Below are 57,671 nucleotides of genomic sequence, written 5' to 3'. Positions count from 1 at the left end.
ACGCATGGGCTACCGCCACGGCTTTAACTATCAATCGCCTGCCGATATTTTCCGCGAATACGCAGGACTCTCAGGCGTAGAAAACAATGGTCGTCGAGACTTTGATATCAGCATTTTTAGTCAATTGACAGATGAAACCTATCAAACTTTTACCCCCTACCAATGGGCACCGCGTTCAACCCTGCAATTAGCGAGCGATACCCATCATCGCCCGCGTTTTTTTGCTGAAGGACGCTTTTACACCCCTTCAGGCAAAGCCAACTTTATCCCTGTTCGTCCCATTGCCCCCAAAAGCGATACCAGCACAAGCTATCCTTTTATCCTCAATACAGGACGAATTCGTGACCAATGGCACACCATGACGCGCACAGGCAAAACCCCGCGCCTACTTTCTCATTTAAGCGAACCCTTTGTTGAAATTCATCCCGATGATGCACAAGCATTTAATATTAAAGAGAATGAATTAGTCTGTCTTGATAGTGGCTTACAACAACAAATCATTGTCCGCGCTAAATTCAGTGAAGGACAAAAACGCGGTTATCTGTTCGCGCCGATGCACTGGAATGAACAATTTAGCGCACAAGCCCGCGTCGGCACACTGATTGCGCCCCATACTGACCCGTATTCAGGACAACCTGAATTTAAACATACCCCTGTTGCGCTTTATCCATACTCGGCAACATGGCACGGTTTTCTACTCTCAAAAAATTCCCTAGAACTGCCTAAAAATGCAGGGATAGGCTACTGGGCAAAAATCCCGCAACAAGGTTTTTGGCAATACGAATTTGCAGGCGATGAACTGCCATTAAATTGGGCAACATGGGCAAGTACCCACTTTCATGTGGATGCAACTTGGCTAGAATTTACCGACATTGCACATGGTCGCTATCGTTGTGCACAAGTACAACAAGACCTACTCGACACCTGCCTATTTATCAGCCGTGATGGACAACTCCCCAGCCGCACAGGCTTAAGCGATTTATTTAACCGTCCTTTAACGTTACAAGAACGGCTTGGACTACTAACAGGACAAGTCGGGAAAAGTACAGGTGAACGCGATACGGTTTGCGCTTGCTTTGGCGTTGGGCGTGCTACGATTATTAAAACCATTCAAGAACAGGGTGTTAATAGCGTTACACAATTAAGCGAGATTTTAAAAGCGGGGACTAATTGCGGGTCTTGTATTCCTGAGTTAAAACAGTTAGTAGCGCAACACGTGATTAAACAGGTGGCTTAAACTTATAAAAAAAGACAACAGCTTGTCTGAATCAGGATTCACAGAATTTTCAGAATTAGCAGGATTAAAAACAATTAAAAACATAATTTTTTATTCTTTTAATTTTCTTGTCTTTTTAATTCTGAAAATTCTGTTAATTCTGAAAATTCTGATTCAGACAAGCTGTTGTCTTTTTAAAAGAAACTCGCCGAACTCAGGTTAATTCAGACAATATTTTAATACAGAATTTATTATATTTTTGGATTTACAATAAACCCTGTTTTTTCTAATTCGGATTCAGGTTCTACATGAATGGTGATAATCGCGTGGTGCAAGGCTTGTTTTAATGCTTGCTCAATCCGTTCACAGATAGAATGGGCTTCTTGTACCGGCATATTGGCAGCAACGACTAAATGAAATTCTACGAAAGATAAACGCCCCGCCCGTCGTGTGCGGATTTGATGCGCTTGTATCGCGCCCCGCATTTCAGTTCGGATAATGTCATAAACAGGTTGTAACTCATTGTCTGACATGCTTTCATCCATTAACCCACCAACAGAATGCTGTAATAAATGGCTACCCATCCAGATGATATTTAAGGCAACTAAAATAGCTAATAGTGGGTCTAACCACCACCAGCCCGTCAGCCATGCTAAACCAATTCCCAACAGTACCCCAACAGAGGTAATCACATCACTTAAAATATGTAAGCCATCCGCCCGTAATGCTGGAGAATAGTGTTGGCGACTTTGCCAAATCAGATAAGTGGCTAATAAGCCGTTAATAACAGAGGCGATTAAAGAAACACTTGCCCCAATGCCTACTTCGGTTAACGCTACTGGCGAGAAGAGACGCTCCCATGCTTCCATGATGATTAGAACAGCAGCAATTAAAATCAAAACGCCTTCGACGATGGCTGAAAAATATTCGGCTTTTGTGTGTCCATAAGGGTGATTTTTATCGGGTGGATTATAGGCAACCCTTAATGCCAGTAGGGCAACCAGTGCTGCTGCAATATTGACAAAGGATTCTAAGGCATCGGAGTAAAGCGCAACTGACCCTGTCAGCCAGTAAGCCAGCCATTTAAACCCTAAAACAAGGCAACCGATAATTAAGCTCAGGAGAGCTACGGAAGAAGGCGAAAGGGTGTTAGGTGTTTGATTGGTTGTCATGTGTAAACGGTTAAGTAGGGTAAAAGCCATTGAAACAGTTAATAATCGGGGACAGTAGCATAGCTGTTTAATCTTAAGGCATGATGAATGATTAAAAGATATATATCATCGTTTAATCTTATATTTCCATGTGTAAAACCCTGCGTTAAAATGCCTCCCCCTTTCTTCGTTTGAGATGTTATAGAAACATGGATATTTTAAATTGGTTATCGATGGTTGGGGCAACCCTTTTAGTGGTTGGGTTAGCTGAAATTGGTGATAAAACACAAATTATGTGTATGTTGTTGGCAGCAAAGCATAAACCGTTACCCGTTTTATTTGGGGCAACGGCTGCTTTTATGGTGTTAAATTTGTTAGCTGTTTTGTTTGGTTCTATTGTTACAAAATGGTTGCCTGAACAAGTTGTTGCGTTGATTGTTGCCATTTTGTTTATCTTCTTTGGGGTAAAGTCTTTGTTAGCAAAAGAAGAGGATGAAGAGGGTGAAGCATTAGAAGAAAAGGGACAACATACTGTTTTTGTGACGGCTTTTTTACTAATTTTTGTGGCTGAATTGGGCGATAAAACACAGCTTGCGGTAACGGGGATTAGTACAACGGTAGCACCTGTTGCGGTGTGGGTAGGGGCGACTATCGCGTTATTTTTAACCTCTGCTTTGGGCGTATGGGCAGGACAAACATTATTACAGCGTATTCCGCTGGTGTTATTGCATCGTATCAGTGGGGTCTTTTTCCTTCTCGTTGCGGTTTTTGCGTTGTATAAAGCGTTTAGTTAATTTGTCATATTTGCTCATCATTCCCCCTTTTTCTCAAGGGGGCATGATTTATCTGATTAACCTGAGTTCGGCGAGGTTTTTAAAAAGATAACAGCTTGTCTGAATCAGAATTCACAGAATTTTCAGAATTAACAGAATTTAAAACCCTTAAACCAAAAAATTAAGGTGAATCATGCTTTTTTATTCTGCTAATTCTGTGAATTCTGATTCAGACAAAAAAAGACCTGCTAGGTTTTTAAAACCTAGCAGGTCTCTGGTTTATTTTATAAATCTCGCCAAACTCGGGTTGATTAAGTCCCGCTTGTTTCAGCGACTTCTAACGTATTTTCTAATAAACTTGCAATTGTCATCGGTCCTACCCCACCCGGTACGGGGGTTATCCAGCTTGCACGCGCTTGACAGCTTGTAAATTCAACATCACCCACTAATTTACCTGTACTTAATCGGTTCATGCCGACATCAATCACGATTGCATTTGATTTTATCCAATCGCCTTTTACTAATTCCGCTTGTCCAACAGCTACAACAAGGATGTCTGCTTGACGGGTTTGTGCAATTAAATCACGGGTACGGCTGTGGCAAATTGTGACGGTGCAGCGTGCGGCGAGTAGTTCTAATGCCATCGGTCGACCAACAATATTCGATTGTCCAATCACAACGGCATTTTGACCAACGAGGTCTATGCCTGTTTTGGCTAACAGCGTCATCACGCCTTTAGGGGTGCAAGGGCGTAGTAGTGGCATTTTGAGCGCGAGTCGACCAATGTTATAGGGGTGAAAACCATCTACATCTTTATGCGGTACAATCCGCTCAATCACGGTATTGGGGTCTATATGGGCTGGGAGTGGGAGCTGTACTAAGATGCCGTCGACGCTGGGGTCTGTATTTAATTGGTCTAAAATGGCAAGCAGTTCTGCTTGCGTTGTTGTTGCGGGTAAGTCGTAATCTTTAGCGATAAAGCCAAGTTCTTCACAGGCTTTGCGTTTGTTGCGGACATAAACGAGGGAGGCGGGGTTTTCACCGACAAGTATTACCGCTAAACCAGGGGCACGTCGTCCTTGTGCTAAACGTTGTTGAACACGTTTAGCCATCTGTTGGCGTAACTCAGTAGCTACGGCTTTACCATCAAGAATTTTTGCAGTCATGTGTTTTGGCGCAAATTACAGGATTTTTAAAAGGAATATGAAATAAAGGTTATTTAGTGAGAGAGTGCTAATGGGTAGATTTTAGCATTGATTAGTGCGTTATATAATGTAAGCAGGTTTTATTAGCAGTTTTTTCACAAAAAGTATGCTATCAAACTATAATTGCTCATAATTAATAAGCTCACGAGTATTTAATAGGTATCACACAGCATGATCGGCACGAAACAGACTGAAAGTAAAGAACAAACAACTATTTTACTGGTTGATGATATTGCTGAGAATTTAGCATTATTGTCAGAGTGTTTCGAAGGTGCTGGAATGGAAATCATGGCAGCACTGACAGGGGAGGAGGCGTTAGAGTTAGTGCGTTATATGAGTAAGCCAGACATTATTATGTTGGATGTGATGATGCCTCATATGGATGGGTTTGAAACTTGTCGTCAGTTAAAAGCGCATCCTGATACTGCGGATATTCCGATTATTTTTATCACTGCGTTGACGGATACAGAAAGTAAGGTGAATAGTTTTGCTGTAGGCGCAGTTGATTATGTTTGTAAACCGATTCAGCGTGATGAAGTGCTTGCACGGGTGAATACGCATTTACGTATCAGTCGGCTACAAAAGCAGTTAGTTGAGAAGAATAAGCAGTTAAATCAACGTAATCAGTTATTACATTTGTTTCGCAATACAGCCGCAAATGAGTTATTTCCATACTTACAGCAAGTAAGTGATACAGCTAAATATTTAACGGGGCATAATCATGTTATTACGCCGTCAGAAATTTATGAAAATGCCTCGCAGATAGAAAATGCTAGCGCGAAAATGATACGGGTTATCTTAGATAATCTTCTCAATGAGGATTTATTTCATTAACTGTTCACCCCATTTGTATCCAATCAGCGATTTAATGGGGTTGTATATCACGCAAATGTCGCCCAACGGCTAACCACGCGCCCATCAGACCCAATAAGATACTAATCAAGAGTAATTTAAGCGTGGTTAGTATATCTAACGTAATCAGTTGAAATTCGCTGTGATAGAGCGCGATAAGTGAATTTACAGGGGATTGTAAAAAAACAAACGCGACTGTCACCAGTAACCACGCAATGATTCCACCCGCTAGACCATACCAAAAACCGCCATAAAGAAACGGACGACGGATAAAAGCATCTGTTGCACCGAATAGTTTATTAATCTCAATTTCGTCTCGACGATTATCGATAGATAAGCGAATCGTATTACCAATTACCAATAATACGGTCAGGGCTAATAATCCGCCAAGAATCCACACGCCTCGTTGTACCACTGCCATCATCGCAAACAGACGGTTTAACCATTGCATATCATATTGCGCTAATTCAACTTCTGGCAGAGCGCGTAATTCATTCAATAAGGTTTCATCCCCTGTTGGTAAACCCGCTTTATTGACAGCTTGCGACGTGGTTTGAATAACGATAACGGCAGGTAATGGATTTGAGTCTAATGCATTAATCGCATCGGCAAAGCCTGATAACTCCTTATATTCGTTTAACGCTTCTACACGACTGATAAAACGTAAATTCTGTACGCCTTCTTTTTGATAAATTTCTTCGGCTAAGGTTTGCGCCCGTGTGTCATCCACATCAGATTTTAAAAATAAAGAAATTTGTGCCGTCCCTCCCCATGCTTGGCTGATATGACGCGCATTCTCTAAGAGTAAATATAAACCCGTTGGTAATGCTAACGCGATGCCTAAAACGGCAGCCGTCATCAGGCTCGCAAACGGTGAGCGGGCGAGTTGTCCTAAACTCGAGAATAAGACATACAAATGATGGGCTAACCATGCATTATGAAATTCGGGTTCTGTGGGGCTGGCTTTTTTAGGACGTTGTGCCGTTGTTGTATTCGCGGGGGGCTGGCGATTTGTACGAGTTGCAGAATGAGGACGTTTCATGAAAATGTCGCGTGTAGGCAGGAGACAAACAGATGGGGCATGAGAATGAAAGAGGATACAAGACCAGCCTGTTATCCTCTGTACAGCTTACGGAAAACTAAAATACACTTTTAACTGATAAAAAAAGTCTTCTGCTGAAAAATCAGGTGGTTGACTGCCTTTTTTCAAAGGTTCAGAAAAGAAATCCGCTTCCCACGTTTCTGGCGTACCTTCGACTTTCTCCCAGCCAACAGAGACATTGTATGTTAAAACGCGGACAACATGCCCATCTTTCCAATGCTCATAGAATAACTGTTCTTTGTCTGGTTCTAAGCCAAAATAAAGCGCGTCGGTTTTTAATTCAGTTGACAATCTTTTTAAATTCGTTGGAATAACGTGTGCTTCTTTGCCCTTTGCAACCCGCGCATATTTATAATCGGTATCTGTTGGGATTTCCCCCCCAAATTCTTTTTGTAACCATACTAAATCCTGCTCTCCATTATTCAAGCGTACATACACGACACTGAATCCAGACATTACATTAATCCTCGTTCTGCGAGAGAGATACTATAACCATCACCAACAATAATGTGATCGAGTACCCTCACTTTAATCTTATCCAAAATGTCTTTTAAGACTTGCGTGATTGTAATATCCGCGTGGCTAGGGTCTGCAACCCCAGAGGGGTGATTATGCGCAAAGATAACAGCTGCTGCATTATGATCTAACACCTTCCTCATGACTTCGCGCGGATAAACGCTAGCACCATCCACTGTTCCAAAAAATAACTCTTCAAACTTAATCACGCGGTTTTTATTGTCCAGAAATAAACAAGCAAATACTTCATAAGGCTTTCCACCCAATGCGGTTAATAAATAATTACGGGTGACATCAGGACTAGACATCACATCACCCCGCTGTAAGCATTGGCTGAGATAACGTTTACTCAACTCTAAGCAAGCCTGCAACTGTATATATTTTACAGTCCCTAAACCATTTGCTTGGCAAAAACGCCCAATTTCTGCCCCTAATAAACTGCGTAAATCTCCAAATTCTTTCAATAAATCATGTGCTAAATCTAAAGCACTTTTACCTTTTACCCCTGTACGAAGAAAAATTGCTAATAACTCTGCATCGGTGAGTGCTTGCGCACCACGTTGCAAGAGTTTTTCCCGTGGGCGATTCTCCTCGTCCCAATCTTTAATGCTCATAATGGGATTCCTACCTTCAATAATAACGATTTTTATTCGCCTAACGACTGTTAAACAGTGCTTATTATCATGCCATTCTATTTACTTTTTATCTTTTTCGCACTGACAATATATAAGGCTTATCTAAAAATGCGTGAGATTTACTCCCCTGTATAAACACAACCACTTGTACAAGTTTCTTCAATCACAATTTTAGATAATGCGGGTAAAACAGGTTTTAAACGCTGCCAAATCCAGCGAGCAAGGTTTTCACTGGTAGGATTCTCTAACCCTGCTATCTCATTCAAATAATGATGATCTAACTGCGCATACAAAGGCTGAAACGCGCTTTTAATATCACCAAAATCCATAATCCACCCTGTGTGCACATCAACAGCCCCACTCACATACAGAGAGACTTGAAACGAATGCCCATGCAAACGTGCACATTTATGCCCTTCTGGCACATGCGGTAAACGATGTGCAGCTTCTATACTAAATCTTTTATAAATTTCCATACCCAAGCTATCTCAATAAAAAAACAGAGAAAACTAAACATTTTCCCTGTTTAATAACATCATCTTATAATGACCACGGATTAATACTGGCAACAAATTGCATCCGCCTATTTAACACACCAATCTATACGCCCGTTTTTAGTGCAAGATAATTGCCTACTAACTCTACCGCCACCTGCTCACCATTAAAAACTTGAACTTGTAATGTCCAACGCGCTTTTCCACGTTGAAAAAATTGGGCTAAAAATGGCTCAACTACTGCTTTGTCAGGTAATTGACACCATGCCCTAATGTCCGTCGTAACAGGCTGTAAATAAGCGATTTCCGTCTTATATACTAAAATATTCGCTGACGCGCTAACCCGTTGAAGTAACGCATGTGTTAATGCCCAACCTGTTACCGTCATAATCGACGCTAAACTTCCCCCAAAAGCGGTCTGCTTATCATTCAAATGCAACGCAAGTGGCGCAAACAGCTCTAAACCTGACTCATCTAAACGACTGACTTGAATCCCCATTGTTTGTGTAATGGGAATTGCACGGTGCAAGTGATATTGTAAATCGGTTAAAGTGGACATTATCTGTGGTCTAAAATATGCAAACACCGTTTAAACAAATGTTTTATGAAGATATTAACAGAGTTACTTTTAGAACATCATCAAAAACATTGTTATATTAAAGTAATATATTGTAAAGAATTATTAAACGCTATAATCACTCACAGAAAACTTTTCGTGCAAGTCACGTGAGAACGCTGTTTATCTCAGGTAAAATAAACAGGAAGTATATAAGGGAGATACGAACAGTGATACCGATTGATATTATCCGGTTAATTGTTGTAGAAGAATCAGCCAACGACGCTGAAATGATTTTAAATAGTTTACGTAAAGCCCGTTTTCCAATTCGTCCGCGTCATGTAGAAGATGATGAAGACTTACAAAATGCCCTCGCCGAACAAGAATGGGATTTACTAATCTCCGTTCCACAAGTCGGAGAGTTTACTGTTGCCCAAGTATGCGAAATGGTCAACTCGTCGCGCCAAGACATTCCCGTGATTGTCCTCATGGAAAAACTAGAAGGACAATTAATGGGCGCGCTCCTTAGCGCAGGTGCACGCCACGTCATTCCCCGAGATAATGAAAACTGCTTACAAATTATTGTCGGACGCGAACTACAAGAACTTGCAAGCCGTCGTCAACATAAACATTTAGACCAACTGTATCGAGAAAGTCAGCGACAAAATAAAATACTGCTTGAAACCTCACGCGATGCCATTGCTTACGTGCACGATGGAATGCACGTCCATGCAAATCCCAGCTATTTAGACATGTTTGGCTATAAAAGCATGGAAGTTTTAGAAGGTCTTCCCGTCATGGATTTAGTCAGCCTCGAAGACCAATCAAAATTTAAAGACTTTATGCGCGATTTTATGACCCATGAAGCCGAAGGCGATAGAAATATCGAATTGCGAGGCATTCGTGCTGATAAAAGAGCCTTTAAATTAGCCATGGAAGTCAGTCAGGCGATTTATGCCAGCGAACGCTGTATTCAAATCATCGTCCGCGACCAATCCCAAGATGAAGAAAAAGAAAAACTACAACGTCAATTAAAAGAAGCAAATATCCGTGACCACGTCACAGGCTTATACAATCGGACTCACTTTATTGCGTTACTTGAAAAAGCCCTTGCCAAAGCGATGGAAAACGGCGTGCGTAGCGTCGTCCTATACATTGCCCTAGACAACGTAAGCGTTGGTAGCATCGACTCCGTTATTAAAAACATTGGGAAAGTCATTAACGACCTTACGGAAACAGGCGTATTAGCCCGCTTCGGCGACAACGTCTTTACCATCCTCATGCTTGATAAAGATGTCACTTTTGCCAGTGAATTAGCCACCAAAATCTGCAAAGCCGTTGAAGCAACTGTCACCGACTTAGGCACGGGTGAATCCATTATCACCACTTGCAGTATCGGGATTGCCCTCGTTCTTGCCTCTGCGGCAACCCCACAAAACGTCCTGAGCGACGCGCATACAGCCTGCTTAGAAGCCAGTAAACGTGGTGGTAACACCTTTGACATTTACAAAGCCGTCCTAAAAGCAACAGAACAAGGTGGCTTAAAAATCAGCGATATTGCCAAAATGATAGAAACGGCAATTGAAGAATCTCGCCTCTCCCTCCGCTATCAACCCATCGTCAGCCTGCACGGCGAATCACAAGAAATTTATGAAATTTTCCTCCGCATGGTTGATTCCGAAGGTAAACCCATTCCCTCAGGCAGTTTATTCAGTGCCGCAGAACAAGCCAATTTAAGCATAAAACTAGACAAATGGGTGCTACAAGAAGCATTCAAAGTCTTGATGAAGCAAGAAAAATCAGGGCATCAAACCTACTTATTTATCAAACTATCTGACCAAGCAATTAAAGATGAAAATATCCCCCTATTCATTCGCAAATTGCTTAAAACAACCTCCTTACCAGGAGAACGCCTGATTTTCGAAATTAACGAAACCATTGCAATTACTCAAGTCAATCTAGCCAAAGCCTTTATTAGCACCCTCAATAAAATGGGCTGTCGCACTGCATTAGAACACTTTGGCACAGGCTTAAACTCTGCGACGACCTTAAAACATATCCCTGTGGACTACGTCAAAATCCACTACTCCTATGCTAAGGGTTTATCCACCAATACCGACAATCAAAAAGCGGTACAAGACATTGTCAAACTTGCCCACGAACAAGACAAAATTACCATTGCCGAAGCCGTAGAAGATGCCAACAGCCTCACAGTTTTATGGCAATGCGAAGTAGATTTCGCCCAAGGACACTACATCCAAGAACCCAGCGACGAAATGTCCTACGAATTCACCGAAGAGGAATCATAAGCACAACAACTAAAAAAACCAAAAAATAAATTAAAAAACAAAGGCGTATAACACATTAATCCCAAATTTTTAAGTGTTATACGCCTTTCTCTTGAGGAAGTTTTACCGCAAAACTTGTTTTCAATAAATTAGTAAATAATAATATTTTAATAGTAGCGTTTTATCATCCCACTCAATAATGATAATAACACCACTAAATCACAACGCTTAAAAATGTGAGGAGAACGCATGAAATTTGCCATCATGGTCAATGAATCACCCTATCAACATCAAGCCTCTGATTCCGCCTACCAATTTGCACAAGCAGTGCTTGCCAAAGGACACAGTATTTTCCGCATCTTTTTCTACCACGACGGCGTAAACAACGCTACCCGTCTCACTGTCCCCCCCCAAGATGACCGCCACATTGTCAACCGCTGGTCAGCTCTCGCCAAACAACACCAAATAGACCTAGTCGTCTGCGTTGCTGCCGCACAACGGCGTGGCATTCTTGACGAATCCGAAGCCAAACGCAATGGCAAAGATGCCAACAACATCGCCGAAGGCTTCCGCATTTCAGGACTTGGGCAACTGATAGAAGCCAGTATTCAAGCTGACAGATTTATTGTATTTGGCGACTAAGCGGAGAATAAAAACCATGACAACCGACACAGAAGACGCAGGCATGATTAAGAAATTCTTATACATCAACCGTCGCGCACCTTACGGCACAATCTACGCCCTAGAATCTTTAGAAGTTGTTTTAATCGGCGCAGCTTTTGAACAAGATGTGAGCCTTGCCTTTATAGATGACGGCGTTTATCAACTGAAAAAAAACCAAAATACGCAAGAAATCGGCGTTAAAAACTTCTCCCCCGCCTATCGCGCCCTAGACGACTACGATGTCAATAAACTCTATGTTGACAAAGCCTCTCTACTTGCTCGCGGCTTAAGCGAAGATGATTTAATCGTACCCGTCACCATCCTAGAAACGGCAGAAATAGCCGCTTTAATGGATGCACACGATGTCATTTTCAGCTTCTAAGGAATTAACGCCATGTTATTACACACCGTCAACAAATCCCCATTTGAAAAAACCAGCTTAGAAAGTTGCCTACGCTTTGCCCAAACTGACAGCAGTATTTTACTCTATGAAGATGCCGTGTACGCAGCACTGCAAGGCACACAATGCGAATCACTGATAACCCAAGCCTTAAAAACCCATCCGATTTACGTATTAACACCAGATTTACATGCACGCGGACTGAACGATAAACCCCTGATTACAGGCATACAGGCAGTTGATTATGTCGGATTTGTTGATTTAGTCGTGGCACATCACGCCGTGCAAGCGTGGGTATAAAACTTTTCACATAACAAGAGGATGACATTATGACAATTGAAGTCAACGGCAAACTATTAGAAACTGACGAAGACGGCTACTTAACCAATTTATCCGACTGGTCGACCGATGTTGCGACCGAAATGGCAAAACAAGATGGGATAACACTGACCGACAACCATTGGGAAGTCGTTAATTTCTTAAAAGAATATTACAGTGAATATCAAATTGCCCCTGCTGTGCGCGTTTTAACCAAAGCCATCGGCAAAAAACTCGGCGCAGAAAAAGGTAACAGCAAATACCTATATGACCTTTTCCCCTTGGGTCCCGCAAAACAAGCATGTCGTTACGCAGGATTGCCAAAACCGACAGGATGCGTATAGGGTGATAAAATCATCCCAATTTTAAAGTAAGCGCGTTATCATGCAGGGGTTTCATTATCAACACGATAATCAGGCGACCCCCGCATGACTGAACTACTCACTGCATTTTATGCACTCAGCTTTTACCTTGCGACAAGCGTTTTTTTCATTGGTACAGCGGTTAAAATTTACCAATACGCCACCACGCCCGCCCCGCTAAAAATCCCGCTAACGCCCGCGCCTTTAACGCTAATCGGTGTCATTTGGCGACAATTAAAAGAAATCCTTTTTTTTCGCAGTTTATTCTATGCTAATTCGTGGATTTGGTTATTTAGCTGGTCGTTTCACATTGCTTTGATTTTTATATTTTTACGTCATTTACGCTATATTTTAGACCCCATTCCCCCATTTATTTTTACTATTCAACCGCTGGGTATTTATGCAGGGTTTATTTTTATTTTTGGGTTGATTGGCTTACTGCTACGACGTTTATGCCTTGAACGCATACGTTATATTAGTAGCCCTTCTGATTACTTAATGTTGCTTTTACTGCTTTTAATTGCGGGTTCAGGATTATTAATGCGCTTTATACTGCATACAGATATTGTGCAATTTAAAATATTTATGCGTAGCTTATTCTCTTTTCAGTGGCAAGCTATCCCCACCGACCCTGTATTACTCCTACATCTTGGCAGTGCTTTATTACTGCTCTTACTTTTTCCATTTAGTAAACTTCTTCATGCAACAGGGGTTTTCTTCAGTCCTAGCCGTTATCAAGTGGATAATAGTCGAACCTGAGTTAGAGAAATTTCTTTTTAAAAGACAAGCGTTTGTCTGAATCAAAATTCACAGAATTTTCAGAATTAGCAGAATTAAAAAGCGTGATTCGCCTTAATTTTTTGGTTTAAGGGTTTTAAATCCTGTTAATCCTGAAAATCCTGATTCAGACAAGGTTTTAATCCTATCTGATGAATCTTGATGAAAAACAAGAGAGTAATCTCTACCAGTCCTTCAAACCTTTTCGCGTGTTCCAACAGACCTGTTAAGTTTTGAAAACCTAACAGGTCTTTTTTTGTCTGAATCAGAATTCACAGAATTTTCAGAATTAGCAGAATTAAAAACATAATTTTTTATTCTTTTAATTTTCTTGTCTTTTTAATTCTGAAAATTCTGATTCAGACAATCTTTTAATCCTGAAAATCCTGATTCAGACAAGCTGTTGTCTTTTTAAAAGAAACTCGCCGAACTTAGGTTAAAATCAGGATTGTTTAGCTTTTCCCAAACACCTAAAAACTCAACGGTGTCCTTGTTACGAAGCCATGCCTCAATAAGTGCTGAACCACCTTCAAAACTACTTACCATATCAGTTAAACTTATATAATCCTCATCATTGTGAGTTATGATATGTATTTCAGTACCTTTAAACTATTACGCTTTGATTTTTGCCAGTCATACTTAATTTCTCATATTGATTGGATGATTCAAGTCTATCATAACGTGAATTTGGTACAAATGTTTAAATAATATCAATATCAAAAGTTTATAAAGGGTAATGGGCATGTCCCTCAATGGGCAAACCTAATAAAAAAGGGTGCGTTAGGCTTCGCTAACGCACCCTTTTTTACTCAACTATAGTTTATTGGTAAAAACAAGCTTTAAGGACGGAAATATTGCACTGCTTTTCGTAGGTCTAGTAAATGATGGGCTTGGCTACGATAGCGTATGGCAATATAAATACTTGTAATTTTCTCTATTGTAGGGGCTAAATCAGGGCGTAGTTGCATCGCTCGTTGTGCAAACTTTAACGGGGGTTCATTCTGTTCTTGAATAACGCCAACTTGTTTGAGTTTATGACAAAAACGTTGGTAAAGTTGTTGAACAGGGTCTTGATAACGTTTTGCTCGTTTAAAGAGCCATAATGCAACACCTAAAAGTATTAATGTCGCTAAGATAACCAGTGCAATAATCATGTTTTGCCATGACATGTCTTTAATACCAAAGTTTTCAAAAAAACTTTTTTGTTGGGTGTTGTCGTAGCCTAAAACCCATTGGTTCCATTCATTATTCAGTGCATCCCAATTATCTTTTATCTGTTGCCAGAGTGCGCCTAAGCCTGATTCTTGGTTCAGTTCAAATCCTGCAAAAGTGTCGAAATTGCTGGCAAAACTGGCGGTTGCGCCGCGTTCTATGCGCTCAGGGGCGACCGCGCCTGTGGGTTCTACCCGTACCCAACCCGCGCCTTCAATCCAGACTTCACTCCATGCATGGGCATCACGTTGGCGTATAACGACGTAATTACCCACAGTATTAAATTCTCCGCCTTGATAACCTGTGACGATACGCGCAGGAATGCCCGCCGCACGCATGAGTACGGTAAAAGATGCGGCATAGTGTTCACAAAAGCCTTCTCGTGTATCAAAGAGAAATTCATCAATGGGGTCTTGTTCTACGGTTAATGGGGTTAAGGTGTAGTAGAAAGGTTCTTGATTAAAATAGCGAAGTGCACGTTGTACGATGGCTAATGGGTCTGAATTTTCTTGTTGCCATTGTTTGGCTAATGCTCGAGTACGTGGGTGCATGTTCTCAGGCAAATTAAGGTTGAGTTGTAACATTTCTTTATCGGCAAATTCTGCGCGATAGTGGGTATAGGAGGTGACATCGTAACGCATTCGTTGTCGAATTGGATAGGGCGTGAGCAACTCATACTTTTGGTTAATCATGGTGTTATCTGGCACATCCGCAGGCATATCTAGGGCGAAAACCCAGCGTTGATTGTGGGGTTCTAAGGTGACGCTGTATTTATAGGGGTTGTCGATAAGTGCGACTTGCCGATTGCGGGGGATAATGTTGCGTTCTGCGTTACTTTTCCATTCTTTACCGTCGGTATAGGAAAAGACTGGCCCTCGCCAATAAAGGTTTTGGCGTTCGGGAATTTTGTTATTTTCAAATTTTACTCGAAATGCAATTTCATCAGAGACGGTTAACTCACTGATATTGCCCAGTATCATGTTGTTGGTTAGCCCTGTTACACCACTAAAGGCATCTTTAGGCATTCCCCATAAAGGGCCCGCCATGCGGGGAAAAAAGATGAAGAGGACTAGCATTAAGGGGATGGCTTGTAACAGTAGTAATCCGCCTAGTCGTAAGCGTTTCCAACGGCTTAAACCGCCCTGATAGTCATTTAAGCCGATTAAGGTGGCTGTCATGATTAAGACGACGATAAACATGTATATCGCGGTTGGAATGGTTTGCGAGTAGAGAAAATTGGTAATAATGAGAAAGTAGCCTAAAAAGCAAATCAGTAAGGCATCGCGCTGATTGTGCATTTCAATAATTTTTAAACTACAGAGTGCAACCAGTAGCGCGACACCTGCATCACGTCCGAATAGGGTGCGGTAGCTGAGAACAATACCGACCATGACTAACAGCGCGAAGGTGATTTTTAGCCAGTGGCTAGGCAGGCGGAATTGTTTGGCTGTGCCTAAAAAACGCCAGCCGAGAAAAACGGCAAAAAATGCCATTGTCCAAAGGGGTAGGCGTTCTATGTGTGGTAGCGTGACCATGACAAGAGAAAGCAGTAACCAATTTAAACTTTGGGGGCTAGGAAATACGGGGGTTGGGGATAAAAAGCGCGTCATGATTCGGGAAGTCCAAACAAGGCTAATACTTGTAAACAGTGCTCGCGGTGTTGTTCGCCATGATTCGGTTGAATTTGTATGTTTGGCATGTCTAGCCCATAATTCGCGCCTTCATTGTCTGCAATCAGCACCCAGAGACAGAGCTGTGATAGTTTTGCTTCTAAATTATTTAATTGTGCAACATCGCTCCAGCGTAGCCAGTGATGGGTGTATCCTGTGCCACCATATTGCTTGATAAACCAACCTTTTTCTCGCGCTACGGCTTTCCAGTCAATATGACGTGGAGAATCACCAATTCGATAGTCGCGGTAGCCAATAAAGTCTTCACCATGTCCGACCACAAGCCCCGCCTCGCCTTTTTGGTTAGTCGCGCCGCCTAATGGAAGCAGGCGTTGCCCTGAGGGTAAAGGATAGACAAGGGTAGATACGTCTAAATAAACATAGGACCATGCTCGAAATAAACCCAGTGGAAAGGTTGTTGAGACGGTAACGCGGTCTAAAAATAAACGTCCACGCCGTTGTGCTACGACGGGTATTGTTAAAGATTGACGTTGGTTCGCAGGAATATCTATCAGTATCGGCTCTCCTGCACTTTCTCCTGCTTGTAACGGTGTACGTTGCCAGAAAAGGGCATAACGTTCAATTCCTTGACGATTATCAATCCAGAGATGAAATTGTACTGTTTCTCCGACAAAAACAGGTTCTACTTTTCCCGCTTCTATACTGAGTTTTAGCAGGTTATGTACGGTATAAAAGGTGGAGATTAAAGCCATACTGAACAAGAGAAAGGTCAGTAAATATCCCATGCTGTTACTGTAGTTGATTGAGCCAATGAGCATAATCAATAAAACGAGGGCAAACATCAGTCCTGAATGATTAGGCACAATGTAAATGCGATGTCTGCGAAAAATAACAGGTGAGGTTTGAAAACGTGCGGGCGCGAAACCTCTGAACCAATCAGTTATTATTGACATAGGGCTTTATCATCATTTTTTAGTAGAATTAGGGATTTTCTAAGGCGAGGCTTTTACGACGGGCTTCGTCCGCTTCTGCTTTTTTACCCTGCATTTCATAGAGTCCACTGATACGGCGATATTGGGCGGCTGTATGGGCTTTGTCTGCTAAAGTTTGATAAATCTCTATACTTTTCAAAAACTGTGATTCTGCGGTGAAAAAATCCTCTAAATGGAGGTAAGCCATGGCTAAATCGCTGTATTGTTCCGCTAATTCGCGCTGTGCGTCAGTGCTTCTGTAATGTTCAATTAATTTTTCATACAAGGGAATTGCTTTGCGCCATTCTTTGGTTTTTGCATACAAGGTGCTGAGATTTTTATATTGCAACAAAATACCCGCTTGACGATTAAGGGTTTCATTGATTTCTAAACTGCGTAAAAACTGGGGTTCAGCGCGTTTAAAATCCCCTTGTTGCCAATATAAATGTCCTAAACTGCCAGTTGCGACCGCTAAAGCATTGTTGTCCACGCTACCATTAGGTAGGGCTAACACTTGATTAAATGCTTGTTCTGCTTTATCTAGCTGTGCATTTGCCATGTATAAACTGCCTAACTCATTCCACCAACGGGCATTATTGCTTAATTTTGCCGCTTGTTCATACGTTGCCAAGCCTTGATTAAGGTCAGTAAGTAATTGAAAACTTGCCAAATGCTTCGCCATCATCGCCGCTTCATCTTGGCTTTTCCCCCCTTCAGTCTGACGTTGGTCAAATAACCGCTGATAAATGGCAATTGCGGCACTACTATCACCTTGTTGCAACTGATTAATCGCTTGTAAACGTTGATTTTCATCAGGAAATGGTAAGTTGCTTAATTCTTCAATGGCTTGTGCAATCGCATTGAATGCTAAGGCGTGAATCGTGGGATTTTGTAGTAAAGGGCTGGGATTTTGAATTAACAGATTTTGGGTAATCGTTTGGCGTGTTTGGTCATCTATGGCATAGGTATTGACCGCTAAAAAACCCGTTAAACAGAAAGCAGATAATAAGACAATTTGCTTTTTTAACATCATTATTTCACTCGCATGATTAAAGGCTATTATCTTCAAAGGATTGTCACTATAGACTGGTCAAGAATCAGTGTACTTACGCTCATAAATTGCACCGTTTACGTATTTATCAATGGTCTTGTTGATAAACCAGCGAAAGGATTTATAAATTTACTGATTCATTCGCTTTATCCTATCTTTACACTAGATATATTGTGATTTTTCTTGCTCTAATGCTTGAATGACGCGCTGACTTTCATAATGCATGGCTTGTAAACATTCCCCTGCTCGTTCAGGATTGCGACTTTTTCCATAGCCTTCCATCAGTTTGCATAAATTGACTAAGGGATACGCGCCCATATTGGCACTCGCCCCTTTGAGTTTGTGCGCAATTAAAAAAATATTGTCGCAATCGCCAATGATAACTGCTTGTTCTAACTCGTTGAGATATCGCGGTAGTTCATTCATAAATAAATCTAATAACCAGTTGATATTCCGTTGTGAATGCTCACGCATGTAGCTAATTAAAGTATTATCGATGGGTTGGAGGTGTGTTTCTGACTTTGTCTGTTGTTGAAGATGAGCATGTGGAGACATTATCGGTATTTTCTCGATGAAAGGAGGGAGCGACATACTCTCCATGGTTGTATGGGTTTTTAACCATACTTTAAGCATGTCTTGTAATTGTTCAAAAATGACGGGCTTACTCAGATAATCATTCATACCCGCACTGAGACAACGTTCACGGTCGCCTTGCATGGCATTTGCCGTTAACGCAATGATGGGAACAGGTGGCAGGCTCAAACAACGTTCACGTTCACGAATGCGTAAACTGGCTTCAAAACCATCCATATAGGGCATATAGCAATCCATCAGAATCAGGTCGAAACTTTCTTGTTCTAAACGTTGTAGGGCTTCACGTCCATTGTGTGCAATCGTTACATAACAGCCTAATTGTTGTAGCATATCTTTAGCTACTTCTTGATTAATAATATTATCTTCTGCCAATAATAAACGACAAGTATGTTGTGGCAAGGGTTGTGTTTGTAACGGGGATAACGTGTGAATGGGGGAGTAGTGAGGCGTGGCAATACTGAGTAACGCATTTAATAAATCTTGTTGACGAATTGGCTTTGTCAGTGGTGTTGCAAGATGTTCAGGGAGGCTGGATTGTAGCTCATATTGTACGGTGGTCATTAAAATAATCGGGATTTGTTTGAAACGGTAATCATTTTTTACAGATTTGATAAACGTCAAACTTTCCCCGCTTTGCATTAAGGTTTCATCCAATAAAATCAGATGATATGGCTTATGCAACTCGTTGTATTGAATTAAAGATTCTAATGCAAGCACCGCGTTTTCGACACAATAAGATTGTACTTGCCAATGATTTAATTCTGTTTGTAATATTTGTTGATGAACAAGATTATCCTCTACAATCAACACTCGTAAGCCGTTTAAAACCGCCATGTTTTCAAATAAAACGGGGGGCACTGTCTCTGCTTTTTCTAAAGGCAGGTTGACCCAAAAATGACTGCCGCGAGTGGTTTGTGTATCACAAATCCCCATCATCCCCTGCATCATTTCTACTAAACGACGAGTAATGACTAAACCTAAACCCGTTCCGCCATAACGGCGACTGGTTGACGAGTCTGCTTGTGTAAAGGGCTTAAACAAGTTATCGCGCACTAATGGACTGATACCAATCCCTGTATCGATAACATCAACTTGTAATTGAACTTGTTCACACGTTAATTCATCACATTGAATTTTCAGCAGGACATAGCCTTCTTCTGTAAATTTAATGGCATTACCAACCAGATTATTAAGAATTTGACGCAAGCGTAGCGGGTCACAGCGAAGATAATTAGGAAATTCAGCAGGTAATTCATAGAGTAGTTCTATTCCTTTATGTTGTGCAGGGGCAGCAAATAACTTCATCATGTCATCGACCAGTTGCCGAATATCCCCATCAATCACATCTAATACCAGTTTACCCGCTTCAATTTTAGAAAAATCTAAAATATCGTTAATAACGGTCAGTAAACTATCTCCAGAACTCCTAATAATTTCAATATAATGACGTTGTTGTGAAGTCAGTTTCGTATTTAATAATAATTGCGTCATACCGATAACCCCATTCATGGGGGTACGAATTTCATGACTCATGGTTGCGAGAAAATCACTTTTTGACCGATTTGCTGATTCAGCATTTTCTTTCGCTTCTCGTAACGCTTTTTCAACTTGTTTCAAGCTAGTAATATCGGTTGCAACGCCTAAAATACCTTGTTGTCTGCCAACACTATCAAATTGTGGACTGTAACGGACTTCAAAAACGCGCCCGCGCAATTGAATTTCGCCACACACTTCATGACCGCTTAAGGCTTGACGCACGTCTTGAATAAGATTCGGTAAATGTTTGAGGTTATCAAAACAAGAAACACCCAGTAATGCATCATCTTTTAACCCTAAGGTTTTTAAGCCTTTCCCGCGTAGAAGGGTATAGCGTCCATGCATATCCGTTGCGAACAAAATAACGGGTAAATGATTAATAACGGTAGTTAGTCTGGTTTCTCCTTCTAAAATTCGACGTTCTGCCAGTTTGCGCTCTGTCAAATCGCGCAAGGTCAACATCACGCCTTGCTCACCTTCCCACTCAATTGAAACGCTAATTAACTCAACAATATGATAATTCTCTTCATAATCGAGCAAAACCAAATCCAGACTTAAATCGGGGGCAGTCGGGAGTCCTAATTGTTTGCCTAATAAGTGCCCTTCAGGAACTTTATATAAACGTTCTGCGGCGGGATTGACAAAATGGGTTAACCCTTGTTTATCAATGATAAAAATTGAATCTTGATTATATTCAAATAAAGAACGGAATTTTTTCTCGCTGATTTGTAACGATTGTTTAATTTGATAACGGGCAATCGTGCTGCGAATGCTATTTCCGACTGCTTGTAAGAAAAAGTTTTCATAATCAGACCATTCACGATGTGGCTCTCGACTGTCAACGCCAATAAATCCCCATAAACGCCCTTCAAAATGTAAAGGCACAATAAATATGGTTTGAATCTGACTGACATTAAAAAGTGTTTGTAAAAAAGGAGATAAAGCACGCACGCTACTTTTAATCGGCTGACTTTTTAACAGCAGTTCATACCACCCCATTAAATCTTGTGTATAAGAAAAGCAACGCCGTTGCGGTACATAACAAGCTCTTTTGAAATCATCATGTAACCAAACAAAACGTTGACGGGTTAAAATTTCGCTAGCATCTTCATTGGTAAAGTTTTCAAAGACATAAGCACGGTCAACATTCATGACCTGCCCTAAAATATCTAATGCGGTTTTAACCCCTTCATAAAAATCAGGAATCGTTAATAAAAAATGGCTGACCATCGCCAACCCATTTAATAAGCGTGTTTGTTCTTGCGCCCTTTCTTCCGCTAGCTTGCGCTCAGTAATATCCGTACTTGTGCCTATCATGCGCTTATGTTGACCTTGTTCGACGATTGTTCCCCGTGTCAACATCCAGCGATATGTTCCATTTTTATGGCGCATTCGATGTTCAAATTCGTAATGTTCGCGTAAGCCTTGCAAATATTCCTTAGAAATATTAATCACGCCTTGCACATCGTCGGGATGGTCTAAGGCTGTCCACGTATCGATACGGCTAGGTAATTCTTCAGGGGCAAAACCTAACAAGGCTTTTAGATTATCGTCCAAATACAAGTTGTTATTATCAATATTCCAATCCCAAACCCCTGTTTTTCCCGCATTAACAGCAAGGCTATAGCGTTCTTGACTGATACGCAAAGCAGTTTCTGTTTGTTTTTGTGCAGTAATGTTATAGGCGATAACGAGGCGAACGGTACGACCGTCGACCCATTCGATACTGCGATTATTCACGGAATACCATTGTTTATGGGTTGTGTCGTAATGTTCCCAAAAATACATATCTTCCATAATAGGGTCATTATGGCGTATAGATTGACGACAAAGATAACAAGGGGCTTTTTCTGGGCGTTGTTGGCAAAGCACTTGCCAGCAAATTTTGCCTGCAACATCGCCAAAAACTTCTTGACCAAATTGATTAATATATAGAATTTTGTAATTTTCTAAATCAGCAACATACACTAATGCCATCAATCCATTTAATACTTGCAAAAGCATGTGATAAGAACGTAATGCTTCTTGTTCTGCCAATTTACGCGCCGTAATATCTCGTGAAACAGAAACGACTTCCTTGACTAATCCTGTTGGAAAACGGAGTAAGCGGTTATTACTTTCAAACCAAATATACGCCCCCGATTTTTGCCGAACACGAAAAGTAACGGTTTGTTGATTATTTTCTAGGGATTGATTAGCGCGACGAAATAAACGGGCGTGGCTTTGCTGAACTTGTTTTTTATCATCGGGATGGATGTAGTCATACGCATTCTGTCCCAATAGTTCTGTTTCGCTATAGCCTAAAAGTGGAACGCACGCGGGGGAAACATATAAAAATACGCCAGCAGGAGAATGCTTAGAGATTAAATCCGTTGCATGTTCCGCTAATAATTGGTAGCGGTTTTCACTGTCTGCTAATTGGATAGCAACTTGTTTTCGCTTAGAAATATCTTCAATAAAGCCTTCTAAATAACGCGCTGTTCCGTGCTGGTCACGCACGACACCTAAATATAAATTAACGGTTAATTCGGTACGGTCACGGCGCAATAAATGAATTTCTAAGCAATGCAAACGTTGTGCGGTATTACTAGAGGCTTCTTCTAAAAAATCAGTAATCTGTTGTTGTTGTGCAGGATAAATTGCCAGTTGTTTACCAATATGATGGATATTGGCTTTCATGCTATGCGTGGAGTCATAGCCGAAAATTTGCGCAAGCGCGGGATTTGCATCCAGCAATTTTCCATCGGGTGTGCTGTGAAAAATACCAAATAACGATTGTTCAAATAAAATACGATATTTTTTCTCACTCGCGCTTAAAATGGCGAGGTTAATTTGTTGATATTCTGTAATATCCGTCGCAACAATTAAAATACCAATGACTTGATGGTGTTGGTCAAAATAAGGAATTTTATCGGTATGTAACCAGCATAGTTGCCCTTTGATGGTAAAGGATTCAATGACCCCTAATTTTGCTCGTTGTGTCCTAATAACTTCTAAATCATCGGCATATGCTCGCTTTGCCTCCTGCTCTGGTACAAGGCTGTCATAATAACGCCCTTGTATCGCATGGAGAGGCAATTGCAGTAAATTAGCCAGTGCATTGTTAGTACAGATAATTTTATTATTAACATCTTTGTAACAGATAATGGTGGAAACACTGTCGAAAATACTGGCAATATTGGGAAAATCAGGCGGAATATCCGCATTATCTAAGTGAAGTTGTCGAGGTGAATCAGTCAATACCGTTATAGATTGTTGAACAATCTTGTTTTTATATTCTGTAATATCAGTTAGTTGTGCAAAAAAACCAAGCTCTTTAAGATTTGGCTGTGCTTGCCATAATAACCACCGCCAATGTCCCGTTATATCTAAACAGCGTGTTTCAAAATTGACTGCTTGATTGTTTTTTAGTTGTTGTAAGGCTAGGCGGACATTGGCTTGATCTGCTTTGTGAATAAATGTCCAACAAGAAACATTGAGTAATGATTTTTTGTGTTGCAATGGCACAAATTGCCGCAATTGTTGGGTACAGCAGGGAGATACTTGTTTTAAATGACCATTAAAGTCAACAAAACATAAAAACCCCCAAGATAAATGCGATAATTGTGCGTGTATATTCATAGTTGCATAAAAAGAAATTGCACCCATACTGTCATCCTCGTGGGTGAATAGTTTGTCTTGTTGGTGGTGTTTTTATTATGCTTATACTTGTATCTATATGATACAAAATTATTATTTTATATAGATAAATACTAACTGTTGATAAGGCGACAATTAGTCAGTTGACAGTCGTTTGTAACGACTTTCGCGGAACACAAATAAATTAGGCGTGAGTGACGGAGCACTTTGCGCTAATGGTATTGCGCGTTGTTTACGGTTGATGTCTTAACTAAATACATCTGAATAAGCTGAACTATGTCAACAAAAAATATTGTGTTAGAAAAGTAACAACCTGTCAGTTAAATAGGATAAAAAATCATTTTTAGCTGTTTATAACCCATCATTCTCACCTACTTTTGACAGAGTGCAACACGCTTATGTCTTCTGACACGACGACACTACATCTCGTTATCGCTGATTTATTTGCGTATGCAGTACGCAGTAGCACGCCATTGCCTTTACATACCCTAGCAACATGGTTGCCAAAATCCCACATACAATTATTAGATTATAGTACGGGTAGCACGCCAACTCTTTGGCGACTCTTTGATTTACCGTTACAAACGCAGTTACCTATTGCGCCCATTACCTACTTGCATGATTTTGGAGCGATTGAGGGAAATCAAAGCTATTTGCGTATAGACCCTGTTTATTTACAAGCAGATAGAGATAAATTAATTTTATTCGATGTGTTCCAACAGCATCCCCCTGATAGGGCAGATGTTGACGCTATTTTGCAGAGTTTAAACGCATTTTATCAAGCAGATGGCTTACATTTTTGCGCTGCAACACCTGAACGTTGGTATTTACGTTTGCCTGATTTGCCAGACTTAGAAACCACGCCGTTATTAGACGTTATCGGACGAGATATTCAAGCCTTTATGCCGCGTGGCGCGGATAAACGTCGCTGGTGTGCATTAATGAATGAAATTCAAATGTTGTTACATGCACATCCGAGCAATCAACGTCGCAGTGAACAACGATTGCCCCCTTTAAATAGCCTTTGGTTTTGGGGGTTAGGTCATTTACCAACACCGCCAACCGTCCGCTGGCAACAGGTTTGGAGCGATGACCCGCTCGCGCGTGGGTTAGCACAATTAAGCAATGTGCCCCATCAAGCGATGCCAAACAATGCACAAACTTGGTTGCAACAGTTATCACAAGCTGGGGAATATCTACTGACAGTCAGCCCCACACAAGGGACAGCATGGGAAACATGGTTACATCAACTCGATACAATATGGTTTGAACCATTATATAAAGCCTTAAAAACAGGACAATTACAACAAATTTATCTTTATCCCTGTGATGGGCGCGTGTTTTCCATTACGCAACGTCAAGCACGGCAGTGGTGGCGATGGCGTAAACCTTGGCAAACTTATGCAAAAAGTCATTTTGCGCAATTACCCGTTTCACGCTTAGACCTATAGTAAACGTACTATAAAACGATGCCGATGACTGGCAGTCCTCACAGGACTACCAGTCCTAAATTTAAGTCACTTTATGATACGTTTACTATATCTTAAAAAGATTAAGCCGTTTTATCACTTTCATAACAAGCGAGTTTCATATTGTGTCATTCCGTTGGCATTTAACCCAAGCTGTCCGCTGTCTTGAACGCGGCGGTATTATTGCGTATCCCACTGAAGCCGTTTATGGTTTAGGTTGTGACCCTTTAAATTCTGGAGCGGTTGAACGACTGTTACAACTGAAACAACGTGATTGGCGTAAAGGATTGATTCTGATTGCATCAGATTTTTCTCAATTGCAACCTTATCTTCTTCCGCTCTCTCCTGAGATAGAAAAAACGGTTTTTTCTGCATGGCAAACAAATACAGCAATAACATGGCTATTACCCGTACAGCCTGATGTTCCCCTACAGTTACGCGGACTATCCGATAAATTAGCCGTCCGAGTCACACGGCATCCACTCGCACGCACACTCTGCCAAGTGTGGGGCGGGGCATTAGTTTCTACCAGTGCTAATCGTAGCCAACACCCCGCAGCACGCACGGCTTTACGCACCAGAATGTTATTGCACACAGAGATAGATTACTTACTCAGTGGTGCAACAGGGGGACAAGCACGCCCTAGCGAAATCCGCGACGCAAGTACATTGCAAATTATTCGTTATTAACCCAGTTAGCCAATATCATGAATGCAACAGTCAACTCAGAACAAATCAAGGCTTATTTACTAGATTTACAAGATAAAATTAGTTCCACATTAAGTGCGATAGATGGGAAAAAAACTTTTTTAGAAGAGACGTGGCAACGTCCTGAAGGCGGTGGCGGACGTTCACGGGTATTAAGCGATGGGGGGATTCTTGAACAAGCGGGGATTAACTTCTCTCATGTTTATGGGGCTAAATTACCTGCATCAGCGACGGCACACCGACCCGAATTAGCGGGCTGTCATTTTCAAGCGATGGGCGTGTCATTAGTCGTTCACCCTCATAATCCCCATATTCCCACTTCACATGCTAATGTCCGCTTTTTTATCGCAGAAAAAACAGGACAAGCTCCGATTTGGTGGTTTGGTGGTGGTTTTGATTTAACGCCTTACTATCCCGTTTTAAGCGATGTGATTCATTGGCATCAAACTGCAAAAGCGGCTTGTGACCCATTTGGTGCAAACGTCTATCCACGGTTTAAAAAATGGTGTGACGACTATTTTTTTATCAAACATCGCAACGAAGCGCGGGGCGTGGGCGGATTATTCTTTGATGACCTCAATGAATGGTGTTTTACGGATTGCTTCGCCTTTATGCAAAGTGTAGGCAATCACTACTTACCCGCTTATCTCCCTATTGTTAAAGCCAGACGAGAAACCCCTTACACACAACAACAACGCGATTTTCAACTCTATCGACGCGGTCGCTATGTAGAATTCAATCTCGTTTATGATCGTGGCACTTTATTTGGGCTACAAACAGGCGGACGCACTGAATCGATCCTAATGTCTCTCCCACCACTGGTTAAATGGCAATACAATTGGCAACCAGCACCGAACTCCCCAGAAGCAGAACTTTATGAAAAGTATCTTCCAGCGCGTGATTGGATTAATTTTTCTTCATAAAGAATTTAACCTAAGTTAATAATTTAATTTATAAAAATCTGTTGCATTCTCAACAAAAAAGTATTGTTTCATACAAATTGTTTGTATTCACACCAAGCACGCAAAAATTAGCAATTTGATTCCTCTCACAAACCCCTGTTTCTGTCCTATTGGTACTATTGATGCACTGCATTAAAGATATCTAATAGGTCTTGTCATGGTGCTATCGTGTGGAATTACCAACCACCACACTAGCGAACACCAATTTTTGTCATACATACAGGGGTTATAACATGAAGTTATTTCGTTTTAGTGGGGGAATCCATCCCGAAGGGCACAAACACACAACGACCAACAAGCCCATTTTAAAAATGCCCATGCCACAATACCTGTATGTTCCGCTACAACAACATGTTGGTGCACCCGCAGAACCTAAAGTTGCTATTGGTGAACGTGTCTTAAAAGGGCAACTACTGGCAAACAGTCAAGGCATGATTTCTGCGCCCGTACACGCTCCAACTTCAGGCTTTATCAAAGACATTACCGATTTTACTGCCCCTCATCCATCAGGATTACCCGTTCGCACCATCATCATTGAATCCGACGGGCAAGAAGAATGGTTAAGCGATATACACCCGAGCCAAGACCCTTTAAGAATGCCACCTGATGAAGTTGCCGCTCGTGTTGGCTCTGCGGGTATCGTTGGCATGGGCGGGGCGACATTTCCATCAGCCGTTAAACTCAAACAAAGCCTAAAAAGCAAAGTTCATACTTTTATCGTCAATGGCAGTGAATGTGAACCTTATCTCACTTGTGATGACCGCTTAATGCAAGAACGTGCCGAACAAATCGTCGACGGCACGCGCATCGTGCTACATGCGGCCCAAATTGAACACGCCTATATCGCTGTGGAAGACAATAAACCCACCGCTATTGAAGCCCTTAGAACCGCATGTAAACACATTGCTAATGTAAAAGTTGTTGCCGTTCCTTCCCTCTATCCCATGGGTTCAGCGCAACACCTGATTAAAACGGTCACAGGCTTAGAAGTCCCCGCAGATGGTCGTAGCTCAGACATAGGCTTATTGGTTCACAACGTAGGCACAGTTTACGCGGTTCACCGTGCGTTAAGGTTTGGAGAGCCACTCATTTCTCGAGTGATTACCGTCGGTGGGGGCGCAATTGAAGCTCCTACGAATATAGAAGTTCCCATCGGCGCACTTGTCTCCGATGTCCTTGCCTTCTGCGGTGGACTCAAACGAACCCCTGCCCGCTTATTAGTGGGAGGGCCAATGATGGGACAAATTCTGCCCACGACCTTAACCCCGATTGTTAAAGGCACAAATGGTATTGTTGCCCTGACAGAGGCTGAAATCCCACAAGAGCAAAGTATGCCTTGCATCCGCTGTGGCAGTTGCGTCACTGCTTGTCCATGTGGACTGTTGCCGTTACAAATGGCAGCATTTGCCAAAGTGGGTAATTTTGACAAAGTAGAAGAATTAGGATTAGTCGACTGCATAACTTGTGGTAGTTGCTCTTATGTTTGCCCCTCACACATCCCCCTTGTGCATTACTTCAACTATGCGAAAGGCGAACTATTAGCGCGTCAACAACAAAAACACAAAGCTCAAGAACATCGTCGTCTGATTGATTTACGTAAAGATCGGATAGACAGAGAGGTCGCCGCCAAAGCTGCCGCAGCCGCTAAACGCAAAGCAGAATCTGCAAAGAAAAAGCAACAAACCGTTGAAGAAGACGCTTAGTTGACTTATTTAATCTGATTTCGGCAAGTTTTATAAAACAAAACAGAGACCTGCTAGGTTTTGAAAACTTAGCAGGTCTTTTTTTGTCTGAATCAGAATTCACAGAATTTTCAGAATTAGCAGAATTAAAAACAATTAAAAACAATTAAAAACAATTAAAAACATAATTTTTATTCTTTTAATTTTCTTGTCTTTTTAATTCTGAAAATTCTGTTAATTCTGAAAATTCTGATTCAGACAAATACTTGTCTTTTTAAAGAAACTTGCAGAACTCAGGTTAGGCTTAGGCTATCCAATCTCCATCTAAAAATCTTCCCAATCATCATCATGGGTTTTTAACGTGACTTGTGTCTGTCGTTGTGTTGTCTTTGATTTTTGCCGTTCTTGCATTTTTTCTAAATGTTTATAGTTTTCATGCTTAAACACAGGCAAGGTTACTTTTGAAGGAGATTGTGGCAACTGTTTAACCGTTTTTTGTGTATTACTGGTTAGGTTGGGAACAACTTTTGTAGTGTTCTTCAATTGAAAAAAAGCAACTTGTTGAGTGAGTTGACTGGCTTGTTCGCGCATGGTTTCGTTGGCTTCCATCGCTTGAGTTACCATCGTGTTATTTTGTTGGGTCATCTCATCCATTTGGCTAATTGCTTTATTAACTTGATGAATACCTAGTGTTTGTTCCTGACTTGCGTCGGTGATATCGGCAATAATATCGCTGACTTTTTTAACGGCAGTGAAAATTCGTTGTAATGCTTCGCCTGATTGGTTGACAAGGATAGAACCTTCGTTAATTTTATTGACACTATCTTGAATTAATAGGCGAATTTCTTTTGCTGCTTCCGCGCTACGTTGGGCTAAATTACGCACTTCTCCTGCAACAACCGCAAAACCGCGTCCTTGTTCTCCTGCTCGTGCAGCTTCTACCGCAGCATTCAGGGCTAATAAGTTGGTTTGAAAAGCAATATCGTTGATAACACCAATAATATCGGCAACGCGCTTGCTACTTTGGTTAATGTTAGTCATCGCTTGAATGGTTGCCGCGACTATTTCTCCACCTGCTTGGGCATCTTTACGGGCATTGATAGCTAAGTCATTCGCTTGTTTTGCATTATTCGCATTTTGTTGAATGGTACTAGTCATTTCTTCAATGCTCGCGGCTGTTTCTTCTAGCGCGGCGGCTTGTGATTCGGTGCGTTGGTTGAGGCTTAAATTGTTTTGTAGCAGGGTTTCGGCTGTTTCATCAATGGTTTGTGCAGAGGCTTGGATAAGTTCCATGACACTGGTGAGTTTCATCACCGTTGTATTTGCATCAGTTTTTAGTTGTGCGAAATCTCCAATGTAATTATGTGTAATGGCTTGGGTTAAATCTCCTTTTGCCAGTGCCGCAAACATACGCATGGTGTCTTGTAGCACTTGCTGATTTAAATCCATGATATGGTTTATATTTTCACTAACTGCTTTAAAGAATCCGACTTTTTGTGTGAGTTGTATGCGTTGTTTAAAATCGCCTTGAGAAGCGGCATGGATGACTTGTTTAATTTCTTGTTCTGTCGCAACTTCTTGGGTGCGGTTGTTGAATTCTTTTACAAAGCCTATGCGTTCACCTTGTTCGTTAATCACGGGGGTTAGCATGTATTCAATGGTGAGTCCTTCGAGGTCTAGCTTAGATTTTTCTGTTGTTTGTAGGCGTGCGAGGAGTTCTCGATGTGCACTTGCATCTTTGTGAAGGACATCAATGGAGTTGTTGAGCAGTTGGGCTGGGTCAAATTGGGGAAGTTCTCGGCGGAAATTGTCTGCTTCTTGTTGGAAGAAGTTTTTTAACGCCTTATTCATGTAGATAATTTTGTAGTTATTATCGGTGATGAGTACTTGTGTTGTAACACTGTCTAGGGCTTGGTTGATGCGCATGGCTTCGTCTGCAATGCGTTTTTCTTCGGCAATTTGTTCCCTCAGTTGGTTTTGCATTTGTGCTAAAGATTGGAGTAGTTGCCCGCTTTCATCGCGTGTTATATCCGTTATCTGGTTTTGCAAATTGCCGTTGGCAATGGCGTTTGCAATGGCAACGGCTTTGTTAATGGGTTTAACAATGAGTTGTGCTGTGTAGAAGTTGAAGAAGGATACAAGCAGGATAAAAAGACTAAAGCTGATGATTATAACAATGAGTGTTAATTGATAAGTCTTTGTTGCATCTACTTGGATTTGTTTTGCATTTTTGATGTGTTCCGTCATCCATTGATGAAAGGCGAAAAGTAGGACATCAAATTGTTGTTGTTCTGCACCGCTTGCGTTGATAAATGCAGCTTCACGATAGCCTTCAAGTAGGGTTTGAATGGTGTAGGATGACAGGGTTTTGTATTGTGTCCATGCTTGTTGGAATTGGTTAAAACTGGTTTGATATTTCACAATATCATCGCGGGCTTGCCATTTAGCAATTATCTCATCAAGATTTTTTATAATCGCTTGTTGTTCAATATTTAAGTTAAACTGCTCTTTTTGTTGGGGAATTGTGACGATAAGAAGTGAGAGTTGATGAACTTTATTCAAGGGTTCACCAATATCTAGGGCAATATCTTGTACATCTTGTGCGGTGTTATAAACGTCGTCTACCCATGCAAAGGTTGTAGCGGTGTTGTATAAGCTGTAGAGTCCAACGCCGATGATTGTGGCAATGGAGAAAATGGCGAGAATCAGGAATTTTTTGCCTATGCTCAGGTGTTTCATAAAGTGACCTTCATTATTTATAAATCTCTCACGATTTGAACTTTCAAATAAATCAACAGTATTTCGACCCACAACAGTAGAAAAAACGTTAATACACTGATATGACGGTCAATGATAACGCGGGGCATGAGTAAGCGTATTAGTTTCGTTGCGGGTGAGGTGATGATTTGTAACAACACATAAAAGGGATTGTGTTGACGGGCTTGACCTGCCAAAACATAGAGAATGCCTTGTCCAATGAGGGCAAAGAGTGCAATTTCTACGATTGCTTTTAGAATAATAATGAGTTGTAGCATGTGATGTGTCCATCCTTTGAGTGATTAACTGATTAATTCACTCCATTGTTGTGCCAGCCAATCACGTTTTTCTGTTTGTAGTTTGTAGTTTGGCATTCCAAAACGGGGCGGTATCACTGATGAGTCCACAGGTATTCCTAACAAGCGTTGTTCCACAAGGGGAATGATGTGTAAATGTTGGGTTAATTTGGCTTGTATGGCAGGTTGACAGAGATAATCGATAAATATTTCTGCTTCTGTTTGTTGGGGAGAGCCTGCGGTAATTGCCCAGTATTCTGTATCAACAATTGTGCCTTCTTGTGGAAATTCGCTGTTAAGTTTAATCCCTGCCTCTTTTGCCAGTAATGCAGTATCTTGATAGCACTGTCCTAACGTAATTTCTTTTTCTTTTAAAGCCACTGGAAATTGAATCGCATCTCGATACCATAATGTAACTTGTTCTTTTAATTCACGGAGTTGATTAAATACCTTTTGCACGCCTTCATCTGTATTTAAAATATCCAGCCCATTAAAGAAGGTTAACGCTGTAATTTCTAATAAAAATCCGTTGTTGACTAAAGACATTAAGCCTAATTTATTATTTTTATCTTTTGCCCATAAGTTTGCCCAACGGTTGGGTGCTGTAGGGTACAGTGTTGCATCGCTGACTAAGGCTAAAGCCCGCGACATTGCACCAATACCATACACTTGTTTTGCATTCAAATTTTGATAGAGGTAAGGCGCGATATGAGTAATATTGCTCAGTTTATTGACATCCAGCGTTGCCCAAACCTTTAACATTTCGCCACTTGTCATGCCCAATTGAGACACTAAGGAAACATCCGCAGGAATAAAACGATTGCGCAAGGCAACTTCTAATTGTCCAATCCATGCATCGCTACTAGGTATTCCAATGGAGTTAATAACAATACCAGTTGCTTGGGTGAATTCGGGATAAATTGCTTTTTCAAAAACTTGCCGAAATGCACCTTCATAAACGCCCACAGTGAGCGGAGCGCGGGCATATGCGCGTATTGGAAAATTTACCGCACTGCTAAGACTAACCGCGAGGGTTTGCTTGAGAAAATGACGACGTTTGATAAACGCAGATTGAGAAGTTGCTGACATGATGAGATAGCTCTGCAAATAATGAAATTTTGCCAAATTATAAAGCAATTCCTATGATTTGACAGAAAGCTATCTTGACATGTCGCGCTTTTATTGAAGAGATGAAATTGTCTTGAAAGTATTGATGGTATTCAGAGAAACCCGCTCGTTTTTCTCAACCGTTAGCGGGTCTTTTAAGATTATCCAATCTTTGCTTTGACTAATGTCGAGAATAAACGCTCGAAAATTTGATAGGGGTCTGCTTCACCGCCTGCATTGATTAAGACAACAATCGTAATATCAGCTTCAGGAATGTAGCGCATTTCTGTTAAAAAACCGGTGTTACGTCCGCTATGTCCTAAGACGTGATAGCCATCAACAAAGAAGGATTCTAGTCCTAAACCATATTCTTCATCGACTTCGCTGTCTTCAACCAAACTGGTCATTTCACGAAGCATATCAACCGATAATAACCTTTTCTTTGCTAATAAAGCCTGAATAAACGTTGTAAGGTCTTCTGCTGAAGACACAAGTCCACCGTCAGCAAATCCATAGCCACCATCGACAGGCGGTGTTGTCACATTATCCAGATGTCCATCTCCATCCCAATCTTCATAACCTTGTACAAATTCAACGGCTTCCTGCCCTTCAAAAAAAGTATTTTGTAAATTTAGCGGGGTGGAGATAAAACGACGAATCAGGCTGGCTAAGGATTCATCAGTAATTTGCTTTAAAATCAGCTCTATTAATAAATAGTTAGTATTTGAATAATATGAAACAACACCAATTCTATCGGTATAAGGTGGGAGCTGATAAACATATTCTAAGATTTCCTCGATACTCCACTGCCGATAGGGGTCGTCTTGCATAATGCCGACGAGTTTTTCACTTTCTAAATAGTCAGGAATACCACTTGTATGGTTTAACAATTGGCGGAGCGTTATTTCTTCACTATGCAATAAACGTCGACTTACTCGTGGCGGTAGCCAACGTTGAATAGGCTCATCGAGCTGTAAAAGTCCTTGTTCTACAAACTTTAAAACAACAACCGCAACAAAGGTTTTTGTCACACTGGCAACACGGAAATGGTCAGTTGCTTGCATTGCAAGACGACGTTCTTTATCTGCAAAACCGACTGCTTCTATCCAGTCACCTTTTGGGGTAGAGATGGCGACAACAGCCCCTGGAATGTTTTGCTGTTTAATTTCTTCTTTTACAATTTGTTGTAATTGACGGGTAATATTTTTATCTAGGGTAGGATACGCATGAACATTGGTTGTTATGATTAACAAACACCATAAAAACAATAAATGAATACGGTAGTTAGCGTGACTTAATGACATGAAACATTCTCCAACCAATGAGAGAAGGCGTGTTCAGTGATAATTAAATGGGATATAGGAAAATAACAGACAGTGTGGGCAACCTTTGCGCGCATGATGGATGTCGAAGAAAATAGGGAGAATAAAAGGCAAGTCCATTTCTATGTTTAATGGGGGCAGAGGGATTAAACACAAATGCCTTATTATAAGGATTTTTTATGCAAAAAAAGTGCGTTGGTTAAAGAAAAAATCGCAATGGATAAGACCACATAAACACGACTAAAATTTGTAACGCACTTCTAAAAAATAATTGCGCCCTTCTAAAGGTAAATCATTATAAAGTGGCAAAATTCCATCTGCATTGACCCCTAAACTCGGTTCAGTCGCATATTCATCGAAAACATTATGAATACCTGCGGTTAATCCCCATGCTGCATTGCTAGGCTGATAGTTTAAGGTTAAATGCGTGAGGACATAATCATCTAAGGCTGAACGAGTATCTGCTTTTACCCGTTGGCGTGCGCCAACCCATTGCACTTGTGTAGTGAGTTGCCAACGTGGCGCGAATAGCCATGTTGCACGGGCATAAATAGCATGGTTAGGATGTGGGACATTCCCCTCATCAGAGGTTGCATCAGACTGTTGACTGTCTTGATAAGCGTAATAACCACTTAACAGCAAATTATTCAATGCCTGCCATTTAACTTGCCACTCAACCCCGTGCCCTGTTTGTGTGGTTGCATTAATCGCGGCAAAAGCCTGCGGATAATTTTCAGGTGGCGGAATAACAGGAACGTAACCGACACCATCTTCAAATTGATAGTAGAAAAAATTAAGGTCAGTTTGGAACGTCGTTAGAGGATGATAATTAAACCCTAACTCCCACGACTGAATTGTTTCTGCTTTTAACTTACGATTGCCAAACGAAACAGGATTATTTCGCCCATATAATTCAAAAAAAGAAGGAGCGCGAAACGCACGACCATAAAGCAATTTACTGGTTAAAACAGGATGAGTTTGCCAAACAAGGGCAATACGCGGATTAATGGTTGAGCCAAAATCTGAATAATAATCATACCGTAAACCCGTTGTTAGCTCCCAATCAGGCGCAAAGTTATAGACATCTTGCAAAAATGCGTGCCAGTTTTGCCGATAACCTGTTTCTAAAAAACCGTCTTCACTGTCAGAACGATCTAATAAATAAGCTTGTGCAGGCGGTAATGGGTATTCTGTACGTATATCAGTAATGTCATACAAATTACCGTATAGATAACCAAATCCAAACCGCAATAAATGCTTTTCCCAACCTTTATAAAAAGCCTCTACATTCAAACGGCTTTGCATCTCACTCGTGCCAATATTGGCATGTGTTCCCTCATAATACTCACCAAATGCACCAACAGGCGCAACCAGCAACATTTTTTCTAAGTTCCAACGTTGCATATGGTAACTACCTTGCACATTCACCGCCCAATCTTGCGCGTCGATAGGCAAATGATAAATAAAATCGGTATAAACTTGGTCACTTTGATAACGTCCTTCAGGGTCAACACTTTGCAACAAGCCCACCCCATTTCCTAAATTACGTCGAATTTTCGCCCCTGCGTGCCACTGCCACTGAGTCGTTGATAAACCCAGAGACATATCTAAACCCCGCTCGCTACGGCTCACACTATTAGGGGCTAAAGACGTTTGAGTCCCATACATCCTGTCGATAGTGGTATATAAATCTTCACTAATTAAACTTTTATCGCCGTCTGTAGTCTGGTATTGCAAAGAAACCATCGTATCAATGCCATTCCAATCACTTCCCTGCAATAACCACGTCTCTTGTGTATCAAAACTGCCGATTCTAACCCCGACCTCTGTACCATCAATATCTTTTGCCGTTTTCGTGATTAAATTAATCACTGCTGAAAAAGCATCCGCGCCATATACCGCAGACCCCGGCCCGCGAATAATTTCAATCCGCTCAATATCCCGTAATGATGTCGTCCCCTCCAATAACAAACGCCCACCACTGTATAAAGAAGAAACGGGCATACCATTTCGTAACACTAAAACATGGGGGTTATAAGGCGAACTACGCACACCACGGACTGAATAATTAGAAAAATAAGCAAAATAATTCCGTGAAACCTGCACACCAGGCACAGTTGCTAATACCTCATCTAAACTCTGCGCACCGAGGGCTTTAATCTCATCTGATGTAATAACGGTTGTTGTTGCGGGGGCTTTTGTCTGCGCTTGAGATGTGCCTGTTGCAATGCTGACAATTTCCACATCCATCAGCTCTTCTAAAGACATATATTTAACTGCTGTTGCATCCTCTTCGGTCGCGTGCACAGCTTGAACACCCAACAAGGAGGACGTAATAACCCCTATCAACAACAGTAGATAAATCCGCTTAATTAGTGAACCCATCTTTAATTCTCTATTTAATTCAATACAATAATGAAACACTGTATTTATAACTCTTTTATGTTTAATTAACATGAAAATAGTTAAAAAATTAACCCATTAAATTCAATTAATGTGTACTGGCTGACAGTTAACTAGAATTGTCTTATATAGCATAGGCAGAAATAGGTAAAAAACTGAGCGTTATGATTATTTTTTAATAAAAATCAATTTATTAAATAAATAATGATTTTACAGCCTCACATCACCTAAGCTAGGATAAGCCCTAAAACCACATCATGCTGGATGAACAGAATTTAAAACAAGGAGATGAAATTATGAGTAAAAACGTTCCAATTCCCACAGAAATTAAGTTACATCAACAATCGAAATACTTGGAAATCACCTTTGAATCAGGTGAACACTTTGATTTTACCTGTGAATTTTTAAGGGTTTTCTCGCCGTCGGCTGAAGTGCGTGGACACACAGAAGCGCAAGCCGTTCTACAAGAAGGTAAAGCGGCAGTAAATATTGAAAAAATTGAACCAGTTGGCACTTATGCCGTTATCCTCTATTTTGACGATGGACACAATACAGGCATTTACTCATGGGACTGGTTTTATCATTTAGGAAAAAATCAAGACCAACTTTGGACGGATTATTTAAACGCCCTAGAAAAAGCGGGGAAAAATCGTTTTATAACAAGTAAGTAGCTTACACTAAACTTCTGAGCCTCATCATGCCAACAGTTCCCCATCTCGCTGCTGTTTACCTTGCTATCGTACAATTCTGTTTTGCCAGCATGTGGACAATTTATGTCATTTACCTGCCCCAACTCCTAGTAAAAGCAGGGATAGACATACAATGGTTACGTTGGATACTGCTTGCTGACCAACTCGTTTTTATTTTAATGGATATAAGCCTAGGATTTGCAACGGATAAAGTACAGCGTGCATTAGGTAAACTGGGTGGCATGATTTTGGGCGTTAGTGTACTGACCTGTTTAAGTTTTCTCGCATTACCCTTTATCGCCAGTTATCAGCAACCCAGTTTTTTACTGATCTTGATATTCCTTTGGGTAGTGACCTCTTCCGCATTGCGTGTACCGCCTCTTGTCCTATTGGGCAAGCACACAGCTAAACCGCAACTCCCTTTAGCGGTTGCTTTACAAACGGTTGGGCTTGCCCTTGCCAGTTCTATCGCGCCCTATTTAGGCACAACCTTAAGCAATGTTGCTCCAGAAATTCCTTTTTTTATCAGTAGCATCACCTTACTCATAACGGTTGCAGGCTTAATTTATGTAGAAAAACAATTACAGGACAACAGCCCTCAACCCGACCCCCCCGCCAACATCGAACTATCACCAACAATCCTCTTTATCCTTGCGTGCTTTTGCGCGGGTATTGCCTTCCAAGCCTATTCCAGCTTTCACAGCATTCCACAACTTTTAAAATTTGCAGAAAAAAGTGATTTGCCTTACCTCATCCCGATTTTTTGGATAGGTTTTAATCTAATCATGTTCCCCATGAATTTACTGATTGAACGTAAAGGCGCGTTTCCTGTACTTATCCTCAGTAGTGCATTAGCCGCAGTGATTGCGACAATAACGACTTTTGCTGACTCATTGCCACAACTATTAATTGCCCAATTTTTACTTGGTGGTTGTTGGGGGAGTATTTTTACAGCCAGCTTAACCGCTTCATTAAACTTAGGAAAAACAGGGAAAGAAGGATTAGTCGTGGGCTTATGGTCATCCATTTTTGCCTGTGCGGCATTTTTACGAATTGGTTTATTACTATCAGGGTGGCAAGAGACGGCAAGCGTTAAACAAGGATTAGCTATTTTTCCCAGCCTGTTTTGGATTTGCACAACAGGGTTACTGATTGTTGCCGTCTTAGAATATCGTCGATTTACTGAAAAACTGTGATGAACCCGTTTTTCAAAGCAGATAAAAAGGACTGCCAATCCTGAGATGATTAACAGTCCTAAAGCCAATACAATCAGGATTTAAACAGCCTGCGGTCTTTCCATCAATTCACGCTCCTCCTGCTCCGACACATGCACAATATCCTCATACAACTGCTGAATATCCTGTTCTTGTGCAATTGGTGGAAGCAACATATCACGGCTTAAGGCGCGTTTATTATCCAGCAAATTATGTAATCGCCAGTCGAAACTATGTTCTTTAAATTCAGGATGAATGGCGAGCGGGTAATAAACATGCACGGTTTTAGTTTGACCAATCCGATACGCGCGACAAGTGCATTGGTCTTCAACAGCAGGATTCCACCAGCGGGTTAAATGAATCACATGATTTGCAGCAGTCAACGTTAAACCCACGCCCCCCGCTAACGGGGAAATAATAAAAACGTCAAAGCCTTCCGCCTTTTGAAATTGATTCACCCGTTCTTGACGCTTTTGCCCATTGACTGAGCCATTGATTAACATCGGATTAATGCCATAACGGCGATAAATCAAGCCCATTAAATAACGTTGCATATATTGTGATTCTAAGAAAATTAAGACTTTCTCTTGTTTCGCTTGAATCTCATCTAATAAGGCAAATGTCGTCGATAAACGGGCTGATTGTTGAATATAAGCCGTATCTTGTTGCAATAAAGCGTCGGGACTGTCTGCAACCGTTGTTTCTGGGGGCGTTTCGATAACGGGCGGGGCTTCGGCTTTTTCCGCTTCTAACAAACTTTCCCACTCTATCGGCGAATACGGATGTAAGGAAATACTTCGCAACTGTTGCAAGGCTTCCAGCACCGCGCCCGCTTTTGCCTCGCCCTCTACCTGCTGGCGAATAATGCCCGCGTAACTCTCCGCTTGTAACGGGGGCATACTGCCTGTTTGCTGATTTTCTGGCAATAAATGTACGGCTAACTCTGGGAAGCCTGTTAAATGGTCTTCTTTCATCCGTCGCAACATAATGGGCGGGGTGTGTTCGTTTGGCGTTTGCGTTAAATAAGCTTTTAATTCATACATATTATCGCGGTCTTTCTCATAATACGCGCTGAATTGTTTTAAATCGCCAAGATAACCAGGGCAAACCGTGTCGATAATGCACCACAAATCCGATAAGCGATTTTCAATCGGTGTGCCTGTCATCGCTAAAATAAACTCCGTGTGCATCGCTTTAGCCGCTTCCGTCATCAACGTACCGGGTGTTTTAATCTTTTGCACTTCGTCGAAAATAATCGCGCTGAAATGTAAACCCGCAAAACTGTGTTGATAATCGCGCAAGGTCTCATAAGTCGTTAATAACCAATCCGCTTGTTGCAAGCGTTCTTTATCTAATAATGGCAAGCCTTTCGATAATTCACTGCCTTGTGTCGTGCGTAAATCGCGCAAATCCTGCCCATAAGCCCGCAATAACTGCCCTAAAGCAGGCATATTAAAATGAATCTGGTGTTCTTGTTCCCAATTTTTTAATAACCCTGTGGGCGCGACGATGAGAATCGGCAAATTTTCCGCCAAGCCCGCCCGCATGGACTCCTTGAGCCAAACCATAAACGTTAAAGACTGCAAGGTTTTCCCTAAGCCCATATCATCCGCGAGTAAACACCCTGAACTGCCACTATTCCAATGCTGTTGCATCCATTGTAAGCCTGATTCCTGATGCGGTTTTAACGTCGACTTTAATGCACTAGGAGCTTGTAACGGTAGCGCGGGTTCGCGGGGTTGCCAATCTTGTTTGACATAATTTAAAGCGTGTAAATTATCGTCGATTTTCAGAGTAATACGGCGATTCTTATCCTCTTCCTCTTCAGAGGTGGTGAGGGTTAACTCTTCCGTATCCTCTTCTTTAGGACGCGCACGGCGGGCGGGGTTTGCTTGTGGGGGCAACCATGTTTCAGAGGCTAATTGAGCCAACGGTAATACTTTTGCCTCCCATAACCCGATTTCTGTCACCCGTTGCGAATATTCACGGGTTTCCACGAATAAACTTTCTAGCACTTCCTCGTTTAAATTATCACCCAACACGCCACGCAGATAAGCACGCGGATTTTTAGCAAATTCTCGGCGGGTAGCGTGGTCAGTTTTCTGAAACCGATGCACGACTTCTAAAGCTTGGCGCAAAGGTTCATCAACAACCACATACCACCCTTCTTGCAACACATAACGCGAGCGAGCTTGTTGTGATTCTTTAAAGCGTTGTTTAAAGGTTTCTTTATATATATCAGTTAATAAAGCTTCAGGCTCAATGCTAAAGTCGGCAGTGTTCGGGTCGTGGTTGGGTTTGGTTTTAATGAAAACGGGGTCGAAAACAAATTCGCCATTTTCCTCTTGAATATCTAGGGTAAAACTACAGGCATGTGCAATTTTAGTTTTTTGTAAATAACCATGTGTTTGAATGGCTTGCACACTATCTTCTGGTAAAAACTCACTGAGTTTACCCCATGCTAAAAAGCGGTCATCCATGGCTTGCGGGGGTGTTGCGTTAAAGACTTCCATGCCTTGAATTAAAGAAAAATGCGGTTCTGCGAGTCGATAAACTTGTGAGCCAACTTGTAATAACGCGCCCACTTGTTTTGGCATAACCAGTGGTTGACCATTTTCACGTAACCACTGATATTGAAAACGAAATTTTTCTTGGTCTAATGTGCCCTCGTGGTCAATATCGAGGATAAATGGCACAGGTGCGGGCAAATTTAACCAAATTGCCTGATAAGGGGCTAACCGCGCAACCCAATCGGCTTTAGTTTTTAAGGTATTGTTATCTAAAACAAATAATGTCCGTTGTGCTTCATCCCAATCGGCTTGAATTTCCAATTCACCTAAGAGAAAAGAAACCCCTGCAAAACTCTGTTGTCCTGTCTTTTGCATCCATGAATCTAACGGGAGCAGGGTTTCGCCTTGCAACAGTTGCAAGCAGATTTCTGCATTATCTAAAACCCATTTAAATTGTGTCGGTGGTATTTTCTTTTTAGGTTTACGAAAAAACATTGATGTCGCTCGTTTGAAAAACTGGAGAGAGGGATATTATACTACTGTATAAAATTACAGTAAAGCGACTTTATCTAACTTGTTTTTTATTAGGATTCACCAGACAAGCCCTTGTCTTTTTAAAAGAAACTCGCCGAACTCAGGTTAAGGTGAATCACGCTTTTTAATTCTGCTAATTCTGGAAATTCTGTGAATTCTGATTCAGACAAAAAAACCTGTTAGGCTTTTAAAGCCTAGCAGGTCTCTGTTTTATTTTCAGAATCTCTCGATTTTGGATTATTTAGGCAGTGGCGCAATATTGGCGACGTGTACAGCAAATTTGCCTGTTTTACGTTCTTGAAAATAGCGGGTGAGCGTTTGGTGTACGATTGGAAAAGCAAGGTTGTCCCATGGGATTTCGCTTTCATCAAATAAACGGACTTCTAAACTTTCTGCTCCTGCTGAAAATGTAGGTTCAGCAAGGTGAGCACGAAACATAATATACACTTGGCTGATGTGCGATAGGCTAAAAACGGCGTAAAGTTCTGGTTCTGTTACTTTTGCGTGTGCTTCTTCCCACGTTTCGCGGATAGCCGCTTGTGGAACGGCTTCTTTATTTTCCATAAATCCTGCTGGAATTGTCCATAATCCGTATCGTGGTTCTATCGCACGTTTACAGAGTAGAATTTTATGGTCATGTTCTACTAAACACCCTGTGACAATTTTGGGGTTTTGGTAATGAATGGTGTGACATGTGTCACAGACAAAACGGGGGAAATTATCGCCTTCTGGGATTTTTAGCTCAACCGACGCGCCACACTCGCTACAATATTTCATGCGTTCACCTGCTTTATTTAATGCTGCTAAACTGCCAATGTGTTCTTTATCTGGTTCATTTTACAATAAACGGTTGTTTGTGTGTTGTGAGTAATCGTTTTGATTGAATATTAGATGGCTTTTATTCGTGATGTTTCGATAGTTGTTCATATCACAAAATTGCGCATATTGGGGTCTAGGGTTGCTTCTGCCCAGATGGTATCAAAGAGGGGGGCAAGTTGTTGAACAATGCTGACATCGTTGAAACTGATAAGGGTTTTGTGGCTGTCGGCATGTGGGCGATGGATAACGCCTATTTTATCGGCGATTAGGAAGTTTTCTGACCACGTGCGGTATTTTCCCGTTGGGCTACGAAATTCTATATAGCTGGCTAGTTGTTTTCCTAGATTTAATACTCGATGTTCTTTGTACAAGATTTTGCTGGTGTCTTGAATCAGAATGCGGATGCGTGAGTGGCGACTATTCAAGGCAAGTCTTTCAAAGGCTTCAACGCAGGCATCTGTGTCATAAATCGCTGGGTCAAAATAGCGGGTGAGTATATCGAGTTGTCTGTCTGTTTGGTTAATCATCGTGACGGTGGCTTGTGCAGTTTCTTCTTCGGTGTTGCAGATAAAAGTCCCTGTGGTTTTACCTAAGATACTTTGAGCCAGTTGGAGGGTGGTATCTGTATTTGTCATGATTTTTCGCTCAGTTTGCTGAGGTGTTACTCAGTTGAATTCGGTTATTTTTCTCTGTTTACAAACACAGTGTATATCGAGAGTGGGTTTTTAGCGTGGTGTTTGTTGCGTTGCTGTGGTGTCTGTTGGGGTATCTACGGCTTTTTTGGCTTGTTGCCAATAATTTTCTAGTTCTTCCAGTGTTAAGGTGTGCATGGCTTGTCCTGTTTGGCGGAGGGTGTTTTCCATCCATAGAAAGCGACGGGTAAATTTTTTATTGGTTTTTTCTAGCGCGTCTTCAGGGTTGATGCCGACGAATCGGGCGTAGTTGACGAGGGAAAAAAGGATGTCGCCGAATTCGTTTTCTGCTTCAGTTTGGTTGTGGGGTTTTTGGGTGATGGGGTCGATGTGTTCGACAAATTCTTGCAGTTCTTCGTTGACTTTGTGCCAAACGCTGGCGAGGTCGTCAGGTCGCCAATCAAAGCCGACACCACGTGCTTTTTCTTGAATACGAATTGCTTTGAGCAGTGCAGGCAGGCTTGATGGTACGCCTGATAACGCGCTGTGGTTGCCTTTTTCTTTTAATTTCAATTGCTCCCAATTTTGTTTAACGGCTGTTGCATCATCAGCGTGAGCAGTGCCATAAACGTGGGGATGACGGCGAATGAGTTTGTCGCAGAGGCTGTCGATAACATCTCTGATATCAAAGGCATTTTGTTCGGCGGTAATTTTGGTATAAAAGATAATATGTAGTAGTAGGTCGCCCAGTTCTTTTTTTATGGCATTTAAGTCATTTTCTAAGATTGCATCTGATAATTCATAGGTTTCTTCTATCGTGAGATAGCGTAAAGAGCTGAGGGTTTGTTCTTTATCCCATGGGCATTTGGCGCGTAATTCGTTCATTATTTTTAATAAACGTTGTAGAGATTCGCTGTGTTTGGGGTCGTTTGGGTTTACATTCATATTTTTATCTTTGCGTCAAAAATAATCGAGGTGAATAAATTAGTTAATGCGTTTAAACATGCTGTTCTAAAAGCAATGAGTAATGTTGCGGATTTATAAAAATTGTTTATTTTGCCAGAATAAAAGCTCTCGTGAAATTAAGGCAGAGTTATTGCAAGTTTTGTGAGCCATTTCAGGAGAAATAGCGTTATTATTTTTGGTTTTTTAAACGTTCTGTTAAGCCATGTATCAGTAAATTATAAATAATTAACTTGGTGTTAGCAGTGTAAAACAACATTTTTTCATGATTAGGGACAGATTTATGAAACGTAAGCTTTTACCCTTAAGTTTGTCAATTTGTTTGTTAGTGGCTTCTGCGTGGGGATATGCCAATGATTTACCCGCGTTAGGGCAGGGTAAAGCCACTCATCAAAGTGGTGTACATAGTGCGGTGAATAGTGTTTTTATGGGAGGTATTGCCGTTAATGGGGGAATACCATCGCAGTCTATCACGCAAAAACTAGCTGACCCTGTTGATATTCAAGGTAATATCATGGTTGACCCTGCGGATGTGGGAAAGACAGTAGATATTATCGTTTATGCCAAGTTTAAATTAGAGCCAACGGGTGATGCGTATTATTTCATGTTACGCAAATTACCCGAAGGTGGTTTTGATATTCCCTTATGGAATCATAAGGTAGAGAGTCTTGCCGCATTTGATACGGTGACATTAGGCGAAACGCAGACCGTTTCTTTATATAAAGGTAATTTTGTTGCAACAGGGTTGTTAGATGTTTATTTCGGTTATTTAACGACCGCAGAGGATGGGAGTAAGACATTAGTCACTAATCCAGAGCCGATTGCAATACGGATTAACGCAAATGAAGCACCACCAAGTCCCAGTGGGGATTTTTTAGCCAGTTATAATTTTCGTCCAAATCCCAATGGGTATGGATTTGAAAATTATGGGAATGATGATAAATCCGCCATGGATTTAACTGCTGAGGATATGATTGCATTATTTGGGCGCGATAAAGTTTGTCGTGCTACAACAGGCGATTGCGTTCTGAATGCGACTGCACAGGAATGGGTGGAGAAGCAAATTAAGGGCATGGATGGTGGTCATTGTGAAGGGATGGCTGTTACCAGTTTAAGAATATTGCAAGGATTAGATTTCAAAGGTAAAAAATTACCGACTGATTTTCAAGCGGGTGCAAATGCGACGTATGAGTTAAATAAAGAGAGTGTTCGTAATTACATTGCTTACTATTTTGTAACTCAATATTTTTCTGAAGTGACCGCCGCAACTATTCGCAATAAGCCGTCTGTGGTTTTAGATACCTTAATTGATGGCATGAGAAATAACATGTTGTATAGCGTTGGTTTTTATCAACCTGAGTATAAAGCAGGTCATGCGGTAACGCCTTACGCAGTTCAACAAAAGAGTGATAGTGAGTTTTGGATTTATGTCTATGACAATAATTATCCGAATGATAATAATCGGGTGATTAAAGTTGATAAGGTAGCGGATACATGGGTGTATGAAGGCGGGGCAACAATTCCCGGTGAGCCTGTTTCTGAATATCGGGGTAATGCCACAACGTTAACGCTAGAGCTGACACCACAATCGGCGCGTGAAGGCATGTTTAAATGCCCGTTTTGCGCAGACAGTGCCGATAGCAATGTACGCGCTGCCACTGACCCGAAAATGTTAGAAGTCGCAATGACTGGGGCAGGTTCGTTGATGGTGCAGTTAGCGGATAATCGTCGCGTGGGTTATGACCCTTTGTCAGGACAGTTTGTGAATGAAATTGAACAGGCACAAAAAGTGAATATAAAAGGGGGATTAGGCGAAAATATTCCACCACGGATTTCTATCCCATATCCGACAGATAATCAACCTATTCTTATCTTTATCACGGGCAAAGAAGCGCAAGAAGAATCTTTAACTGATGTTGTTGTGACTGCGCCGAGCTTTGTTGTTGGGTTTGAAGGTATTTACTTAGACCCTGATGAGGTCTTGATGATTAGTTTGCGCCCTGATGGCAAAGAATTAAGTTTCCTTGCCAGTGCAGACGGTGAAACGCCTGATATGTTCATGTCATTTGACCCTGAAAACACAGCGAATGCGGGTTATATGTTTGATGTAGGCGGTATTAGTTTGGATGCAGGAAAGACAGTGACATTTACCTTAGACAATGGCGCGTTATTAGTCCGTGATGATGATGGCAATACCGATGCTTACGATATTGATATTACTCGTATTGATAATAATGGCAAACAGACGTTTAAGAAAGAAGATGTTGCCGTGTCTGCTAATGCTGTCGCTCGTATTCGTTTTGAAGATTGGACAGGCGACAGTGGGAATATTACCTTGCAATTGGATGAAGAAGCTGATGGTTTTGAGGATGATACCGTCATACCGCTGAATTAACGTTTTATCCTATTTGTGATTCTTTTAAAACTCATAGCCTTTTTTATGCCATTGCGCACAGGCTATGAGTTTTTATCTTACATTTAAGGGGGTTAATCCACTTAAATGGAATAAGGCAAAAATAACATTATAAGATGAAATTAGTACCACTGATGAAAAACAAGGAGGAATTTTAAATGCGTTTTTTATATTTATGTTTACTTTTACTGACTTTACCTGTCAGTGCTGTAGAAATTACCTCAAATGATGTCTATGGTGAAATTTATAAAATTTCACAAGATATTCAATTGCTAAAATCACATTTTAACATCACGCAAACAACCAAAATGCCTGATGTGCAAGTCAGCTTATCTCCACGTCATGTTTGGCAAAAGACTTACCAAATCATGGTTAAAATTGATACCTTGAGAGAAATTAATGGCTTGCCACCGCTAAATGTCGCGTCACGAGAACCCGAAGAAAACACTTCCCCGCTGGTGGTTTATGCACAAACTAAACGCCTTGCAACAGAAATTGACTTATTAAAACGCTATTTTGGTGTTAAAGGTGTTTCCCCCTTGCCCCCTTCATTTGCGAACAAAACAACAACGGATAATTATAAGTTTTTAAACCAATTATCTTATGAAATGGATTTAATCACGGGAACATCTTTTAATACACAACAAGTCTTTGCTGAAGCGATGCGTATTCATGACGATATTAGTTTTATTCTCGAAAAATTTGAATTACAAGATAAAACCATGCCACCACTCTTAAACAGTGATGCCAGTATCCTGCAAACCTTTCGCGCTATACAAACGCTACTAAAAGAAATACAACGCATACAAACCCGTTTAGGCTTAGATAAAATACAAAATAGTGATTATATTTATGATGCAAAATCAGCTAGTCACATTACAGAGACTGAGCTTTTTGGTAGTCTAGGGATTATTTTGGCAGAACTACAACCAATCAAAGCCCGTTTAGGACTCACCCACTTAGTGACACCAGTGGCAAAACGTTATAAAGATAAAAATACCGCCGATATTTTAAAAATTGTACAATGGAATATTAATCGCTTGAAATCTGTCGCGTTTTAACAACTCTAAAAATAGACTTAACCCACATCAAAGGACATTAAAGATGATGAAATATATTCGTTATCTCACGCGATTGAGCATAGATCGCAAACTCGGCGCGTTACTACTGGTTATTACCATACTGCCATTTTTACTTATTGGTTCATATGGATATATCGTTTCTGCTAATGCGATTACTGATAAAATCGTCGCAGCCAGTGAACAAGATGTGAAAAACACAAGCGTCAGTCTAGTGAATTATTTAAATAACATTCCTAATGATATTCGTTTTTTATCAAATTCTTACGCGCTAGATCGTTATTTTCAATGGCGTAGTATCAATGAGCCTTACAAACAAGCCGAATGGGAAAAAAATATCCGTCACTTGTTATATTCTTTTTTAGAGAGTTCATCGTATTACACTCATGTACAACTGCTAGATGCAACTGGTTTTGAATTGATTAGTGTCGAAAAAAATCAAGAAACGGGAGAAACTCGTTTAGCGGTTAATAATGAGTTAAAAAGTCACAACGCAGAACCCTACTTTCAACGTGCGATTAAATTAAAAGCAAAAGAAATTTACCTGAATAAATTATCAATAGATGATTATGATAAAAAAGATGAATCACTTAGCTATGCTACCCCTGTGATAGATAATAATGGCATCTTACACGGGGTTGTCGTGTTGCAATTAAAAATGCAATTTCTAGCCAATGTCTTACAAGAAAACAATCCTGAGTATGATTATATCCTGCTGAATAAACGCGGAAATTATCTGTATCACTCTGGTGATAATGTCATTGATAATTATCAAATCTTTGCAAAAGACTATCCCCAATTGTTTCAACAAATGTTGGAAAAAAACGAAGGAAAATTAGTTGATGACCTATTCATCAGTAGTTTTACCAATGTCGCCCCCTTGCCTGATCAGCGTGATGATTATTGGTTTTTAGTGAAAAAAATGGATAAAGGCATGGTTTTAGAAGACCTGACCACCTTTAAAAAATTAGTATTTGGTGCGGCAACTCTGATTTTAATCATTGTTATTATCATTGCGAATTTTGTCACCCGTCGCCCGCTCAATGCCTTGCTACAAGTTAATCAACAGATGAAATTATTGGCGATAGGACAAATTCCCACCAAAAATATCGACTATCAATCAGCTGATGAATTAGGCGAGTTAGTAGAATCTGCACAACAGTTGAAAAACAGTATTAAAACGGTGATTACTCGCACAAAAGCTATTGCCAGCGGGGATTATTCCGTAGAAATTGAGTTGTTATCTGAGCAAGACCAATTAGGAAGTGCTTTAAGAGAAATGACGACGTATTTACGTAGCGCGAAGCAACAAGACGAGGCGCAAAACTGGCTGAAATCTGGGCAAATGTCTTTAAGCCAAGCGGTCAGTGGCGAACAGGATATTTTAAAACTCTCTGAAAATATTATTAATTTCCTAACGCCTTATGTTAATGCACAAGTTGGCGCGATTTACATTTATGAAGAGAGTACACAAACACTGAAATTATTAGCAAGTCATGCCTTCGTTTGGCGTAAAAACGCGGATAACGTCTTTAAATTGGGCGAGGGAATTGTTGGACAAGCTGCCCTTGAGCGGAAATCCTTCGTTATTACTAACGCGCCGAATGATTACGTTGTGATACAAAGCGGTTTAGGGGGGGGAATACCACAACATTTATTAGTGTGTCCTTTCATCTACGAAACAGAATTGTTAGGTGTAATTGAATTGGCTTCTTTTGGTGAATTTACACCGTTGCATATTGAATTTATTAATCAAATTATGCCAAATATTGCCGTTGCAACCACAACAGCAGAATCACGGACAAAGATGCAACAATTGCTATTGCAAAGTCGTACACAAGAGGAACAGTTAAAGACCCAAAATGAAGAATTACAAAGCCAATCAGAAGAGTTGCAAACGCAACAGGAAGAATTGCGTCAAACCAATGAAGAGCTGGAAATTCGAGCACGTGAATTAGAAGTTCAAAAAGAAGAAATTCGTAAGAAAAATCTTGCAATGGAGAAAGCCCAAGCCGCGATTGAAGCGAAAGCACAAGAGTTAGAACTGGCTAGTAAATACAAGTCTGAATTCCTAGCGAATATGTCGCATGAATTACGTACCCCATTAAATAGCTTGCTGATTCTTTCTAATCTACTCATTGAAAATCCACAAGGCAATTTAACCCAGCAACAAGTTGATTATGCGAAGACCATCAATAGTGCAGGGGCTGATTTGTTGAATTTAATCAATGAAATTTTGGACTTATCCAAAGTGGAAGCGGGCAAGATTGAAGCCCATCCTGAAGAAATCGCATTGCGTGAGTTGATAGAATCAAATCGCTTGAAATTCCAGCATATTGCTGAACAAAAAGGCTTAGTATTCAATATTGATTTGATTGAACCTTTACCCGATACAATCGTTACAGATACTCACCGTTTAAAACAGATTATCAATAACTTACTGGCAAATGCTTTTAAATTTACCTTAGAAGGCGGTGTCACCTTATCTGTGAGTCGTCCAGCCGCTTCAGAAATTTTAGAACGCTTAAATCTAACGGCGAGTAAAGCCATTGCCATCAGCGTGACCGATACAGGTATCGGTATTCCTAAAGATAAACAAGCAATTGTCTTTGAAGCCTTTCAACAAGCAGATGGAACAACAAGCCGTCGTTTTGGCGGAACAGGATTAGGGCTTTCCATTTCTCGGCAATTATCTCGTTTATTAGGGGGAGAAATCAGCCTACGCAGTGAAGAAGGGAAAGGCAGTTGCTTTATGCTGTATTTGCCCGAACGTTTAGACATTAAATCTAATAATTCACCCACTTCTTCGACAACTGCAATGCTTTCGTCTCCGCCAGTATTGACCTTAGCGCATAGTAAAACAGGTAATTTATCAGGCGATAATGGCTCAGGCATTCATAGTATGGATAAGTTATTATCTTCAACGAAATCAACAGATACAAGTGAATCGTCCAAACTATCGCCAAAATTAGATAGTAATGTGTTGGTTGATGACCGTAACGATTTAAAACCCAATGATAAATTTATTCTTATCATTGAAGATGACCAAAAATTCTTAAAAATTCTCATGGACTTAGCCCGCGAGAAAGATTTTAAATGTTTGATTGCAGAAGATGGGAAAGATGGTTTAGAACTGGCACAAACTTACAAGCCCAATGCAATTATTTTGGATGTGGGTTTACCGAAAGTGGATGGCTGGACAGTGATGGAACGCTTGAAAGAAAATCCTGATACTCGTCATATTCCTGTGCATTTCATGTCAGGTGCAGACCAAGAACGCGAAGCCAAGAAAATGGGCGCAATTGGGTATTTATTAAAACCCATCAGCTTGAGCGAATTAGGCGAAGCTTTTAAGAAAATCGAACGGTTTATTGATAAAACCTTAAAGAATCTGCTTGTTGTGGTCGATAGTCAAAATCGTCAACATGAAATTCAGCAATTGGTTAGCGGTAGCGACGTACAATCTTTGTTTATCAGTGGCTTATCTGATGCACAAGAAACTTTATTAAACAGTCGTTTTGATTGTTTGATTTTAGATATTGATGTTGAACGTGGGCAAGGTATGCAATTATTGGAGTTTTTGCATAATACTGAACGACTTTCACAAATTCCCGTGATTTTGTACACCACTCGTGAATTGACTGCTAATGAAGAAGTCGCATTGCGTCGTTATGAGGATAATTTAACGGTGAAAACCGTCAGTTCTCCTGAACGGTTATTAGACGAAACCACCTTATTCTTGCATCAAATCGAGGCGAAATTGCCTGATGAAAAGCGGAAAATGTTGCGATTAGTTCATGATAAAGAGGCTATTTTAGCCAACAAAAAAGTGCTGATTGTTGATGATGATGTGCGCAATACCTTTGCGTTGACAACTGTGTTAGAAAACAAAAATATGCAGGTGTTAGTCAGTGAAAACGGTAAGGAGGCATTGAATTTATTGAATGAAAATCCTGATATTTCTATGATTTTAATGGATGTCATGATGCCTGAAATGGATGGTTATGAAGCGATGCGTGCCATTCGTTCACAATTGCGTTTCCGTAAATTACCGATTATTGCGTTAACCGCAAAAGCCATGAAGGGCGATAAAGCCAAGTGTATCGAAGCAGGGGCGAATGATTATTTAACCAAGCCTGTTGATACAGATAAGTTGTTGTCTTTAATGCGAGTTTGGTTGTATCGTTAATTGTTTGAATGGCATCAAAAAACAATAAAAAAGGGTTAGTAAGCTGTAGATAGCTACTAGCCCTTTATGTTTGGTGTGTTTGTTTGAGACGTATAGTAAACGTATCATAAAGTAATTTAAATTTAACCTGAGTTCGGCGAGTTTCTTTTAAAAAGACAACAGTTTGTCTGAATCAGGATTTTCAGGATTAAAAGATTGTCTGAATCAGAATTTTCAGAATTAACAGAATTAAAAAGACAAGAAAATTAAAAGAATAAAAAATTATGTTTTTAATTGTTTTTAATTCTGCTAATTCTGAAAATTCTGATTCAGACAAAAAAAGACCTGCGAGATTTTCAAAACCTAGCAGGTCTCTGTTTTATTTTATAAATATCGCCGAACTCAAGTTAATTTAAATTTAGGACTGCCAGTCCTTCGTACCGTTTTATAGTGCGTTTACTATATCTATGGCAAAATGCGATTTGTTTTTATTTTGTAGGGGTATTTTGGGTATGAAAATTGGGGTTTTTGGGTTGTTTTTACTTCTTTTTTTTACGCCTGTGGGTTTCGCTAATCCTGTGCAGGGTGCGCATATTGAAGTGGCGTTAATCTCAGAAGTAACGACTGTTAAAGCGGGCGAGCCGTTTACCGTTGCATTGCGTTTACAGCCTGAGACTCATTGGCATACCTATTGGCGTAATGCTGGCGATTCAGGGATGCCGCCCCGTGTCCAATGGCAAACGCCAGAGGGTGTGAAAATAGGGGAGTTTCAATGGGCATATCCTGAGCGTGTGCCTTTTGCGCATTTGATGAATTTTGGGTATAGCGGGGAGAGTTTTTTATTAGCGCAGGTGACTACGCCCGCAGATTACGCTTTGTCTGAATTGCATTTACAAGCGAATGCGCGTTGGTTAGTGTGTGAAAAGGTGTGCATTCCTGGTGAGGCGGTCTTAAATTTAACGTTACCCGTCACGCATGAACCCGCTGTGATTGATAAAAAATGGCAGTCTGCATTTGCAAAAACACGGGCGCAATTGCCCATAGTGGTTGATTGGCAAGCACAATTTCAGTTTGTCGATAATCATTTAGTCTTAAAAATTCAAAATGATAGTTTAAATCCTACTATCCAATCATTGGCTTTTTTTCCCATTGAAAAAGATTTAATCCATAATGCCGCCCCGCAAGCTTTTGTGCAGGAGGCGAATATTTTATTTTTACGAATTCCACAACATGCTTTTTTTAAAACAGCTCCTGCCGTTTTAACAGGGGTGTTAGTTATTACGCGAGCTGGAAAAACAGATAGTTACGAAATAACTGCAAAACCTGATTCAGTATTATTACCCGCAACATTTTTACAAGCGCAGCGTATTGGACAAGTTGCCGATAATTCCGCGACAATAAACGTAACAACAGAAGTTACTTCTTTTTTCAATCTGTTATTAATGTTAGGGTTTGCCATATTAGGCGGTATTATTTTGAATTTAATGCCTTGCGTTTTCCCTATTTTGGCTTTAAAAGCGGTCAGTCTTGCAGAATCACAGGGCTTATCTGTTGAGCGACAACGCTGGCATGGGGTGATTTATACGGTTGGGGTGGGCTGTAGTTTTTTACTGATTGCGGGCTTGTTATTAGGCTTACGCATGGGGGGGGCAAGTATCGGCTGGGGATTTCAATTGCAGTCGCCGTTATTTGTGGCGATATTGACTTATCTTTTTTTTGCAATGGCATTGAGTTTGTCGGGCGTGGTTAGCTTTGGCACGCGCTTGATGGGGATTGGTGACTCTCTCGCAACACAGCAAGGATATCGTGGGTCATTCTTTACGGGAATGTTAGCCGTTATTGTTGCAAGTCCTTGTTCTGCACCGTTTATGGGAACTGCGATTGGGTTTGCCTTGTTGCAACCGACAGGGATAGCTTTGTTGGTCTTTTTGGCATTAGGCATGGGAATGGCACTGCCTTTTTTACTCTTAACGCTATTTCCACAATGGGCGCGTTTTTTACCCCGTGCGGGCGCGTGGATGAATACGTTTAAGCAGTTTATGGCGTTTCCCTTGTATTTAACGGTTGTTTGGTTGTTGTGGATTTTAGGACGACAAACCAATGTAAACGGCATGGCAATTGTATTAATCGGGCTGGTTTTGTTGGCATTTGCCTTATGGGTTTGGGGACATAATCCACATGTTCGCCCTTATTGGCAGTGGTTGCATCGCAGTTTAAGCCTGTGTGCAATGGGGTTGGCAATTGCTTTATTAAATAGTTCGTTATTAACACCGATGACGACAGCAACGGCTATCCGCGTAGATAGTGCGGAGCAACGTTTAATATCAGCATATAGTGCGGAAAAGTTGGCGCAATTACGCACAGAAGGCAAAGCTGTTTTTGTGAATTTAACCGCAGATTGGTGTATCACTTGTTTGGTGAATGAACAGGTTGCTTTAGAAACACCTGTTGTACAACAAGCCTTTATTGATAAAAAAATTCATTATTTAAAAGGTGATTGGACAAATGTAAATCCTGAAATTACTGCGTTGCTCACCCAATTTAAGCGTAGCGGTGTCCCGTTATACTTATATTATGCAGTTAATGCCTCAGAGCCTGTTGTATTACCTCAGTTATTAACACCAACCCTGATTTTAGATGTGCTTAATACGCCCTAAGGAGCTGATTTTATGAATCATAAAATGCGTGCTATTACGATTGATAATTTTGGTGGACGAGAACAGTTAAAACTCATTGATTTACCAAAGCCTGAAGCAGGTGATGGCGAGGTTTTAATTCAAGTAAAAGCTGCCGGTGTGAATCCTGTTGATTGGAAAATTCGGGAAGGTTGGTTAAAGGAGTTTATTCCGCATCACTTTCCACTGATTTTAGGCTGGGAAATGGCAGGCGTAGTGGTGGAACAAGGTTATAGTGCGCGACGGTTTCAAGTGGGTGATGAAGTGTATGCGTATTGTCGCCGTCCTGTTGTTTATCGTGGGACTTATGCAGAATATGTCAGCTTGCCTGAAAGTTATTTAAGTTATCGTCCTCAGTGCCTGAGTTTTGAAGAGTCTGCGGGCGTGCCATTAGCGGCGTTAACCGCTTATCAAGCAATTTATAGTACTGCCCATTTACAGGCAGGACAAATATTATTAGTGCTGGGGGCTTCTGGTGGCGTGGGCTCTTTTGCAGTGCAATATGGCAAATTAGCAGGGGCGCAAGTGATTGGTGTTGCCAGTGGCAGACATCGTGCTTATTTAAAGCAGTTAGGTATTGAACAGGTCATTGATTATACAGAAACACCTGATTTTCAAGCTGAATTACGAAAATTAGCCCCACATGGCGCGGATGTTGTCTTTGATTGCGTTGGTAAAGATGCCTTATATAAAGGGCAGGCTTGCGTTAAAGCAGGTGGAAAATTGATTTCTATTGTAGAACAACTGGCGGAAGAACAAGATTATCCGTTTAGTTTTCATTATGTCTTTGTTGAACCAAATGTGTTACAACTAGACCATATTTGCCAATTATTTGAAAATGGGATATTGCAAATACATATCGATGCGGTTTATCCCTTTGCAGATGTTGCAAAAGCGCATGAAATCTCTGAATTATTGCATACACGCGGAAAAATTATTCTTAAGCCGTAATTAGGTATAATCTTTGCGGGTTATCGTGAAATTGGCAAAAATACGCAAAAGTTGACCGATTTTGTCGTTTTTTAGCCATGTATGACAGTTAATTGTCATATATGAAAGCTATGCTTTACAAAAGTTTATTATTGTTATCTAATCTTTTTTGTAAAGAAAATAAAAGATAGAAAATTAGGTGCTGTGCTATGAAAAAACGACATCATGCAACATATGCAACCAGTTTAATCTCTGTCATGGTATTACTAGGCGTATCATTGACAACAAGCTGTTTAGCAAAAGAAATTTATCGCTATACAGATTCAAAAGGGTTGGTACATTTCACCGATGTCCCACCAAAACGCAATGCGTCACAAACCGCAAAAATGAAAGCCACAAAGACAAGCGCGAGTGGTAAATCATTTCGTATTTATAAGTATGTTGATTCTACAGGAATCGTACATTTAACCGACGCGCCTAAAAATGATAATTATGAGCTGATTTATGAAGGACCTAACAATATTCAGTCTTTATATTACAATCAATTAGGAGTTTCTTATACGCCTCAAACAGTTATTGCGCGTTATCAGAATTATAAAGACCTTGTGAACCAAATCGCAGCACAAACACAGTTAGAACCTGAGTTATTACATGCGGTCATTCATGCCGAATCGGCTTATAACCCGAAGGCAGTTTCCCCAAAAGGAGCTGTAGGGTTAATGCAGTTAATGCCTGCAACAGCCGCCCGTTATGGGGTAACAGACCGTACTGACCCTGCTGATAATATGGCAGGCGGTGCGCGGTATTTAAAAGATTTGTTAGAAATGTTTCAGTATAACAAACGATTAGCCATTGCTGCCTATAATGCAGGAGAGGGCGCGGTGATGAAATATGGTAATCAAATTCCGCCTTATAAAGAGACACAAGGCTATGTCGTGCGTGTGTTAGAGTTGTATAACGCTTATCGAAATATGTAGTTTTTCTCTCTGTTCATCATAAAAAAACGCATAATACTTGAAATATCAGGGTTATGTGTTTTTTTATCGTCTGCTGTTTTTCCTGTTTTGTTTTTCTCCCTTTTATCCATTTACAACCTGAGTTTTGCAAGATTTATAAAATAAAACAGAGACCTGCTAGGTTTTGAAAATCTAGCAGGTCTTTTTTTGTCTGAATCAGAATTCACAGAATTCACAGAATTTTCAGAATTAGCAGAATTAAAAAGCGTGATTCGCATTAATTTCTTGGTTTAAGGGTTTTAAATCCTGTTAATCCTGAAAATCCTGATTCAGACAAATGCTGGTCTTTTTAAAAAATCTCGCCGAACTCAGGTTACTTATTCAGTTTTTTTCTGTTCGTTGTGCTCATGTATCACGGGCTTTTTATCGCCGTCATGCTTGGGCTTGTCTTCTTTCTTCTCGCCGTCGTGTTTATGCACGTCTTTCTTTTCAGCATCATGTATCATGGGCTTTTTATCGCCGTCATGCTTGGGCTTGTCTTCTTTCTTCTCGCCGTCGTGTTTATGCATGTCCTTCTTTTCACTATCATGCATCATGGGCTTTTTATCGCCGTCATGTTTGGGCTTGTCTTCTTTCTTCTCGCTGTCGTGTTTATGCATGTCCTTCTTTTCACTATCATGCATCATGGGCTTTTTATCGCCGTCATGCTTATGCATTTCTTCCATAGGCTTTTTATCGCCCTCTGGTTTTGTTGTCTCTTCTGCAAGCACGCTCATGCCATATCCTAAACCAATCATTAACGCCATTGCTAAGTGTGTTCTTTTCATCTAAGTTGCTCACTGTATAAATTGCTTGTGGGTTATAAAACACTTGAATGTTTTCAAGCTGTTTTTATATATCACGTGTGCTATTGACAGAGTCCGCGTGCTAAATCAGCTTGTATATCCGTTACTTCTTCTAAACCGACGGAAATTCTCAATAATCCTTCTGTAATATTGGCAGCCTCACGTTGTTCTGGGCTAATTCGTCCATGTGTTGTACTGGCTGGATGTGTGATAGTGGTTTTTGTATCGCCAAGATTTGCCGTAATAGAAATTAAACGGGTATTATCAATCACTCTCCACGCGACTTCTCGCCCGCCATGAACTTCAAAAGAAACTAAGCCTCCAAACGCACTTTGTTGACGTTTTGCTAATTCGTGTTGTGGATGGGACGGTAATCCAGGGTAATAAACTTTTTTTACCTGTGGTTGTGCTTCTAACCATTGCGCAAGTGCCAACCCATTTGCACTATGGGCTTTCATCCGTAAATTAAGTGTTTCTAAACCTTTTAAAAATACCCATGCATTAAAAGGACTTAAGCTAGTTCCACCTGAGCGAAGCACGCCGTAAACATCACCACCGAGCAAGGCTTCCGAGCCAACAATCGCGCCACCAATACAA

At 40.9% G+C, this 57,671-nt stretch carries 44 protein-coding genes (1 of these 44 only partly in view); 21 read left to right on the top strand and 23 right to left on the bottom strand.

Features of this window, described 5'->3' with window-relative positions:
* Positions 1–1,237: the 3' end of a nitrate reductase gene (locus BEGALDRAFT_RS06820; protein WP_002685079.1), read on the top strand. It extends 1,445 nt beyond the left edge of the window; only the last 1,237 of its 2,682 coding nucleotides appear in the window; the start codon falls outside the window, past its left edge; it ends in the stop codon at positions 1,235–1,237.
* Between the two features lie 230 nt (positions 1,238–1,467).
* On the opposite strand, the gene BEGALDRAFT_RS06815 is transcribed toward BEGALDRAFT_RS06820, so the two are convergent.
* Positions 1,468–2,388 carry a cation diffusion facilitator family transporter gene (locus BEGALDRAFT_RS06815; RefSeq protein ID WP_050978472.1) on the bottom strand — a complete coding sequence of 307 codons (921 nt, stop codon included), beginning with the start codon at positions 2,386–2,388 and terminating at the stop codon, positions 1,468–1,470.
* A gap of 188 nt (positions 2,389–2,576) precedes the next feature.
* Here BEGALDRAFT_RS06815 and BEGALDRAFT_RS06810 point away from each other — a divergent pair, with 188 nt between their 5' ends.
* Complete coding sequence (locus BEGALDRAFT_RS06810) at positions 2,577–3,161, top strand: TMEM165/GDT1 family protein (protein ID WP_002685076.1); 585 nt, start codon at positions 2,577–2,579, stop codon at positions 3,159–3,161.
* Between the two features lie 290 nt (positions 3,162–3,451).
* Here BEGALDRAFT_RS06810 and folD read toward each other — a convergent pair whose 3' ends face one another.
* A complete protein-coding gene (gene folD / locus BEGALDRAFT_RS06805; RefSeq protein ID WP_002685074.1) occupies positions 3,452–4,306 on the bottom strand; it encodes a bifunctional methylenetetrahydrofolate dehydrogenase/methenyltetrahydrofolate cyclohydrolase FolD in 855 nt (284 codons plus the stop codon).
* A 210-nt stretch (positions 4,307–4,516) separates the two neighbouring features.
* On the opposite strand from folD, the gene BEGALDRAFT_RS06800 reads away from it, so the two are divergent.
* Positions 4,517–5,179, top strand: coding sequence for a response regulator (locus tag BEGALDRAFT_RS06800; RefSeq protein WP_002685073.1), 663 nt, complete (start codon positions 4,517–4,519; stop codon positions 5,177–5,179).
* 31 nt (positions 5,180–5,210) lie between these two features.
* Here the strand turns inward: BEGALDRAFT_RS06800 and ftsX are convergent, their stop codons facing one another.
* From ftsX to BEGALDRAFT_RS06775, 5 genes are all read right to left on the bottom strand, one after another.
* Positions 5,211–6,239: a permease-like cell division protein FtsX gene (gene ftsX, locus BEGALDRAFT_RS06795; protein WP_002685071.1), complete on the bottom strand. Its 1,029-nt coding sequence runs from the start codon at positions 6,237–6,239 to the stop codon at positions 5,211–5,213.
* A gap of 87 nt (positions 6,240–6,326) precedes the next feature.
* Positions 6,327–6,755, bottom strand: coding sequence for a hypothetical protein (locus BEGALDRAFT_RS06790; RefSeq protein WP_002685065.1), 429 nt, complete (start codon positions 6,753–6,755; stop codon positions 6,327–6,329).
* Positions 6,755–7,429: a RadC family protein gene (gene radC, locus BEGALDRAFT_RS06785; protein WP_002685063.1), complete on the bottom strand. Its 675-nt coding sequence runs from the start codon at positions 7,427–7,429 to the stop codon at positions 6,755–6,757. Before radC ends, BEGALDRAFT_RS06790 begins: the two co-directional genes overlap by 1 nt.
* A 140-nt stretch (positions 7,430–7,569) precedes the next feature.
* Positions 7,570–7,926, bottom strand: coding sequence for a 6-carboxytetrahydropterin synthase QueD (gene queD / locus BEGALDRAFT_RS06780; RefSeq protein WP_002685062.1), 357 nt, complete (start codon positions 7,924–7,926; stop codon positions 7,570–7,572).
* 124 nt (positions 7,927–8,050) lie between these two features.
* Positions 8,051–8,503: a YiiD C-terminal domain-containing protein gene (locus BEGALDRAFT_RS06775; protein ID WP_002685061.1), complete on the bottom strand. Its 453-nt coding sequence runs from the start codon at positions 8,501–8,503 to the stop codon at positions 8,051–8,053.
* Positions 8,504–8,730: 227 nt separating this feature from the next.
* Here BEGALDRAFT_RS06775 and BEGALDRAFT_RS06770 point away from each other — a divergent pair, with 227 nt between their 5' ends.
* The 6 genes from BEGALDRAFT_RS06770 (at position 8,731) to BEGALDRAFT_RS06745 (ending at position 13,290) form a co-directional block, all read left to right on the top strand.
* A complete protein-coding gene (locus BEGALDRAFT_RS06770; protein ID WP_002685060.1) occupies positions 8,731–10,809 on the top strand; it encodes an EAL domain-containing protein in 2,079 nt (692 codons plus the stop codon).
* Positions 10,810–11,037: 228 nt separating this feature from the next.
* On the top strand, positions 11,038–11,430 hold the full coding sequence (gene tusD / locus BEGALDRAFT_RS06765; RefSeq protein WP_002685059.1) for a sulfurtransferase complex subunit TusD: 393 nt from the start codon (positions 11,038–11,040) through the stop codon (positions 11,428–11,430).
* 16 nt (positions 11,431–11,446) lie between these two features.
* Complete coding sequence (tusC, locus tag BEGALDRAFT_RS06760; RefSeq protein ID WP_002685058.1) at positions 11,447–11,833, top strand: sulfurtransferase complex subunit TusC; 387 nt, start codon at positions 11,447–11,449, stop codon at positions 11,831–11,833.
* A gap of 12 nt (positions 11,834–11,845) precedes the next feature.
* Entirely contained in the window at positions 11,846–12,151 is a 306-nt protein-coding gene (gene tusB, locus BEGALDRAFT_RS06755) for a sulfurtransferase complex subunit TusB (protein WP_002685051.1), read from the top strand.
* A gap of 29 nt (positions 12,152–12,180) precedes the next feature.
* Positions 12,181–12,513, top strand: coding sequence for a TusE/DsrC/DsvC family sulfur relay protein (locus BEGALDRAFT_RS06750; protein ID WP_002685049.1), 333 nt, complete (start codon positions 12,181–12,183; stop codon positions 12,511–12,513).
* Between the two features lie 84 nt (positions 12,514–12,597).
* Positions 12,598–13,290 (top strand): respiratory nitrate reductase subunit gamma, encoded by a 693-nt coding sequence (locus BEGALDRAFT_RS06745; RefSeq protein ID WP_002685043.1) that lies wholly within the window; start codon positions 12,598–12,600, stop codon positions 13,288–13,290.
* Positions 13,291–13,719: 429 nt separating this feature from the next.
* Here BEGALDRAFT_RS06745 and BEGALDRAFT_RS18720 read toward each other — a convergent pair whose 3' ends face one another.
* The 5 genes from BEGALDRAFT_RS18720 to BEGALDRAFT_RS18045 form a co-directional block, all read right to left on the bottom strand.
* Positions 13,720–13,893 carry a KilA-N domain-containing protein gene (locus BEGALDRAFT_RS18720; protein WP_269719560.1) on the bottom strand — a complete coding sequence of 58 codons (174 nt, stop codon included), beginning with the start codon at positions 13,891–13,893 and terminating at the stop codon, positions 13,720–13,722.
* Positions 13,894–14,147: 254 nt separating this feature from the next.
* The gene (locus tag BEGALDRAFT_RS06740; protein WP_002685035.1) at positions 14,148–16,130 is read right to left on the bottom strand and encodes a transglutaminase TgpA family protein; all 1,983 of its coding nucleotides are present in this window, start codon (positions 16,128–16,130) and stop codon (positions 14,148–14,150) included.
* Positions 16,127–17,104, bottom strand: a complete 978-nt coding sequence (locus BEGALDRAFT_RS06735) for a DUF58 domain-containing protein (RefSeq protein ID WP_002685033.1) — start codon at positions 17,102–17,104, stop codon at positions 16,127–16,129. Before BEGALDRAFT_RS06735 ends, BEGALDRAFT_RS06740 begins: the two co-directional genes overlap by 4 nt.
* A gap of 28 nt (positions 17,105–17,132) precedes the next feature.
* On the bottom strand, positions 17,133–18,155 hold the full coding sequence (locus BEGALDRAFT_RS06730) for a tetratricopeptide repeat protein (RefSeq protein WP_002685031.1): 1,023 nt from the start codon (positions 18,153–18,155) through the stop codon (positions 17,133–17,135).
* Between the two features lie 180 nt (positions 18,156–18,335).
* Positions 18,336–23,951 (bottom strand): PAS domain S-box protein, encoded by a 5,616-nt coding sequence (locus BEGALDRAFT_RS18045; RefSeq protein WP_002685030.1) that lies wholly within the window; start codon positions 23,949–23,951, stop codon positions 18,336–18,338.
* A 389-nt stretch (positions 23,952–24,340) separates the two neighbouring features.
* Here BEGALDRAFT_RS18045 and BEGALDRAFT_RS06720 point away from each other — a divergent pair, with 389 nt between their 5' ends.
* The 4 genes from BEGALDRAFT_RS06720 (at position 24,341) to rsxC (ending at position 28,783) form a co-directional block, all read left to right on the top strand.
* On the top strand, positions 24,341–25,393 hold the full coding sequence (locus BEGALDRAFT_RS06720) for a hypothetical protein (RefSeq protein WP_002685029.1): 1,053 nt from the start codon (positions 24,341–24,343) through the stop codon (positions 25,391–25,393).
* Between the two features lie 143 nt (positions 25,394–25,536).
* Positions 25,537–26,100 (top strand): L-threonylcarbamoyladenylate synthase, encoded by a 564-nt coding sequence (locus BEGALDRAFT_RS06715; RefSeq protein WP_002685028.1) that lies wholly within the window; start codon positions 25,537–25,539, stop codon positions 26,098–26,100.
* A 17-nt stretch (positions 26,101–26,117) separates the two neighbouring features.
* Positions 26,118–27,041 (top strand): oxygen-dependent coproporphyrinogen oxidase, encoded by a 924-nt coding sequence (gene hemF / locus BEGALDRAFT_RS06710; protein ID WP_002685026.1) that lies wholly within the window; start codon positions 26,118–26,120, stop codon positions 27,039–27,041.
* A 272-nt stretch (positions 27,042–27,313) separates the two neighbouring features.
* The gene (rsxC, locus tag BEGALDRAFT_RS06705) at positions 27,314–28,783 is read left to right on the top strand and encodes an electron transport complex subunit RsxC (RefSeq protein ID WP_002685023.1); all 1,470 of its coding nucleotides are present in this window, start codon (positions 27,314–27,316) and stop codon (positions 28,781–28,783) included.
* A gap of 303 nt (positions 28,784–29,086) precedes the next feature.
* Here rsxC and BEGALDRAFT_RS06700 read toward each other — a convergent pair whose 3' ends face one another.
* From BEGALDRAFT_RS06700 to BEGALDRAFT_RS06680, 5 genes are all read right to left on the bottom strand, one after another.
* Positions 29,087–31,501, bottom strand: coding sequence for a methyl-accepting chemotaxis protein (locus BEGALDRAFT_RS06700; protein WP_002685021.1), 2,415 nt, complete (start codon positions 31,499–31,501; stop codon positions 29,087–29,089).
* 17 nt (positions 31,502–31,518) lie between these two features.
* Positions 31,519–31,797: a hypothetical protein gene (locus tag BEGALDRAFT_RS06695; RefSeq protein WP_002685019.1), complete on the bottom strand. Its 279-nt coding sequence runs from the start codon at positions 31,795–31,797 to the stop codon at positions 31,519–31,521.
* Positions 31,798–31,821: 24 nt separating this feature from the next.
* A complete protein-coding gene (locus BEGALDRAFT_RS06690; RefSeq protein ID WP_002685017.1) occupies positions 31,822–32,904 on the bottom strand; it encodes an extracellular solute-binding protein in 1,083 nt (360 codons plus the stop codon).
* Positions 32,905–33,083: 179 nt separating this feature from the next.
* The gene (locus tag BEGALDRAFT_RS06685) at positions 33,084–34,226 is read right to left on the bottom strand and encodes a serine hydrolase domain-containing protein (RefSeq protein WP_002685015.1); all 1,143 of its coding nucleotides are present in this window, start codon (positions 34,224–34,226) and stop codon (positions 33,084–33,086) included.
* 258 nt (positions 34,227–34,484) lie between these two features.
* On the bottom strand, positions 34,485–36,629 hold the full coding sequence (locus BEGALDRAFT_RS06680) for a TonB-dependent receptor plug domain-containing protein (RefSeq protein ID WP_002685013.1): 2,145 nt from the start codon (positions 36,627–36,629) through the stop codon (positions 34,485–34,487).
* Positions 36,630–36,943: 314 nt separating this feature from the next.
* On the opposite strand from BEGALDRAFT_RS06680, the gene BEGALDRAFT_RS06675 reads away from it, so the two are divergent.
* Together BEGALDRAFT_RS06675 and BEGALDRAFT_RS06670 are read left to right on the top strand one after the other, a co-directional pair.
* Complete coding sequence (locus tag BEGALDRAFT_RS06675) at positions 36,944–37,318, top strand: gamma-butyrobetaine hydroxylase-like domain-containing protein (protein ID WP_040295333.1); 375 nt, start codon at positions 36,944–36,946, stop codon at positions 37,316–37,318.
* Positions 37,319–37,344: 26 nt separating this feature from the next.
* Complete coding sequence (locus tag BEGALDRAFT_RS06670) at positions 37,345–38,532, top strand: MFS transporter (RefSeq protein WP_002685004.1); 1,188 nt, start codon at positions 37,345–37,347, stop codon at positions 38,530–38,532.
* An 80-nt stretch (positions 38,533–38,612) separates the two neighbouring features.
* On the opposite strand, the gene BEGALDRAFT_RS18040 is transcribed toward BEGALDRAFT_RS06670, so the two are convergent.
* The 4 genes from BEGALDRAFT_RS18040 to mazG form a co-directional block, all read right to left on the bottom strand.
* Positions 38,613–41,555 (bottom strand): DEAD/DEAH box helicase, encoded by a 2,943-nt coding sequence (locus BEGALDRAFT_RS18040; RefSeq protein WP_002685003.1) that lies wholly within the window; start codon positions 41,553–41,555, stop codon positions 38,613–38,615.
* Between the two features lie 276 nt (positions 41,556–41,831).
* Positions 41,832–42,371, bottom strand: coding sequence for an NUDIX hydrolase (locus tag BEGALDRAFT_RS06660; RefSeq protein WP_002685002.1), 540 nt, complete (start codon positions 42,369–42,371; stop codon positions 41,832–41,834).
* 146 nt (positions 42,372–42,517) lie between these two features.
* A complete protein-coding gene (locus BEGALDRAFT_RS06655) occupies positions 42,518–43,048 on the bottom strand; it encodes a DUF7931 domain-containing protein (protein WP_002685001.1) in 531 nt (176 codons plus the stop codon).
* A 90-nt stretch (positions 43,049–43,138) separates the two neighbouring features.
* Entirely contained in the window at positions 43,139–43,990 is an 852-nt protein-coding gene (gene mazG / locus BEGALDRAFT_RS06650; RefSeq protein ID WP_002685000.1) for a nucleoside triphosphate pyrophosphohydrolase, read from the bottom strand.
* A 301-nt stretch (positions 43,991–44,291) separates the two neighbouring features.
* On the opposite strand from mazG, the gene BEGALDRAFT_RS06645 reads away from it, so the two are divergent.
* The 6 genes from BEGALDRAFT_RS06645 to BEGALDRAFT_RS06620 all read left to right on the top strand — a co-directional run bounded on the left by BEGALDRAFT_RS06645 (position 44,292) and on the right by BEGALDRAFT_RS06620 (position 56,250).
* On the top strand, positions 44,292–46,403 hold the full coding sequence (locus BEGALDRAFT_RS06645; RefSeq protein WP_002684999.1) for a hypothetical protein: 2,112 nt from the start codon (positions 44,292–44,294) through the stop codon (positions 46,401–46,403).
* Between the two features lie 176 nt (positions 46,404–46,579).
* The gene (locus BEGALDRAFT_RS06640) at positions 46,580–47,482 is read left to right on the top strand and encodes a hypothetical protein (RefSeq protein WP_002684998.1); all 903 of its coding nucleotides are present in this window, start codon (positions 46,580–46,582) and stop codon (positions 47,480–47,482) included.
* Positions 47,483–47,525: 43 nt separating this feature from the next.
* Positions 47,526–51,689, top strand: a complete 4,164-nt coding sequence (locus tag BEGALDRAFT_RS06635; protein ID WP_002684997.1) for a response regulator — start codon at positions 47,526–47,528, stop codon at positions 51,687–51,689.
* Positions 51,690–52,180: 491 nt separating this feature from the next.
* Positions 52,181–54,325, top strand: coding sequence for a protein-disulfide reductase DsbD family protein (locus tag BEGALDRAFT_RS06630; RefSeq protein ID WP_002684996.1), 2,145 nt, complete (start codon positions 52,181–52,183; stop codon positions 54,323–54,325).
* A gap of 12 nt (positions 54,326–54,337) precedes the next feature.
* Entirely contained in the window at positions 54,338–55,294 is a 957-nt protein-coding gene (locus BEGALDRAFT_RS06625) for an NADP-dependent oxidoreductase (RefSeq protein ID WP_002684995.1), read from the top strand.
* A 188-nt stretch (positions 55,295–55,482) separates the two neighbouring features.
* Positions 55,483–56,250: a lytic transglycosylase domain-containing protein gene (locus BEGALDRAFT_RS06620; RefSeq protein ID WP_002684990.1), complete on the top strand. Its 768-nt coding sequence runs from the start codon at positions 55,483–55,485 to the stop codon at positions 56,248–56,250.
* Between the two features lie 356 nt (positions 56,251–56,606).
* On the opposite strand, the gene BEGALDRAFT_RS06615 is transcribed toward BEGALDRAFT_RS06620, so the two are convergent.
* Together BEGALDRAFT_RS06615 and BEGALDRAFT_RS06610 are read right to left on the bottom strand one after the other, a co-directional pair.
* Positions 56,607–57,056, bottom strand: coding sequence for a hypothetical protein (locus tag BEGALDRAFT_RS06615; RefSeq protein ID WP_040294892.1), 450 nt, complete (start codon positions 57,054–57,056; stop codon positions 56,607–56,609).
* A gap of 80 nt (positions 57,057–57,136) precedes the next feature.
* On the bottom strand, positions 57,137–57,671 hold a 535-nt coding region (locus tag BEGALDRAFT_RS06610), incomplete at its 5' end, for a PLP-dependent transferase (RefSeq protein ID WP_002684994.1).

The organism is Beggiatoa alba B18LD (genome assembly GCF_000245015.1).
GTDB classification, from domain to species: Bacteria; Pseudomonadota; Gammaproteobacteria; order Beggiatoales; family Beggiatoaceae; genus Beggiatoa; species Beggiatoa alba.
Note: the sequence above shows the minus strand (reverse complement) of the source record. Positions and strands in the feature narration are given on the sequence as shown.

Coding starts and splice junctions, on each gene's coding strand:
- BEGALDRAFT_RS06815 (WP_050978472.1), bottom strand. CDS start 2,388: ATGACAACCAATCAAACACCTAACACCCTTTCGCCTTCTTCCGTAGCT.
- BEGALDRAFT_RS06810 (WP_002685076.1), top strand. CDS start 2,577: ATGGATATTTTAAATTGGTTATCGATGGTTGGGGCAACCCTTTTAGTG.
- folD (WP_002685074.1), bottom strand. CDS start 4,306: ATGACTGCAAAAATTCTTGATGGTAAAGCCGTAGCTACTGAGTTACGC.
- BEGALDRAFT_RS06800 (WP_002685073.1), top strand. CDS start 4,517: ATGATCGGCACGAAACAGACTGAAAGTAAAGAACAAACAACTATTTTA.
- ftsX (WP_002685071.1), bottom strand. CDS start 6,239: ATGAAACGTCCTCATTCTGCAACTCGTACAAATCGCCAGCCCCCCGCG.
- BEGALDRAFT_RS06790 (WP_002685065.1), bottom strand. CDS start 6,755: ATGTCTGGATTCAGTGTCGTGTATGTACGCTTGAATAATGGAGAGCAG.
- radC (WP_002685063.1), bottom strand. CDS start 7,429: ATGAGCATTAAAGATTGGGACGAGGAGAATCGCCCACGGGAAAAACTC.
- queD (WP_002685062.1), bottom strand. CDS start 7,926: ATGGAAATTTATAAAAGATTTAGTATAGAAGCTGCACATCGTTTACCG.
- BEGALDRAFT_RS06775 (WP_002685061.1), bottom strand. CDS start 8,503: ATGTCCACTTTAACCGATTTACAATATCACTTGCACCGTGCAATTCCC.
- tusD (WP_002685059.1), top strand. CDS start 11,038: ATGAAATTTGCCATCATGGTCAATGAATCACCCTATCAACATCAAGCC.
- tusC (WP_002685058.1), top strand. CDS start 11,447: ATGACAACCGACACAGAAGACGCAGGCATGATTAAGAAATTCTTATAC.
- tusB (WP_002685051.1), top strand. CDS start 11,846: ATGTTATTACACACCGTCAACAAATCCCCATTTGAAAAAACCAGCTTA.
- BEGALDRAFT_RS06750 (WP_002685049.1), top strand. CDS start 12,181: ATGACAATTGAAGTCAACGGCAAACTATTAGAAACTGACGAAGACGGC.
- BEGALDRAFT_RS06745 (WP_002685043.1), top strand. CDS start 12,598: ATGACTGAACTACTCACTGCATTTTATGCACTCAGCTTTTACCTTGCG.
- BEGALDRAFT_RS06740 (WP_002685035.1), bottom strand. CDS start 16,130: ATGACGCGCTTTTTATCCCCAACCCCCGTATTTCCTAGCCCCCAAAGT.
- BEGALDRAFT_RS06735 (WP_002685033.1), bottom strand. CDS start 17,104: ATGTCAATAATAACTGATTGGTTCAGAGGTTTCGCGCCCGCACGTTTT.
- BEGALDRAFT_RS06730 (WP_002685031.1), bottom strand. CDS start 18,155: ATGATGTTAAAAAAGCAAATTGTCTTATTATCTGCTTTCTGTTTAACG.
- BEGALDRAFT_RS18045 (WP_002685030.1), bottom strand. CDS start 23,951: ATGGGTGCAATTTCTTTTTATGCAACTATGAATATACACGCACAATTA.
- BEGALDRAFT_RS06720 (WP_002685029.1), top strand. CDS start 24,341: ATGTCTTCTGACACGACGACACTACATCTCGTTATCGCTGATTTATTT.
- hemF (WP_002685026.1), top strand. CDS start 26,118: ATGAATGCAACAGTCAACTCAGAACAAATCAAGGCTTATTTACTAGAT.
- rsxC (WP_002685023.1), top strand. CDS start 27,314: ATGAAGTTATTTCGTTTTAGTGGGGGAATCCATCCCGAAGGGCACAAA.
- BEGALDRAFT_RS06700 (WP_002685021.1), bottom strand. CDS start 31,501: ATGAAACACCTGAGCATAGGCAAAAAATTCCTGATTCTCGCCATTTTC.
- BEGALDRAFT_RS06695 (WP_002685019.1), bottom strand. CDS start 31,797: ATGCTACAACTCATTATTATTCTAAAAGCAATCGTAGAAATTGCACTC.
- BEGALDRAFT_RS06690 (WP_002685017.1), bottom strand. CDS start 32,904: ATGTCAGCAACTTCTCAATCTGCGTTTATCAAACGTCGTCATTTTCTC.
- BEGALDRAFT_RS06685 (WP_002685015.1), bottom strand. CDS start 34,226: ATGTCATTAAGTCACGCTAACTACCGTATTCATTTATTGTTTTTATGG.
- BEGALDRAFT_RS06680 (WP_002685013.1), bottom strand. CDS start 36,629: ATGGGTTCACTAATTAAGCGGATTTATCTACTGTTGTTGATAGGGGTT.
- BEGALDRAFT_RS06675 (WP_040295333.1), top strand. CDS start 36,944: ATGAGTAAAAACGTTCCAATTCCCACAGAAATTAAGTTACATCAACAA.
- BEGALDRAFT_RS06670 (WP_002685004.1), top strand. CDS start 37,345: ATGCCAACAGTTCCCCATCTCGCTGCTGTTTACCTTGCTATCGTACAA.
- BEGALDRAFT_RS18040 (WP_002685003.1), bottom strand. CDS start 41,555: ATGTTTTTTCGTAAACCTAAAAAGAAAATACCACCGACACAATTTAAA.
- BEGALDRAFT_RS06660 (WP_002685002.1), bottom strand. CDS start 42,371: ATGAAATATTGTAGCGAGTGTGGCGCGTCGGTTGAGCTAAAAATCCCA.
- BEGALDRAFT_RS06655 (WP_002685001.1), bottom strand. CDS start 43,048: ATGACAAATACAGATACCACCCTCCAACTGGCTCAAAGTATCTTAGGT.
- mazG (WP_002685000.1), bottom strand. CDS start 43,990: ATGAATGTAAACCCAAACGACCCCAAACACAGCGAATCTCTACAACGT.
- BEGALDRAFT_RS06645 (WP_002684999.1), top strand. CDS start 44,292: ATGAAACGTAAGCTTTTACCCTTAAGTTTGTCAATTTGTTTGTTAGTG.
- BEGALDRAFT_RS06640 (WP_002684998.1), top strand. CDS start 46,580: ATGCGTTTTTTATATTTATGTTTACTTTTACTGACTTTACCTGTCAGT.
- BEGALDRAFT_RS06635 (WP_002684997.1), top strand. CDS start 47,526: ATGATGAAATATATTCGTTATCTCACGCGATTGAGCATAGATCGCAAA.
- BEGALDRAFT_RS06630 (WP_002684996.1), top strand. CDS start 52,181: ATGAAAATTGGGGTTTTTGGGTTGTTTTTACTTCTTTTTTTTACGCCT.
- BEGALDRAFT_RS06625 (WP_002684995.1), top strand. CDS start 54,338: ATGAATCATAAAATGCGTGCTATTACGATTGATAATTTTGGTGGACGA.
- BEGALDRAFT_RS06620 (WP_002684990.1), top strand. CDS start 55,483: ATGAAAAAACGACATCATGCAACATATGCAACCAGTTTAATCTCTGTC.
- BEGALDRAFT_RS06615 (WP_040294892.1), bottom strand. CDS start 57,056: ATGAAAAGAACACACTTAGCAATGGCGTTAATGATTGGTTTAGGATAT.